The organism is Blautia sp. HCP28S3_G10 (assembly GCF_052065235.1).
Taxonomy (GTDB): domain Bacteria; phylum Bacillota; class Clostridia; order Lachnospirales; family Lachnospiraceae; genus Blautia_A.
On the sequence record NZ_JBQHUL010000021.1, the window covers coordinates 1 to 56,944 of the forward strand.

The following is a 56,944-nucleotide window of genomic DNA, read 5'->3' on the forward strand; positions in this document are numbered from 1 at the left end:
TGGTGAATGTTGTTGTCTTGCCATAGTTGGACTCCTTTCGTTATAAAAATCATACGGGAAATCCAACTTAGAAACAATGATTTTTTTGTCTTAATTTATGGGTTCATTATAATGTTCGGATGATGGATTTATTGATTTCAGAGCATGGCTGATCGCACAGGGAAAAAATATCTATATGGCAGCACTGGAGAATCCGGATTCTTTAGCAAAGGTAGAAAAGTATGGAGATTGTGCATTTGAAGCACTTAATTATGTTGGGGATGAAGCCTATCATGAACTGACCGGACGGAGTGCTTATGAAGATTGCACACCGGAAATGGAAGAAAGGGTGCTGGAGGAAATATCCGGGGAGATTAAATATCATCCCCTGATTGAGTATCCATTGCAGCCACCGGATGTGGTTACAGTATATCCCGAAATAGGTGACATAATTATGAAAACGCATGGTATCCGCTTTTTCAGCAAAGATTCTTCCATTTGGAATACTTCACTGCCGGAGCTGAAAGCAATGGTAGAAAAAGGGGCAGTTGAGGTGCGGAAACTTAAAAAGGCGAAACAAAAAAATAGGGATAAACCCCAAAAGCAAAACGATCCATCCAGATAGCGATAATAGGTAGTTTGCACGATCTGAGGAAGAAAATCTTGTTGCATTCTGTGAATAGCTTTCTCAGCCGAAAATGGTATAGTGTAGTGCTTGATAGAACACAATGAATAAGAAGGGAGCGGAGCAGTATGCACGTACAATTAGAAGAACTGTGGATGGATGCCATAGAAATGAAAGTGGGCGAGCAGATTGTAAATTATCTGAGAAAAGAACACCCGGAATACCAGGATATAGAAAAACGGCAGGAGAAACTGATCAGAGATTATCCAATGTTACTGAAAGCGGTAGATGGGGATGGAGCAGTTACTTTAAACGAAAAAGAACACTATGCTTTAAAAGAATACCTGTCTAATCAGGATGACATGGAGCGTCTGGAAAAGGAATATCACTATTATTATGGACAATCCAATGTATTTTCTTACGGGCGGATGTTAAGAAGCATCCAGAAGGAGATCAATCCGGATGGAGATATGGCAAGAAAGAAAAAACTGGCGGATATGCTGATAGAGGCAAGGACCAGCGATGCAGAGATGGAATTCCTGAAGAAAGATGAAGAATATCAGAAAAGGCGGGAAAAATCGCTGCAGCAGGATAAAATCCTAAAATCTATGAATCCACCCAAGGATATCATGGATCAGGTTGACCTGCTTACCTGCTCCATCAATGATTGCTGGAGCCGATACGCCGATTTGATCTACCAGTATGCGCTGGAAGATATCCTGGCATTTCTGATAGAAAGGCAGGGGCTGTGATGGGAAAAGAATGCAGTGATGAGGAATCATAAAAATCCGACTCAGTACAATCAAATCCCGCACCATGATACGGAAAGTTTTAAATGATGGCAGGCAGGCTTTTTCAAAAAGTCCTGGCTGCCGCTTTTTTTGGAAACTTTAACCAGCTGGGGAAAAAATCCCCGCCGCCGGCAGGCACTCCCTTTCCCGGCAGGTTTTCCACAGCGGGTGTTCAAAGAACCCCACAGTTTCAAAAATTAAATAGAAGGGATGTGATCCTATGATTATAGGAATTGACCATGGCTATTATGCCATGAAAACCCCGCATATCTGTTTCCCAACAGGACTGTCCCGGTATGACTATGAGCCATACACGATGCAGAACGTGCTGCAGTATGCGGGGAATTATTATGTCTGTGGTACCGGACGCCAGACGCTTATGAAAGATAAGACCGCCAATGATAATTATTATCTGCTGACTATGGCAGCACTGGCACAGGAGATTGAATACCGCCGGGCAGAGAGAAAAGGAAAGATTATCCTCGCAGCCGGATTGCCGCTTGCAGGTTTTGGAAGGGAAAAGACGGCTTTCCGGCAGTATCTGTTCCGGAAGGAGCAGCCGCTTTGTTTCCGATACGAAAATGAAGCGTATGAACTGACAATTGAGGATGTGAAACTGTTCCCCCAGGGCTATTCTGCGCTTGCTCTCCATCCGGAATACGTCCGGGATGAGCCGTCTGTTCTTTTGGTGGACATTGGCGGCTGGACTGTGGACCTGATGAGGCTGGATAATACTGTTCCTAATGCGGCTACCTGCCGCAGCCTTGAGCTTGGCGTTATCCGCTGTATCGATGAAACGATGGAACAGGTGCGCAGGAGTACCGGGCTGTCTGTGACAGATATCCAGATCGAGCGTGTCCTGAATGGAAACAGCTGCAGCCTGGATCCGAAAGCCAAAGAGATCATCCAGAAAAATGGGCGCAGTTATACAGAGAGAATCCTGTCTGCCATTATGGAGGCAGGCTTTGACCTGCGGGCAATCCCCTCCGTTTTTATGGGCGGCGGATCCACCATCGTAAGACGCCACGTGACACCGCAGGACGGGCTTTGTAGGGCTTTTTACCTAACGGACGTAAAAGCCAACGCTGCCGGATATGAACGGATTGTGGGGCAGATGTGCGCGAGGTGAGCCGCCCCGTTTTTTCGTTCCGTCCGACACTGGATGATCCGGAGCATAAACGGGCATGGGAAATCCTGCAGGGTGTTCCTAATGGACAAAAAAATGCTTTTCTGGTTCAGGCAATCTTACAGTCTGCGGACAGTGAAAAAATGGTGGTGATGATCCGCCAGGTGATCCGGGAAGAACTCCAGAATATGCATTTTGTGTCTGAGAACCCGGTGCAGGCAGAAGCAGATGAAATTCCGGCGCAGATGCTGGATTTTCTTTTTGCGATGGAGGATGGGATGTAAAGGAGGTGGTGCTGTTTTGAAAGTATAGATACATCTATGTATTGTTGGTTATGCAATGATCTTGGAGCCGATGTTTGTTGGGTATTGTGAATAGCTTTGTATGCATCTTTGGAGTATGGTGTGTATAACAAAACGAAAGGAGAAAGCGCAGATGGAGATGAAGAACATATGCGGCAGGATCCCGGTAGAACTCCATGCGAAGGTCAGAGGGGAGATCGAACAGCGTGGGATCAGCACACCAGAATTTCTGCAACAGGTAATCGAAGAACATTTTATGGAAAAAGGAGTGGACCAGATGGCAGCAAGAACAATCGCAGTACAGGTAACAGAGGAATTATTCGGAAGGCTCAAAGCAGTAGTCGCATGGAAGGGATGCAAACAGAAGGATTTTCTTATAAGCATCATCGAGAAAGCAGTCAGGGAAATAGAGGACGAGCAGGAGAATGCGAGAAGGGAAAGAGAAATTGCGGCGTCCCAGCAGGAAGATGCAGAAGGGGCTGAGGAAGAACCAGAGGGCATCGAAGAAGAACCGGAGGGTGCCGGGGAAGAACCGGAAGAAACTGAGGAAGAACCGGAAACCGGAGAAGTGGAGGTGACCGAAGAATCTGAAGCAGTGTTGCCAGACGGGAAACCAGAGGATACTGGAGCAGAGCTGGATGAACCAGAAGGAAATGATGAGGGTGAAGAACTGGTAGGAGCATAATCAGCAGATACATGGAAAACAGCAGATCAGAAACAGAGAAAACGGTGTGGCAGACAGCCATGCCGTTTTTTTTCAGAAAGGAGGCGGATAGCCGGAACGATTCGATTTTTTGATTTATTCAGCGGAATCGGTGGATTCCGTGAAGGGCTTAAGCGTGCCGGGGGCTTTGAATGTGTCGGACACTGCGAAATGGACTCTTATGCGGACACGAACTACCGAAGGCTGTTCGATACGGAAGGGGAGTGGTATTGTGACGATGCAAGAAAAATTGAAACAGGAGCCATGCCGGACTTTGATCTATTATGCGCAGGATTTCCTTGCCAGGCTTTCTCCATCGCTGGAAAACGTGGAGGCTTTGGCGATGCCAGAGGAACCCTGTTCTTTGAAGCTGCCAGACTGGTTGCAGACAAACGACCTGCGTATTTTCTCCTTGAGAATGTTCCCGGACTCTTATCGCATGACAAAGGGAGGACGTTTCACACCATCCTCGGCACGTTTTCTGAGCTGGGGTACCATGTCGAATGGAAGGTGCTTAACAGCAAGGATTTTGGAGTCCCGCAGTCAAGAAAGCGGGTGTATCTTATCGGATATCTTGATGGAAGATGTGCCGGAAAAATATTACCTGTCCCAGTACCAAACGGAGCAGCTCTTATACAAATCCTTGCAGGAAGCCAGGGAAAAAGAGTCTACGATCCCGCCGGAGTAAGCTGCACGCTTACTTCACAGGCCGGGGGCATGGGAGGTAAGACCGGGCTTTATGAAGTGGGGATCCCAATCAAGGAGAATACGAAAAAAGGATACAAGATGGCATACCCCGGTGACAGCATTGACCTTGGGTATGCGAACTTAAACACCCGCAGGGGGAGAGTCGGGCATGAGATCGCCCATACACTGACAACGGAGAGCCAGCAGGGAACGGTTCACTTTGTGGACCTGTCTGTTCCGCCGCTTGTGACGGAACATGCCCGCTGTCTGAATACAAGGCAGGATTCCAGTATCCATAAGCATAAGGGAGAGAGTTCCGGTGTCCTTGTTGAGACAGGACCGAGGGCAATCCTGACACCGGACAGGCTTAAGAAAAGGCAGAATGGCCGGAGGATGAAAGAGCCGGAGGAACCGATGTTTACGATCACGGCTACAGACCGCCATGGCATTGTTTATCATGGACGGATCCGCAGGCTGATCCCCAGGGAATGTCTGCGGCTGCAGGGCTATTATGACAGCCAGATCGACCGGATGATCGCGGGTATGTCTGACAGGCAGCTTTACAAGCAGGCTGGGAATGGCGTGACTGTGACGGTTGTCGAAGCCATTGGCAGGAACCTGAAAGCGGTGGACGAAGAACTAAGACTGGAGGATGCTGTTTATGTCGATTGATCTTCGGGATCAGTATTTTGGTACAGAGATTGAGATGACGGGCATCACCAGACTGCGTGCGGCAAAGGCTGTTGCACAAATGTTTGGTACAGACTATTACCACAGGACTTCGTATGATTCGTGGTGTGTGCGTGACCAGCAGGGAAAGGAATGGAAGTTCTCAAGGGATGGCAGTATCCATACTGAAAAAAAAGAGGCAGGCCGTAAAGTATGGGCAGACGGGGAGTATTCAACTGAGATGGTAAGCCCGAAACTGGAGTATTCCGAAATGGGAAAGCTGCAGGAAGTTGTCCGGTGCCTGCGCCATCATGGGGCTTTTGTCAATAGTTCCTGCGGCCAGCATGTTCATGTGGATGCCTCCAACCACACGCCAAGGAGCCTGAAGAATGCCATGACGATCATGTATTCCAAAGAAGATATCCTGTTCAAAGCACTGAAAGTGCAGACTTCCAGGGAGCGGGATTATTGCCAGAAGGTGCGCCCGGCTGTGCTGGAAAAGATCCGGAAGATGCCAAACAGCACGATTACGATGGAAAAATTTAAAAGGGCATGGTATGAGGGCGGTGATGGCAGCAATGAGCATTACAACTGGTCAAGATATTATGCTTTGAACCTGCATGCGGTGTTCTCAAAAGGGACACTGGAATGGCGCTGTTTTGAAAGCACGCTTCATGCGGGGCAGGTGCGGGCGAACATCACGCTGGCACTGGCGATCTCGGCGCAGGCCATCAACCAGAAATGCACGCAGATGAAGAAAACGGAGATATCAGAAAATCCCGCATTTACATTCCGTACATTTCTTTTAAGGCTTGGGCTGATCGGGCCGGAATATAAAAATGTCCGGGAACACCTTTTGAAGAATCTGGAAGGTGACCGGGCGTGGCGTTATGACAAGAGCCAGTATGCCTGCTTACAGCAAAGAAACCGGGGGCAGGAACCCCGGTAACATGACAATGAAATAGAAAACAAACAGAACCTGCCGGATAGAGAACCCTCTTTCCGGCTTATTTTTTGAAAGGATGAACAGATCATGAAAATGAAAAGAAATATGAAACGTATCGTATCCGGCTTGCTGGCTGCGGTAACGATCCTCTCCGGAGCCTTATCACCTTTGGCTGCCTCTGCTGCAGAAACAGGCCAGGAGGAAAAGAAGCCCCCGGTGTATGAGGAAGTCAAAGACCAGCTGGATGAGGATGAAGTGGTTACGGCACATGACTATGAGGTGGAGGTCGGCAGTGATTTTGACATTACTTTTGATTTTACGGGCATCGACATCATCGATGAAAACAAAGTAAAAGTCACATTTGAAGAAGCGAAAAATACAAAAGGGGAAGATTTTTCCACAGACCATGCCGATACCTATAAAGCGGTCTATTATGTGGAGCCACAGACTACGGATCATCCTGTTTACCAGATCAGCCGAAACGTGTCAGTAAAGGATACAGGAGCCGTCTTACGCAGCAGCGTGGAAACAGAGCCTGAGAGCCAGGACGCAGGGCAGACAGAAGAATCCCAGGATGACGGGGAAGATGCCTCGCAGACGGAAAGCCAGGAGACAGAACAACAGACAGAGCTACAGACGGAACCGCAGACAGACGGTGAGCCGGATAGTTCATTGCAGACAGAGGGATTAACGGAGACAGAGCTGGATGAAGCACTTGAAGAAGCGGAAACGCAGGATACTGTGGATGAGGAAAGCGGTCTGTCTGTTTCCGATGTTATGGAGCAGGCCGTGGAGGAAGAAGTCGGGCTGTTTTCGCTTGAAGCAGGGGAGAGCGTTACCTTTATGGCTTCTGCGAGAGCCAATACCGGGAATTTAAGTGTAACGGTAACAAAAGGCTCCTGGTATTATTATGCAGATTATGGCCTTGGCACTTATCTGACCTGCCCATACACGGTTCAGTTTGGAAATATCACTGCAACCGCTTATTGTGTGCAGCCATCCAAGCCGGGACCGGGAGATGGCGTGTACACGATCAACAAGCTCTCGGATGGAAAGACGCTGGCAAAAGTATGCTATTACGGAACGAAAGCCAGTGGTGAGAATGGGTTCTTTGATGAGAAACATCCGGATTTTTCCACAGGAAAACGCTTTATCATTACCCATCTGGCGGCTGCTTATGCCAATGGAAGCGGTGACGCTTTTTCTGGTACGAATTCCACCGGACAGGCGCTGGCAATGGAACTTTACAATTACTGTGTGAGCCAGCCGGATATCCCGGATGTAGCGATGTCCTTCTCTGATGCGGATGTGACCGCATATATTGACGGAAATTCGCAGCGGACAAAAGAGATCACATTTAAAGCGGATGCGCTGCAGACGATCACCATGAAGTTGCCGGAAGGCGTCAAATTCCATAACGTAACGACCGGAAAGACCAGTGCGGCAGGCGCAAGCGTGGAAGTAAGCGGCGGTACAAAGTTCTATCTTTCCGCACCGCTGACACAGGCAGAGGATGTAAAGGATGCCTGGAGCGTTACGATGAAGGGAAGCATCACCAAGGATTTCAGTGCTTATAAGATCACCACCGGATCCGGCACACAGGACCTGGCCCTTGTATTTGGCGAGGGTGTGGATGATGAAAAATATGTAGATTTCAAAGTGAGCTGGGTAAAGGTGGCAACCGTTGAGATCATTAAAAAGGACAGCCAGACAGGAAACGGGCTTGCAGGTGCTGTATATGGCATTTACAGTGACAAAGACTGTACGAAGCTGATCGCCCAAATGCCGGCCACTGACAGCAATGGCGCTTCCAGCCTGATGATTACAAAGACACAGGACACCGTATATCTGAAAGAGATTTCTGTCCCAGCCGGGTATCTGATCGATACCAAGGCGTATGGCGTAAAACTTGTGCTTGGGAAGACTGTCACACAGAATGTGACGGATGAGCGTGTCAGAGGCACGATCCATCTGGTAAAGAAAGATAAAGAAACAGGGGAAGTGACACAGGGCGATGCGGTCTTTGAGGGTGCAGTATATGGACTGTTTGCCCGTGAGGATATCGTGCATCCGGATGGAAAGACAGGCGTCCTCTATAAAGCAGGTACCCAGATTACCACACTGACTGTGGACGCAAAGGGAAATGCATCCGTGGAGGACCTGTACCTCGGAAAATATTATGTGAAAGAGCTTACCCCTCCGGTTGGATACCTTGCGGATGAAAAAGAGCATGATATCGATGTAAACTATGAGGGTGACAAGGTGAAAACCGTGGAACGTACCGCAGAATCCCCGGAACAGGTGATCAAGCAGCCGTTCCAGGTGATCAAAGCGGCGAATAATGGCAAGACGGATGCGGATCTTTTATCCGGCGCCGGATTTTCCGCATACCTTGTAAGCAGCCTGAAAACCAAAGCGGACGGTTCCTATGATTTTGCATCCGCAGAGCCGATCGTGCTGACCGCAGATGGAAAAACAGAGATGTTTACCGATGAAAAGGGCTATGCATGCTCGATCCCAATCCCTTATGGGACTTATATCGTGCGTGAGACAACAACCCCGCATAACTTCACCCCGGTGGATGATTTTATGGTGACGATATCGGAGAATAAAACCGAACCGCAGATCTGGCGGGTACTGCTGGACGATGAGTTCGAAGCGAAGTTAAAGATCATCAAGAAAGACGATGAGACCAAACAGCCTGTGCTGGTTCCTAATACGGAATTTAAGGTCTACGATCTGGATAACGGGAAATATGTGGAACAGGTAACAACATATCCGCATACCACCGTGCATAAATCCTATTTTACCAATGAGGAAGGATACCTGATCCTGCCGGAGAACCTGCAGCCGGGAAATTACCGGATCGAGGAAGTGACAGCCCCGGACGGATATACGTTAAATACAGGCTATGTAGAAATCAAAGTGGATTCCAATACCGCATATCAGGTGGATGGCGTGAGCAAAGATGCCATCATCGAAGTGGCCTATGAGAACCATCCGGCAAAGGGTGAACTTGTCATCCATAAGGATGGGGAAGTGCTGTCCGGATTTGATAAGGATTTCCACTATGAGGCGGCAGACCTTGCAGGCGCTGTATTTAAGGTATACGCTGCAGAGGATATCTACACCGCAGACCATCAGACTGGGGAATCCGGGAACCGCAATCTGGAGTATGCTTCCGGCACTCTGGTAGCGACCGTGACAACAGACGGGGAAGGTAAGGCAGTGATAGAGGACCTGCCGCTTGGAAAATACCGGATCGAAGAAGTGACTGCGCCAGAAGGCTATGTCCTGAATGCTTCTTCAAAGGAAGTGGAGTTTGTCTATGAAGGGCAGGACACCCCGGTCATTACAGAAACTGCAGAGTTTACCAATGACAGGCAGAAAGTCAGCATCACGGTAGAGAAGCAGGACGCAGAAAACGGAGCGGTTATAGCGGGAGCCGAGTTCGGCCTTTATAATGCAGAGGATATCGTATCCGGTGACAAGATTCTCGTAATAGCAGACACCCTTCTGGAAACGGTAACCAGTGATGAAAAAGGACAGGCAGCCTTTACGCTTGATCTGCCGCTCGGAAAGTATTATGTGAAAGAACTGGCAGCGCCGGCCGGATTCGTATCTTCGGATGAAATCCTCACCTTTGACGCTTCCTATCAGGGACAGGATATCCCGGTCGTGAAACTGGAATCCGTAAAGAAGAATGAGCCGACAACGGTCGAGATCACGAAATCGGATATCACCACAGGCGTGGAACTTTCCGGCGCATCCCTATCTGTCATCGATAAAGACGGAAATACGGTTGACAGCTGGGTATCCGTAAAAGATGAGCCACATGTCATTAAGCGTCTGACAGCTGGAGAGACCTATACACTGCGCGAATCCTTTGCGCCGTTCGGTTACCTGAAAACAACGGATATCACTTTTACAGTGGAAGATACAGCCGAGATCCAGAAAGTGGAGATGAAGGATGAGGTGCCAACGGCAACGCTGATTGTCAATAAAAAGGGAGAATTCCTTGACAGTGTGACATTAGTCAGCCAGGTAAAGGGAGTTGTAGAGCATATCTTTAACTATATTACCGGGAACCTGACGGATGTTACTTTTGAAATCTACGCAGCTGAGGATATCAAAGCAGCCGATGGCGTCAGTGAAGATCATTATAAAAAGGATGAACTGGTTGAGACGGTTACAACCGATGAAATGGGTATCGCAAAAGTGGAGAACCTGCCTGTCGGAAAATACTATGTGGTTGAAGTCGGCACAGCTTATGGCTATGTGTTGGATGGGGAACCGAGATATGTGGACCTTACTTACCGTGACCAGGATACCCCGGTCGTAGTATATGATGAGGACTGGCAGAACAACAGACAGAGGGCGGTCGTGTCCGTATTAAAGAAAGAAAAGGACAGCGACCGTGTGCTGGAGGGAGCGATCTTCGGGCTTTACACGAAAGAAGATATCCTGTCTGCATCGGGGAAAGTCCTGATCGAAGCAGATACAGTCATTGAACTGAAGTCTACGGACGCAGAAGGGAAGATTACCTTTGTAGCAGATCTCCCGGTAGATGGAAAATATTATGTGAAAGAGTTCTATGCCCCGGCTGGTTTCGCAACGACAGATGAGGTAAAAGAATTCACGTTTGAATATCAGGGCGAGGATACAGCGGAAATTTCCTATGCATTTACTTTTGAGGATGAGCCGACCACTGTGGAGGTCACAAAATCGGATTTAACCACCGGGGAGGAACTGCCGGGGGCAAAGCTTCAGGTGGTTGACGAATCCGGTAAAATCGTGGATGAATGGGTGTCTGAAAAAGAACCCCATGTGATCAAAGAACTGGCAGCCGGCAAGACTTACACACTGGTCGAAACGAAACCTGCGGATGGATATGTGACAGCAGAACGTGTTGAATTTACCATTGAGGATACCGTGGAGATCCAGAAAGTCAAGATGGAGGACGATGTAACCAAAGTGGAGATCAGCAAGACGGATATCACCGGAAAGAAAGAACTGCCGGGAGCGAAGCTGACGATCCTCAACAGTGAAGGAAAGGTAGTGGAGAGCTGGGTATCTTCCGATAAGCCGCATTATATTGAAAAACTGCCAATCGGCACATACACTCTGCGTGAGGAACAGGCGCCGGATGGTTATCTGGTAGCCGAGGATATTACCTTTGAAGTGAAAGATACCGCTGAAATCCAGAAAGTTATCATGAAGGATGAGGCAAAGCCAACCGATGTGCCGAAAACAGGGGATGAGACGAACCTCTGGATCCCGGCCATCCTGATGCTTTTGTCTGCAGCCGGATTAGCCGGATTTGCGGTAAGCAGAAGAAAGAAGAAGCGTAAAAATGGTTAACAGCCATGAACCGATGGGAGCCTGCCATGATGCGGGCTCCTATATTTTAAACAAAAATCAGAAAGAAGGTGGCAGATTGGCAGAGAAACTGTATTTTGCCTATGGCAGCAATATGAACCTGGATCAGATGGACTTTCGGTGTCCGGCCGCAGAGGTAGTGGGAAATGTCCGGCTGGATGATTACCGCCTTGCTTTCTGCAGCCAGAATCCTGAAAGCGGCGTGGCAACGATCCTGCCGGAAAAGGGCAGCCATGTGGATGGCGTTTTATGGAGGATCACCGGGGCGTGTGAAAAGAGCCTGAACCGGTATGAAGGATATCCGTACCTGTATGGGAAGAAAACCATCCATGTCAGGGCAGAAGATGGAACCGCCTATAAGTGCATGGTGTATGTCATGAATGTACCCCATAAAGACTACCCGGCCCGGCCATCGGATTTTTATCTGCATGGGATCATAGAGGGGTGCAAACAGAATGGGATTCCAACGGAGCCGATCATGGATGCCGTATGCCGGACAGAAAAGGAAGTGAAAGCCAGGAATGCAAAAAGCAGGAAAAAGGGATGGGAGCGGTGATCCATGCAGATATCAGGCTTTCATCCGCTGGCTCCTACAGTTGCTCCTGATTCTGGTTTTTTGTACCAGCGCGGGGATCCTGTATTATCACATGGTAGCTGTACCGGAAGAAAACCGGGAACTGGCAGAGACACTGAAGGATGATTTTCCGGGAGAACATCTTCCGGAGGAAACCTCCGGGGAAGGACAGCCAGCTGGGGAAAAAAGCACTGTGCCGCCCCTCGTGGATCTCGCAGCCTTACAGGAACAATACCCGGATGTGAAAGGGTGGCTTGCAATCCCAGACACAGGCATCGATTATCCTGTCCTCCAGGGCAGTGCGGATGAGCCGGAATATTATCTGCGCCGGAATTATAAAGGCGAATCAGATATCAATGGGAGCCTGTTTCTGCAATGGAACTGCGATGTCCGGGAAGGGGAGAATCTTGTCATATATGGGCATAACATGAACAGCGGTGTAATGTTCGGGAACCTTGACAGATATGCATCTTACGACTACTGCAAGGAACATCCGACTGTTCTTTTCCAGACTATGGGTGGCGTATCTGTCTATACTGTCGTGACAGTCCTGAAAGCAGATGTCTCTATGTTCCCATTCCAGCAGGTTTCTTTTCAGGAACCAAACGGGCTTTTTTCCTATATTGCGCAGGCAAAAGACCTGGAACTGTTCGACAATGGGAAAAATCCTGCAGCGGATGACGTGAAACAGGTGCTTACGCTGGTAACGTGTTCGTATGAATGGAATGGTGCCAGGAACATCGTAGTGGCTGTTCGGGAACCCGGTTCTTAACATCTGCAGGAATCTCTCTATGGGAGATGTATTACTGTCCTGTGCTTGATGGATAAAAATAAAGAATATAAGAAATAAAAATGTCAGTAAGGCGGGATATGTCCGGGATCAGGATGTATCCCGCCTTTTATAAAAAGAAAGGTTGGGATTTGATTATGAAACGATTATATACAGCAGAATCTGTCACGGAAGGGCATCCGGATAAACTGTGCGACCTGATCGCAGACAGCATTCTGGATGAGTGTTTGAAGTTTGATCCGGAATCAAGGGTAGCCTGTGAAGTGCTGGCAACCAAAGGGATGATCCTGGCAGCCGGGGAGATTACCAGTACCCATGAACCGTATGTGTTTGGGATTATGAAAAAGGTGCTTTCGGATGTGGGATACTGTGCGGATAACATCCAGATGGATGCGCTGATCCACCAGCAGAGTCCGGATATTGCAAGAGCCGTGGAGTGTTCGAGGGAGAAACGCTGCGGCCTTCCGCCCAACCAGCCAGGCTGGGAGAATGGCGCCGGGGATCAGGGCGTGATGATCGGCTATGCCTGTGACGAGACGCCGCAGTTTCTGCCGATGCCCGTGGTACTGGCGAACCGGATTGTCCGGGAACTGGCGGCAAGCAGGCGGAGCCATTTTATTGAGGGGATCCTGCCGGATGGAAAGGCACAGGTAACAGTGGAATATGAGGATGGCAGGCCAGTCCGTCTGGACAGTGTGGTCGTGTCCTGCCAGCATACAAAGGATAAGAACCTGAAGAAGCTGGAGCAGGAGATCAGGAACAAGGTGCTGACTCCAGCTCTGCGGCTGCTTCCTGCGGATGAAGATACGGCTGTTTACATCAATCCGTCAGGGAGATTTGTCTGCGGCGGACTGGATGCGGATACCGGCCTTACCGGACGGAAACTGATGGTGGATACTTATGGCAGTATTGTTCCGCATGGCGGCGGGGCTTTCTCTGGAAAAGACTGTTCGAAAGTAGACCGCTCCGGCGCATATATGGCCAGGTATATTGCCAAGAACATGGTAGCCGCCGGCCTTGCCAGCCGATGCCAGGTGTCCCTTGCTTACGCCATCGGCGTGGCACAGCCGGTCATGGTGCAGGTGGATACTTTTGGAACAGGAAAAATCTGTGCGGATGACTGTCTTGCAGCGGCGATCCCATTGGTGTTCGCCCTGACACCGAACCAGATCATGGATACGCTGCGTTTAAAGCGGCCGATCTTTAAACAGACTGCGGTATATGGGCATTTTGGAAGAAAGGAATTTCCGTGGGAGCGGACAGATAAGGTGGAAGCACTGCGGAATACTGTCATGTAATGCCATGGGTCAGTGAAGAACAGATCCAGGAACTGAAGAAGATCCGGGCGTATGAGTATCTGAGGGAGAACCAGCCTTACCGTCTTAAGAAAACCAGGACGGTCAATGAATGGGAACTGACGGATCATGACAGCTTCAAGATTAACGAAGTAACCAGCAAATGGCACTGGAAATCGAGGGATATCGGTGGCATCAGTGCCCTGCGGTTTCTGACACAGGTAGATGGGTGTAGTTTTATGGAAGCGGTCAGTCTGCTGCAGGAAGGAAATTATATCTGTATCCCGCAGGAAGTTCCGCCACCGGAGAGGAAACCGTTTGTGCTGCCGGAAAAGAACATGAACAACCGCAGGATTCTGCAATACCTGTCCGGGAGAGGCATCAGCGAGGCCGCCATCCGGTACTGCCTGAGATTGGGAATCCTCTATGAGAGCAGACCATATCATAACGCTGTGTTCGTTGGACGGGATGAAAACGGGAAAGCCCGGTATGCTTTTCTTCGAGGGATTTATGATAATGGGAAAAAATCCTTTAAGATTGAGCAGGAAGGAAGTGAAAAAGCGTATGCGTTTTGTGTGCCTCCCCAAAAGGATTCCAAGCGGGTAGCGGTTTATGAAGCCTGTATTGACGCACTGGCCCATCTGACGTTGGAGGGCGGCAGTCTGGATAAATACCGTCTGGAGCTTGGCGGGATCAGCGCCCCAAAAGAGGGGGAAGTGTACCGGGAGATGAAGAATCCGCCTGCGTTGGAGTATTTTCTATCAAAGCATCCGGAGATTGAAGAAATCGAGATCTGTACGGATAACGATTTTGCAGGGCGATGGGCATGTGCCAATCTAAAAAAAGCCTACGGAGCTGCCTATCGGATCATAGAGAACCTGCCACAGATCGAAGGGGCGGACTATGCGGATCTGGCGAAGATGAAAAAGGAAGAAAAGAAAAAGGTGCGTACAGCACCGGAGAGGTAGGTGATGCTGGTGGAACAGGAAGAAAACATGCAGATAGAACTGCTGACACCTTTGACAGCAGAATTTATTCCGGATGAAAGTGTTTGGGACGATCTGGAGGAAGATGATGGCGTGTGGGATCAGGATTCTGGCAGAATGCCATTGGATGGAGGCGATCTTGTGCAGTACAAGTATGCCATTCAGAAAATGGTGGATAAAGAAAATACATTTGGCAGCGTGGATGGAAAACCCTGCAATCTGATGCAGTATTTTGACGGCAATCCAGCCATAAAAGAAAAGGTGGAAAGTGCTGTAGTGTCTGTAAAAGAAGTAGACCATGTTTTGTATGGTTGTACGACACTCCAGTTAAATGATTATCTGGAGTCCCATGAGCTGACGAAACTGTGTGAATACATTACCGGCCAGTACAGTGACGGGTGGGGAGAAGGATTTGAGCAGAGAGACATTCGTGTGGATGGCGGGAATATAAATGTTCATTTCTGGCAGTGCAACAAAAATTTCCGTTTCCGGCAGGCATCGGAGATGGAAATCCAAAAACAGGATGGCAAGGGGGAAAAAGCGGTGCGCCGGCCGAAAATGAAACTGCTTGGGCATGATGGCAATATTTTTTCCATTATGGGAGATGCAAGAAGGCTCCTTGTGAGAAACGGGCAGAGCAAAGAAGCAGATGAGATGTCTCAGAGAGTGCAGAATTGTGGCAACTATTATCAGGCTCTTGGGATTATCAGCGAATATGTGGAAACGGAATTGAGTGTGCCGAGACAGGAGAAGGAAAAGCCGCATAAAAAACTGGAGAAAGGAGGAACCAGCCGATGAGTCAGAAGAAATATGAAATTACAGAGGCTGCGCACCCGAAGTACCCATGGCTGCACCGTATCCGTGCTATACGCCAGGTAAATGAACAGGTCAGTCCTGGAATGCTTGGAGGATATGTTCAGACAGAAGATAATCTGTCCCAGGAGGGAACCTGCTGGATCTATGATCAGGCGGTCTGCTGTGAAGAAGCTGCGGTTGCAGATGACGGTCGGATGTTTGATAGCGCCGTGGCACGGGGGAGTGCATTGGTGGGCGGCGATGCCAGAATGTTTGAGCGGGCAATGGCAGAGGGGAACAGCAGCTTTTTCAGTGGCGAACTGAAGGAGGATGCAAGGCTCGCCGGAAATGCGGTAGTCCAGCAGTCAGACAATGGCCAGTCCCCGCTGATTGGGGGAAAGAGCAATGTTTACGGGACCGTCTGCGGCGGGTTTGTTGTCAATGACAATATCTTTGAGGGAGAACATTACGTAAACCGCACGGAAGATATGTTCATTCTGAAGGAGGGAAAACGGGAAGTGCTGGTAAAACAGCGGAAACTGGAGCCGCCAGAGGAATACCGGAAGGGAAAAAATAAAAGAGAAGATAGAGAACGATAAAGGAAAGGATGATGCCTATGGAGAATAACCTGCAACTTGATAACCTGATGAAAGAAGGGACATTCCCGGTGGAGTCTGTCGGCGGTGACAGGTGGCGTATCCTGCATGGAGATACGCTGCAGCTTGTACAGGCGTTCCGTCCGGGAATTTTTGATGCCCTGATCACAGATCCGCCGTATGCTTCCGGTGGTACGAAGCAGAATGAGCGCAACCGTACCACCAACCAGAAGTACAGCAGCATGCGGGCAGAAAATGCCCTGCCCGATTTTGACGGGGATAACAAAGACCAGCGTTCCTGGACCCATTGGATGGCAGAGTGGCTGTATGATGCGAGAAAAGCGTGTAAGAAAGGCGCGCCCATCTGCCTGTTTATTGACTGGAGGCAGTATCCGTCCATCACCGATGCCCTGCAGTGGGCAGGCTGGATCTGGAGAGGGACTGCTGTGTGGGATAAGGGGAATTCCCGTCCGCAAAAGGGCCGCTTTCGTCAGCAGGCTGAATATATCGTGTGGGGGAGCAATGGTCCGATGCCTGTGAACCGTCCGGTATCCTGCTTACCCGGCGTTTTCCGTTATGGGAATCCGCAGAACCGCATCCATGTGACGGAGAAGCCCTTGCAGCTGATGAAAGATGTTATCCAGATCTGTGAGCCGGGAGGCCGCATCCTGGATCCGTTTGCCGGGGCAGGAACAACGATCCTTGCTGCAGTGGAAGAAGGATATGAGGCAGTGGGCATTGAAGTGACAGACGCTTATTATAAGCTTGGCACTGACCGTGTGCAGTTTGCCTTAAATGCAGCCGCTGGAGAGAATGACGGACAAAATGCGTGAGAGTGAAATGAATCCATATTATCGGGAGCGAAAAAGGGAACTGAATCACCAACTCTATGAAAGGGTGCAATCAGAGCTGGCGGTTTTCTATAAAGAAATGCTCAGAAGAACACCAGAGGAAATTTATGAATCAGCCCATGAGATTGTCGCCAGGTATGAGATTGCTGCCGCTTTTTCCGGCACGGATTATTCTCCAGCGAGTGTGAGGGCTTTGTTAAAATCCCCGAACCTGCTGGATGATATATATAAAGAATGGCAGGAGCATGGGAGCCTGCCGCCAGGAGGCTTGAAAGAGCTGATTGAGGAATTTCGGAAATACATGGTAAAGACAGAGCAGATATTGTCAGGACAGGAGCGGTAGGCATCCACATGGATGTCCTTTCCTTCTGATAGAAAAAGATAGGCATCCATGTGGATGCCGGAAAGGAGGCGCACAATGGAACAGGCGTTGGCTTATGTGTGCTGCCCTGCGGATGAGGGCAGGGCGAAAGTACAGAAATACTGCCGGAAGATTTATGAACTGGGCTATGTCCCTATCTGTCCGCAGTATGCATTTGCACCATTTTTGGATGATGGCGTAGCAGAGGAACAGCAGGATAAAACCAAGATGTCCCACCTGATCTTAAAGAGGTGCCGGATGGTGGTGGTCTGCGGGAAAGAGGTGTCTGGCACCATGAACAGTGAGATCAGCATGGCAGACAGGCTCCATATCATCTGCACGACACTGGATGGGCTGATAAAGATCAAGGAGGCAGAATGAACCGGGCAGAGTTTTATCAGATGATAGGAACCGGGATACGGAGATACCTGCCAATGGGCTATCAGGAGTATCAGGTTCATATCAAAGAAGCAGAGATCAGCGGAGAGAAGAATGCCCTGCTGGTCATGGAAAAGGAAGGAATAAAAAATATGCCAGTCATGAGTCTGGAAACCTATCTGGACAGAGTGAAGGGCGGTGAGGATGAGAAAGCGGTGCTGATCGATATAGCGGTGGATTATGCCAGGATGGTATCGATACAGCGCCGGAGTCAGCACCGTCAGATGGCACGGTGAATTATTAACCGATACAGCAAATCAGAATCACTGACTCTGACTGAGTGACTGAATCAGGCGGTGCGACTGGTTTGGCAAGCATAGCGTTTGGATATCCAAACGCACTTTGGGGAGAACCCCAAACCCCCGTGAACGAAAGGAGAATAAAAAGATGGGAATGATTGGTGTATTTGTAGGTGCTATGGTCGGCGGTTGTTTTGGAGTTGTTGTCACCTGCCTTGCGGTTGCAGCCAAAAAGGCGGATGAGGAGGATGGCATTTATGAGCCAGAGGGCAGGCAGGTGTCGGATACTGCCCTGCCGAAAACAGGTGGCAGGACAATCCGCTTTACGGATCCGAAAGGTATCCTATTGTTTACCATTCCCGATGGGGACTGTGTAACTCTTATGTATGGTGACGGAGAAACCGTGGCAGGCGTGTGCCGCTATCTGGATCAGGACCATGCCGAGATCAATGGCGTGAAGTGGCAGATGGCAGAATTTGCCCTCCAGATGCAGATACGGGGGATCGTGGTTTCTCCGGCCATGACTAAATGAACAGAAAGAAGGTGTGCCATGAAGAAAAAGATAATCGCAGGAATGATCGTAACCGGCCTTGTGGCTGGTTTTATTTTTTGGAAAAAGGAGGCACATAATTGGCAGTAGGGCAGGAAAGAAATGTAATCTATTATCCAATCCGTGAAGATATGGCGCGCAGGGCGAAAGAGATGAATAGTTTTTCCGGCTATCATGAAGGAACTGCCACAGCAGAATACCAAAGATGCGTGGATCAGGCGGTGGAGATCGCAAACCGCCAGAAAGAAAAAGTAGATCCCATTTACCATGGGAAGATCGATGCACTGGTAGATACCTATGCCCGAAAGCTGGCAGACAACATGAACCAGAGATTTGAAATCGATGCCCGTGTGCCATCTGTTATGATTGCCGGGCCTGCGAATTTCCCAACGGGAAAAAAAGAAAAGCAGAATATCGCCAGGGGTAAAAATATGGAAGAATGGCGGCAGGTGCAGGGGCTTCTGGATAAGATCAAAGGTACGGGGATGGGAGGGATCAGTGCAGACCATCCCCATGCGGTCATGCAGCTGGAACAAAAGCTGAAGGGGCTGGAGCAATCCCAACAGACCATGAAAGAGGTAAATGCATATTACCGAAAGCATAAGACACTGGATGGATGTCCGGCACTTAGTGCGGTGGAGATAGAAAAACTCAAGGTATCCATGGCACAGCCCTGGCATTTGGAAGATAAGCCGTTTGCCTCTTATGCGCTGTCAAATAACAGTGCAGAGATTCGGCGCATCAGATCACGCATTGCAGAGCTGAAAGAATATGCGGAGGTAGGATTTCAGGGATGGGATTTTGCCGGAGGAAAGGCCGTGGCAAATCAGGAAATGAACCGTCTGCAGCTTTTCTTTGAAGAAAAACCGCCCGCCCAAGAACGGCAGATACTTCGCCAGAATGGATTTAAGTGGGCGCCGAGTGTCAGCGCATGGCAGAGACAGTTAAATCATCAGGCAATCTCAGCCGCTGGCAGGATCGATTTTATCAGGCCGCTCTCAGGAGAGCATCCCCGCGACCTGCAGCCGAAAGCCAAGCAGAGTCCGGGCAGAGACGAGACGGTGCGGTAATACAGCAGATAGAGAGAAGAATGGGGTGAAGATTATAAATGGGTTTAAATAAAAGACAGACCGGGCGGTTCATGGGAAACGAAGTTATTTTCATTCCGCCCGGAATTTAATTTGGAAAGAAGGTGTGCTATGAAAAAGAAAGTGATTGCAGGAACCATCGTTGTATCGCTGCTTGCTGCCCTCATAATTCTGAAGAAGAAAGGGGAAATGTAAGTGGAAGATGCAAAAAAGAATCACATTGCAGAATTTGTAAGGAAACCTATCAACATGGAGGATTTAAAAGAACACTACTATGGGAGTTCCCGTTACGGTTTTGAAGTGGAAAAAATCGCAGAGCTTTCCAGGGAGCAGTTCGAAAAATTTTCTGGTGAACTGTATGGGTATTATCGGTTTCTATATGACAACCGTGACGCCATGTATATGGCTCCGGGAGACAGGAGGATGCACTGCATCCTTGTAACAACCTCCGGGTACAGGGAAGGCATCCTGATAGAAGCGGAAGGATATGCATATCCGAGATATGCCGCATTTGTGCCGGACTGCCGGAGAATCGATCTTGAAGGAAAAGAGGTGCTGGCACAGGCAGACTTGTCCTAAAATCTGCCAATGGAGTATTGGCGGGAGGCCGAAGTGAAAAAGAAAAATGAAAGAACGGAAAGCAGGTGAAAGGATGAGAAAACGAAATCATGTGATACCCATCCGCCTCAATGCAAAGGAGCTGCGCCTGCTGGATGAGCAGGTAAAGCGGAGCGGGCTGTCCAGGGAAGAATTCCTCCGTTCACTGATCGTGGGGGCAGAGGTGCGGGCAAAACCCTGTGAGCATCATGCGGATCTGCTTCGGAAGGTGGCAGGGCTGTGCAACAATGCCAACCAGCTGGCCCATGTGGCAAATGCTACCGGCCGTGCGGAAACAGAGAGTGTCCGGGAAATGCTGCGGATTTCCAAAGAAGTATGGCAGATCGTGAAAGAGGAATGGTAATGTCTTATGGCATATACCAGCATCATACCTGTCCACCGTCTGGATAATTCTATCAACTATATCAAAGATAAGGAAAAGACCACAAAGCCTGCGGCCTCGGCCGGATCACTGGAGGAAGCCATCGATTATGCCCTGAACCGGGATAAGACAGAAACTATGGTATTTGAAGATGCCATCGGCTGTACTCGTGAGGATGCGTTTGCGGATATGTTTGCAACCAAGCGCAGGTTCCACAAAATGGATGGCGTCCAAGGATATCATCTGATACAGAGTTTTGCGGCCGGGGAGGTATCTCCGGAACTTGCACATCTGATCGGGATGGAACTGGCAGAGCAGCTTCTGAAAGGGAAGTATGAGGTCGTGGTTACCACGCATCTGAATACCAGCCATTACCATAACCATCTGGTGTTTAATTCTGTCAGCATGGAAGATGGCAGGAAATACCACAGCAACAGCCGGAGCTATTATGAGGATGTGCGGAGGATATCCGATGGATTGTGTAAAAAATACGGCCTGTCCATTATCCAGCCGGGAGGCGGAAAGGGGAAACCTTACGCCCAATGGCAGGCAGAGCAGGAAGGAAAGCCAACCTGGAGAACCGCCATCCGTATGGATATTAAAGAAACTGTGGCGGAGAGCTTCAGCTGGCGGCAGTTTATCAGCATGATGGAGAAGAAGGGATATTCCTTTAAATTGAACCGGAAATATATTGCCCTGTGCGCTCCGGGCATGGAGCGGTATGTGAGGCTGAAAAGCCTTGGAAAAAATTACACCGAGGAAGCCATTCGGGGATGGATCTTACAGCCCAAGCTTCCAAAAGGGCAACAGGCTGGAAAAGGGAATCCCGCAAAGCGGAAAAAACTTCATGGGCTGCAGGCTCTTTATTATTCTTATCTTTACCAGATGGGGGTTCTCAAGCGGAAACCAAAGCGTATCCCTTATGTGGTGCGGCAGGATATCCGGCGATTGGATGAACGGATCGCACAGATGGAATTTCTGCAGAAACATGGGATCACGACCAGGGAAGAATTAGAAAGTTACCGGAAACCGTTAGAACAGCAGGTGCTGGCCCTTACGAAAGAACGCCATCGTCTGTACCGGGCAGAGCCGGAGTCTGTGCGGATCCAGGAGATTACAGACACGCTGAAGCCATTGCGGAAAGATATCCGCATGTGTGTAAAGATCGAGCAGCACTCGCTGGAGATCGAGCAGAGGATGAGGGAACTGGAGCAGCAATTGGAACATGAAAAACAAGAATCCTGCGAACAGGCAGGAAAAGAACATCAGGAACAGAAAGAGGGGAGGTGAGAGCTATGAATTTGGGTGGAGATGCGGCAGACCAGGTCGTCCGTTATTCGTTGGAAGGGATTGATTATAGCCTGCGCTTATCCGGTACGCTTGCAAAAAATCTTGCTGTATTTTTTGCGGCGGTACTAAAGGACCAGAAGAAAACCTATGGCAAGACTCGCATGGTGCGGATGTTAAAGGAGAACCGCCCGCTGAAATTTTTTACGGTGCCGTCTGACCGTTTAAAAGAATTTGCCCGTGAGGGAAAGAAAAGAGGTTTGTTATATGTTGTCATCCGTGACAAAAAGAATCCGGATCAGTGCGAAATCATGGTATTTGCGGATGATGCCGCCAAAGTCAACCGAGTCATGGATAAGATGAATCTTGACTTCTTAAAATCTGAAAGCGGAGAAGCTGTTCAGGAAGTGGCAATGGAAGCAGAGCAGAATCAGGAAATGCCAGAGGCCCCGACTGAGACAGTGGAGATGCCGGAGGGCGAGATCCAGTTTGAACTTGGGGATATGGAGCAGGACTTTGGGTTTGAGGAACCAGTGCCGGAACCGGAAAATTTTATGCAGGCGCAGGAAGAAAGGAATCCGTCCGAACCTTCCTCGCGCAGCAAAGATATTTCTACCGGGCAGGAAAAGTCTGAACAGGATCTATTGAATGTGCCGGAAAAGACAGAGGGAAAGGAGAAACCGTCTGTCCGTGCAGAACTGGATCAGATCAAGCAGGAAAAACAGGAGTCTGCGAAAAAGAAAGAAAACAGCAAAAGCCGAAGCCAGAACCGCTCGGCTGGCAGGAAAAAGAGAAAAAAAGCAAAAACGAAGGGAAGGTGATATAAATGGATTTATCGAAATTTTTATCGGGAGGGGAGCAGCCTGTAGCAGAGGAACAGCCCCGTATGAGCAAAGAGGAATATGCTGCCTTAAAAAAGCAGGAGCGTGAAGAAGTATGGGCGGAGATTGATACCAAAGCCCAGGACGTGTTTAAGGATGGAGATTCCTTAAAAGGCTTCCTTGATTTTATGGCACAGTGCAAGCCGCAGAAAACGCCAAACCTGCTTCTGCTCTACAGTCAGAATCCGGAGATCCGGCAGGTCATGACATTTGAGAAAGTGAAAGAGGAAGGATATTCTCTGCGGGCAGGCGTGCATGGATACCGCTTTTTAATTACACAGGATTATGAAAAAGACGGGATCACTATGCAGGGGACGAATGTCGGAAAGGCGTATGACGTCAGCCAGATCCGCATGAAGCCGCCAGTCCCGCCGGAGCCAAAGGATATGGAAACCCTCATGGGAGCGCTTTTGACAAATCCGGATGTTCCGATCCGTATTGCGGATAATCTGCCGGAAGGGGTGCAGGCGCAGTATATCCCAAGACAGCGCACCATTTATGTGAGAAATGGCATGAGTGAAGTAACAACATTTCATGCCATCAACCGGGAACTGGCCTGCGCCGCCATGGATGCCCACGATGGCAGCTATGCCCGTCAGAAGGTATCGCCCAAAGCGTTCTGTACAGCTTATGTAGTTGCACAGAAATACGGCGTGGATACTTCCGGCTTCAATTTTAATAAGGTATGTGAGATGCAGGGCAACGGTGATAAGGATCCAAAGGAGCTTCGCGCCTTTATCGGGGATATCCGTAATGCCGCTTATGGCATCAGCAATCATTTGAACCGCAACCTTGGAGAGCAGGAACAGGAATTTGTTGCAGATGAGTTTGCTGTTTCTGATGGAAAAGTAAAATCCGGGAAGGAGAAAAAACAGCCGGAACGCTGATAAACAGGTACTTTGCGGATGGAAAAAGGGCATTCGGAAAAGTGTTTTTTTTCTGGAAAAGTAAGTAGCTTTCTGCTGATGGGTGTGGTATGTTGTGGTCAGGAAGAACAGAAAAAGGAGGCCGGAGGATGGAAAAGAGACGATGTGTAAAAACAGATGAGATTACCGTCAATATGCTGGTGCATGCACTGCGGGATGTGTTCCGGGAAGAAAAAGAAGCGGGCGCATCCACAAAAGAGACGGGGGATCTTATCCTGCGGCTGGCCGGCCACAAGGATAAGAAGCTCTATCTGACAGAAGGAGAACATAAAAAAGCGGTACAGGCTTTAAATGGGCTCAGAGATACTTATATTGAAAATGGAAGATATACCGATGGGATCGATACGGTTTTAATGCGTATCATGAACGCAAGGTACAGGACCTATCGGACACGGTAACAGACAGGCGGGATGCCTGTCTTTTTTGATCGGAAAGGAGGAATGCCATGAATGAATGGGAAAGACTGAGCAGGCAGGCGCAAGGCATTAAGCAGAGGTATCCCAAAGGGACAAAAGTCCGCCTGGGCTGCATGGATGGAGAAAAGGGAATGCCGTCCGGACTTTTAGGGACGGTATCTTTTGTGGATGACATCGGCCAGATCCATGTGAATTGGGAAAATGGGAGGTCACTGGCATTAAATACGGAAGTGGATAGTTTCCAGGTGGTAAGCCGGCCAAAGAAAGAGCGGGGTGAACCTTCCCGGTAAGTAAAAGCGGCAAGTCAGAGTGGATCATCTGGCTTGCCGCTTTGCCATTTGTGTGGTGGGCAGGGGCGCTTCTTGCAGATGCCATCTCACCAGGACAGAATCTGTTTGAAATTCTGGAGGCGCTTACGGAAAAGATGGAGCATCCGTTATCGCTTCATTATACAGAATATACTCTGAAGTCCATCCTGATCTGCACCCTGCTGTATGCCTTTGGCATTGGCATCTATTATGCGAACCGAAGGAACTACCGTAGGGGAGAGGAACATGGATCGGCAAAATGGGGAGACGCCGCACGGCTGTGTAAAAAGTACCAGGAGAAACCCTATTCCAACAATGTCCTGTTTACGCAGAACTTCCGCATGGGGCTTGACTGTTACCGTCACAAAAGGAACTTGAACGTCCTTGTCGTGGGCGGCAGCGGAGCGGGGAAATCGAGGACATACGCTTTGCCGAATATCCTCCAGGGAAACTGCTCCATGGTAATCACGGATCCTAAAGGGGAACTTCTTCGGAAAACGGGTGGATTTCTGGAAAAAGCCGGATATGAGGTGCGGGTATTTGACCTGATCAATCCGGATACCTCTTTCGGTTATAATCCGTTTGAATATGTGAAGGATGATAAGGATGTGCTGAAGCTCATCACAAACCTGATCCGGAACACGACGCCAAAGGGGGCGCAGTCCTCGGATCCATTTTGGGAGAAAAGTGAAACAGCGCTTCTACAGGCACTCATGCTGTACCTTCTGCATGAAGCACCGCCGGAGGAACAGAACTTTGCCATGATCATGGAGATGCTGGCGTCTGCCCAGGTGAAGGAAGATGACGAAGATTACGAGTCACCGCTGGATATCCTGTTTGAGCGGTTGGAGATGCGGGATCCGGAAAACATTGCCGTAAAGCAATATCATATTTACAAACAGGCTGCAGGAAAGACCGCAAAGTCTATCCTGATTTCCGTAGGTGTCCGGCTGGCAGCGTTCAACCTGCCTCAGATCGCAAATTTAACTTGCCATGATGAACTGGATCTTGCCAGCATGGGAGAAAAAAAGGTAGCACTTTTCTGCTGTATCCCGGATGCGGATACATCCCTTAATTATCTGGTGGGTATGATCTATACCCAACTTTTCCAAACACTTTATTATGTGGCCGACCGCAAATATGGGGGCAGGCTGCCAATCCCGGTAAACTGCATCATGGACGAATGGCCGAACGTAGCCCTGCCCGATGATTTCGAGAAAATTTTGAGTACCTGCCGGTCACGCTCGATTTTCTGCAGCATTATCGTGCAGAATATGAGCCAGATCAAAGCGCTTTTCAAAGACTCTTGGGAAAGTCTGGTGGGGAACTGCGATGAGCTGTTATACCTGGGCGGCAATGAAAAAGAAACGCATAAATACATCTCGGAGCTGCTTGGAAAAGAAACCATCGATACCAACACATATGGACAGACAAAGGGACGGTCTGGAAGTTATTCTACAAACTTCCAGCAAAGCGGAAGGGAGCTTCTCATGCCGGATGAAGTGCGTATGCTGGACAACCAGTATGCCCTTTTATTTGTCCGTGGGGAACGCGCCATGAAAGATAAAAAATATGATTTGATGAAACACCCGAATATCAGGCTGACAGAGGACGGAGGGGCAGAAGCGTACAATTATGCGAAAGCGCCGCTGGCCCATGACACCTTTGCGTTTGATGCGGGCAGATATGAAGATTATGAGCTGCTCTCTGATGAGGACATCATCGGAGGGCAGTTCCTTTTTTAAGAATGGAGGGATGCCGATGAAATGCAATTTATTGAACCAGATGAAACTGAAAAAGGGCTGCATGGAGGAAACTGGCAGACAGGAGGCCAAAAAAGAAACCTCATCCATGCCGATGAGCAGGGTGCAGAAGAAGCTGTTTGCTGTTTATTCTGTGCTGATGTTTATCGGAAATGTGTGTACGACTTACGCTTATGCGGCAGGGGATCCCCTGTCGGTTGTCAACAACCTGTCGACTTTCATTTTCTCCCTGATCCGGGCTATCGGCCTGATCCTGTTGGGCTTTGGTATCGTGCAGGTGGGCCTCAGCCTTAAGAGCCATGATCCGAGCCAGAGGGCAAACGGGTTTTTGACACTGGCAGGCGGTATCATCATTACCTTCGCAAAGGAAATCCTTGACCTGATTATGGCGTAAGGGATGCCAGCGGGCGGGCAGGAACACTGTCCGCCCTTTATCACACGAAGGAGGTGAGATAGGAAATGGAAAGCGATAACTGGATCGTGCAGAACCTGCAATCTGCATTAAATACATGGAATGACAAATTAAATGAAATCTGGACACTGCTGACACAGGATACACAGTCTTTTAAGGGCGGGGCAATCTGGAGCGTGATGACAAATATCAATGGTGCCTTAAAAGCCATAGCCCTGGGGCTTTTGGTTCTGTTTTTTGCTATGGGGATCATCAAGACCTGCGGCAGTTTTACGGAGATGAAAAAGCCGGAGCATGTGCTGAAAGCATTCATCCGTTTTGCGCTAGCACAGGGAGCCGTGGTATATGGCATGGACCTCATGAAAGCACTCTTTTCTATCATACAGGGCATTGTCACAACGATTTTAGCCAATGCGAGCATGTCCGGCGGGACAGTGTCCCAACTGCCAGCGGAGATCGTGGAAAAGGTGGAATCCGTAGGCATGCTGGATTCTATCCCGCTGTGGATCGTAACGCTGCTTGGCAGTCTGCTGATTACGGTATTGTCTTTTATTATGATCCTGACTGTTTATGGGCGGATGTTCAAGCTGTATATGTATACCGCCATTGCACCCATCCCCCTTTCAACTTTTGCAGGGGAGCCGTCCCAATCGGTAGGAAAGAATTTTATCCGTTCCTATGCGGGCGTGTGTCTGGAGGGTGCGATCATCGCACTGGCCTGCATCATTTTTTCAGTGTTCACATCCAGTATGCCGGCCGTGTCGGATACCAGCCTGTCGGCCGTGACGATTGTCTGGAATTATGTGGGAGAGCTGGTATTTAATTTGCTGATCCTTGTAGGAGCGGTCAAAGCATCTGACCGGATCGTTAAGGAGATCATGGGATTATAGGAGGATATAGAAATGGATGAAGTAAAAACATTGGGATTTGACTGGGAGTTCGGGCATGAGGAACTGGCGCTTGAAGTGGCGTCCTATGCAAACAACGGGTGCCTCTATATCGGGCTTTATAGCAAAACAGAAGAAGGATTCGAACAATTCGGGGATCTGACAGTGAACCTGCCTATGAGCAGCATGATCCCGCCCGAACCAAATGAGGCATACATCGACAATTTTTCAAGCAAAGAGAAGCTGAGATTTATTAAAGCGCATAAATTGGGTGACATCCTGCCGGAAGTAGGATTTTCCGGTTACTGTACCTATGCAAAGGTGGCGTTTGACATGGAGAGATTAAGAGACTTTGATCCGAAAGGCGTAGAGGAATATCTCCAGAGAAGAAAAGAGCAGGATGCCCCGGAGAAAGAAACGAAACCGAAGAAAAGAAAACATGAGCAGAAAGAAAGGTAGGGACAAATATGGAAGTGAAAATGAATAAGGAGATCCGGGACTATCAGGAATCCATGTTTTTTGGACTCAATTTCCGGCAGTGTGCGTTTTCTGTGCTGGCGATCCTTGCGGCGGTAGCCATTTATTTTGGGACGAAAGGGCGCCTGCCCGATGAGATCCAGGGATGGCTGTGCATGCTTGGGGCAGCCCCGTTTGCTGCCTGTGGATTTTTCAAATATCACGGAATGACAGCAGAACAGTTTCTATGGGCATTTATAAAATCTGAAATTCTGTACCCGAAAAAGCTGAGTTTCAAGCCGGAAAATCTCTACTATTCCTGCATGGAAGAAAGCATCCTTGCAGGGGAGCGTACCGGAGGTGACGGGACGGCTGTCACCCGGAAAAAGGAGAACGTGGAAAAAAAGAAAAGAGTGAAGAAGAAAAAAGGAAGGAGGGATGCCTTTGATTAAAACACTGAGCCAGGCATTAAAAATGGATAAGGAGCGGTTTCGGGTTCCAAAGTCTGTCCAGCAGGCGGTTCCGATCCGCAGGATCTGGCCGGACGGTATCTTCCAGGTGGGAAATAAATATTCAAAATCATTCCGGTTTACGGATATCAATTATGCGATCGCAAGCAAAGCGGATAAGACAGAGATGTTCCTTGATTATTCGGAACTTTTGAATGCACTGGATTCCGGTTCGTCCGCCAAGATCACGCTGAACAACCGCAGGATCAACAAAGAAGAATTTGAACATTCCCTGCTGATCCCGATGAAAGGGGACGGGCTGGACCATTACCGCCAGGAATATAACGACATGCTGCTGTCCAAAGTCAGCGGCACCAGCAACAGTATCTACCAGGAGCGGTATCTTACCATCAGCATCCATAAAAAGAACGTGGATGAAGCCCGGACATACTTTGCGCGTGTGGGAACGGACATCGTCACCCATTTGGCAAAGCTGTCCTCGGTAGCGGAAGAACTGGATGCGGGGGAGCGGCTCCAGCTGTTCCGTGATTTCTTTAAAACGGATGAGCCGTCTGCCATTCCTTTTGACTTAAAAGCCTTTGCAAAGAAGGGGCATAGTTTTAAGGACTGGATCTGCCCGGAGAGCATGGAGTTTCGCAGCGACCATTTCCGGATCAATGGAAGGTATGGGCGTGTGCTGTATATGCAGGATTACGCCAGCTATGTAAAAGATGACATGGTTTCAGAACTGTGTGATCTCAGCCGGGACCTGATGCTGTCTATTGATATTTTGCCAGTGCCGACCGATGAAGCGGTGCGTGAGATCCAGAACAAACTGCTTGGGGTGGAGACCAACGTGACAAACTGGCAGAGGCGGCAGAATGCGAACAATAACTTTTCTGCAGTGGTTCCTTACGATATGGAGCTTCAGAGAAAAGAGACAAAAGAAATGCTGGAGGATTTGACGACCAGGGACCAGCGCATGATGTTCGGGCTTCTGACAATGGTACACATGGCAGAAACCAAAGAACAGCTGGACTCGGATACGGAGACGCTTCTGTCTGTGGCAAGAAAGCATCTCTGCCAGCTCTCGACTTTGAAATGGCAGCAAGCAGACGGGCTGGATACGGTGCTTCCGTATGGGCTTAGAAAGATCAATGCACTGCGTACCCTGACGACAGAGTCCACAGCGGTTTTGATCCCATTCCATACACAGGAGATCATGCAGCCGGGTGGTATTTATTATGGGCAGAATGCGGTTAGTAAGAATATGCTGGTGGCAGACCGCAGAAGGCTGTTAAACGGCAACTCGTTCCGTTTGGGTGTCAGCGGATCAGGAAAGAGTTTTTCAGCAAAAGAGGAAATCGTGGATCTGGCATTATCCACAGAGGACGATATTTTGATCTTGGATCCGGAGTCGGAATTTGGTCCCCTTGTGGAAGCGTTAAATGGCGAGGTCATTAAGATCTCAGCCACATCGGATACGCACTTAAATGCCATGGACATGGATTCTGCCTACGGAAATGATAAGAATCCGCTGATCGAGAAATCGGAATTCATCCTGTCCTTATTTGAACAGCTGGTGGGCGCAGGTAACCTTTCAGCCAAGGAGAAATCCATCCTCGACCGCTGTACGGCAGATGTTTACCGGGATTATATCCGCAGCGGATACCAGATGCAGGTGCCGACATTAAAGGACCTTTACCGCCAGCTGATGCTCCAGCCGGAGGAAGAAGCCAGAGGGCTGGCATTGTCCTCGGAGTTATTCATCAACGGAAGTTTGAACACCTTTGCACAGCCGACCAATGTCAATACCAAGAGCAGGATCATTGCTTACGACATCCGGGAACTTGGAGAACAGCTGATGCCCCTTGGCATGCTGGTCACCCTGGACTCCATTTTTAACCGTGTGATCCAGAACTGGAAGATGGGAAAGACAACCTGGATCTTTGCGGATGAATTTTATCTGCTTTTCCGGTATGAGTACAGTGCCGACTTTTTCTATCGCCTGTATAAAAGGATCCGGAAGTATTCCGGCTTTGTGACGGGCCTGACGCAGAATGTGGAGGAACTCTTAAAATCGGATACCGCAAGGCTGATGTTGGCAAACAGTGAGTTTTTGATCCTCTTGAATCAGGCAACGACTGACAGGGATGAACTGGCGAACCTTCTGAATATTTCTGATAACCAGTTATCGTATATCACAAACGTGGGCGCCGGCCATGGCCTGATCCGCTGTTCCGGCAATATCGTGCCATTCGAGAACAGTTTCCCGAAAAATACAGCGCTATACCGTTTGATGACGACCAAACCGGGGGAGGCACAGGGCTTGAACTAGTTAAAAAACATAAGGCATTGATGCCGGGAAGGAGGAAGTATGGAGCAACAGGAAACAGCCAGCATCCGGTTTTATACAGCCGGATGTATGGAATTTGAAAACTATTCGGAGTGTTATGAGGATTTGACACTGGCACAGGCAGTGGATATATACAAAAAAATACGGAAACGGAATGCCTGCAACATCCCCGGTATCGGGTTTGAGCTGCAGGATCCTGCAATACCGGATTATTCCGGGATGCACTGGCCGCTTTTAGTAGCAGATCAGATTGATAAGGAATCCATTGAACTGATCCCTGCCTATGCGAACCATCCGCTGGTACAAAATGCGGTCAAGGAACTGGAAGGATATCTGCCGAAACTCCAGAAAGGGACAAAGCACAAAAACACTCCGGAACGGTGAGCGGTTCCAGGATATTCGGATGGGAGGTGAGATATGAAGGATATCAAAACAAGAGAGCATGACCGAAAACCGAAGATCATGGAAAAGGCTTCCCGTATGCCAAAAGAGCTGGCAAAGGAGGCAGGGCTTGCAGCAAAGGAAAAATCTCTCCAAGGATCCAGAGTATCCGATACGGTGGACCAGCCGGATTCTCCAGCCGGGTATGCTGGTGATAAAGTGGAAACTGTATTAAAAAGAGGCACCAGGGAAACCGGCTGGACAGCCGCAAAGGTTTCTTATACGGCCGGGAAACAGACTGCCAAAAAGACCTATCAAAATCTGCAAAAACGTGCTGGTGCAGAAAGAGACAGGAAAGAGCCTCATTCCGGGCAGCCGTCCGAGGGTGCTGTGGAAAAGGGGCGGGCACTCGCAAAAGAAAGAGCCGGGAAAGATGCGGCGAAGAAAAAAGCACAGAAACAGGCGTTGGAACAGCAGGCAGAGAAAACTGCAGCGGTACAGAACTCAGGCAGAACGGGCAGAGACCGGATGATCCGTACCAGGGAAAACGTCAGACGCACCGTGCGGGAGCAGGCATCCAGGCAGCCTCCCAAGGCAAAGTCAGCAGAAAGGCTATCAGTGAAAAAAGCACCCCGGATCATAAAGTCCCAAAAAGAACCAGGGAATACAGTGCAAAAGATATCATCTGCACAGAAAAAGGCTCAGGCGGCCAAGGCTGCAAAGCGGACTGCTATCCATAATATGCAGCAGAGTACAAGACGGGCAGAGCAGACAGCATCCGCAGTGGTACGGTTCAAACGCGCGGTGGAGGCTGCAGTCAAAGCCGTCCGAAATGGGCTTGTCGCATTGGCGGCCGGAGCCGGCTCCATGTTCATTGTTCTGATCTTGATTGTTGGTGTCATTGGCGGTGTCTTTGCCTACAGTTCCTCGCAGAACAGCAGTGCATCTTTAAGTGAGCAGGTGCTGGCTTACACAGCAACGATCCAGAAATATGCCAGCCAATATGGTATCCCTGAATATGTCCCCGTGATCCAGGCGATCATGATGCAGGAATCCGGAGGAAATGGAACGGATCCGATGCAGTCCAGCGAATGTCCTTATAATACACGCTACCCTAACAGTCCCGGAGCCATTACGGATCCGGAATATTCCATAGAGGTGGGCGTGCAGTATTATGCAGACTGCGTCCGGGAGGCCGGATGCACCAGCCCGCAGGATATGGACAAGCTGAAATTGTCGCTGCAGGGATATAACTATGGAAACGGGTACATATCGTGGGCTGTGAGCAATTATGGAAGATACAGTGAAGCCAATGCACTGCTGTTTTCCCAACAGCAGGCAGCTTCCCATGGATGGGCAAGGTACGGGGATCCGGAGTATGTCCCCCATGTGCTTCGCTATTATTCCGGGGGAAATCCGTTTGCAGCCCTGTTCGGAAATGAGCAGATCGTATCTGTGGCACTGACGCAGTTAGGGAATGTGGGCGGAGACAAGTTCTGGTCATGGTATGGATTTGACAGCCATGTCAGCTGGTGCGCCTGTTTCGTTTCATGGTGTGCGGACCAGAGCGGATTGATAGAGAGCGGAGCGGTGCCGAGATTTTCCCTTTGCACAGACGGTGTAGATTGGTTTCAGGGGAAAGGAAAATGGCAGGCCCGTGGAAGTACACCGACTGCCGGGATGATTATTTTCTTTGATTGGGATGGAGATGGAAAGTCCGACCATGTAGGTATCGTGGAAAAAAGCGAAGGCGGCAGAGTCTATACGGTGGAAGGGAATTCCGGAAATGCGGTAAAGCAGAACAACTATGATCTTAATTATTCCTGTATCATGGGGTATGGTGTGGTGTCATATTAAGTGGCAATATATAGGAAAGAAGTATAAACAAAGGGAGATGTGGCGTCCTGTGGCAATAGCAGGATGCCATGTTTCCGCAATTTGTTCTTGCTATTTATATAGTAAAAGAAACTCTAAAGCAGAAGATTAGTTCTTTTTTGGAGATATCCATTAATCAATCTGAATTTGCGGTTGCTGAAATCAAAACTACCTAATTGATACAATTTAATGAGCATGAACACTCAAAAATAATGTAATTTCAGGCTTTCGGTGAAATATGAACCACCGGAGCTATTTTTTTGCTTTGAACCGGGTGCAGGTGAACACGGGGGTGTGCAAATTATGCACACCCTTGCACACCCCTCAAAAGCAAAATTAAAAGATGCACACGGTGCAAATAGGGCTGTAATGTCCACACGATGACAGACTAACAAACTTATCAATTTAGACCAATAAAGTTATCTTCCATGACAACGAATAATAAGAAATCTATGGTAACATCCTACCCGTAGTGGTAAATTGTTCTACAGGAAAGGGTGCGAAACATGGAAAATGAAGTATACGAAAAAGACTATGGAGAGGAATTCCGGGAAAGGGCTGATAAGGCAGAAAGAAAGGATTTTTTGGACACATTGAAAGACATCGGATTCTTTCAGGCATACAAAGAAGAAATGGACAAAATCCCAAAGCGTGTGGTTCCAAAGGAGAAAGCAGATTATGAATATCTGCTTACCGAATGTGACGCCTATGTGAGACAGTTCGGAGGGAAAATCCGGGGCGAGGTGGATTATCAGAAATGGCAGGCTGCCATTGATCTATACCTGGAGCATTTTGAGTTCTGTGACCGGGAGGCACTGACGCTGCTAAAAGAGATTGCAGAGCGGGCGGAGAACGTGACGTTTTCGATGAAAGATGGGCTGCTTCGGATGTCGGTGTTCATTGGATATTTTGATGAGGTGTATTAAAGAGAAAGTGTATTAAAGAGAAATTATATTAGGGTGTGAAGGCATCTGTCGGCTGGACTGACGGATGCTTTTTTCTCACAGATATGGTATGCTGTTAGCAGTATATCAGCTTGGAGGTATGGAACTATGGGCGATCAGCAGAATACGTTGACGTATGAAATTATCAAAGCGGCTGTTGCCGGGGAAAGGTGGGCAACAGAACAGATTCTTAAGCATTATGATGATTATATGACGGAGCTTGCCACAGTGAAGGAGAAGCAACCGGATGGCAGCGTGAAGTGTTATGTGGATGAAGATTTGAAACAGGCAATAGCGTTGAATCTGCTGGAGGAGATACCGAACTTTCCTTTGGAGGAAGCGGAGAGGGTAGTGAAAGGAGATGTAGGATTGGAATAGGCTCTTAGTTGAGTAAGGCGGCGTATGTTGAAATAGTCCGTTCTTGTGACACGAAATCAAGTAGAAAAGATATGAAAATTTGAGTTTAAAATACAATATATAGTATTTTCAGGGAATATATATTTTAACAAAACTAAAGACAAAAAGCGCGGAAATTTAGGAAATCCGAAAGGATGAGGGGGTGCGAAAGCGGTCCATGCTCTATGCCAAGACAGCAGATTCGTTTGCTGGACAGCATTGATTTTCTAAAGCTTCCGGGCTATTTTTTTAAAGAATGAATGTATGTTTTATTGAAATTCGGAAAGCAGATATGTTTCTGGAGTGGGGATGGAGATATGAGAAAAAGTTGAATAATAGGGTTATGCGAAAATGTATCGAACAATTCGGCAAAAATAGGTCTGTTTTTCTGGAAGAAATGAAGAACGACTTTTATAAGGGATAGTGGGAATAAGAAAGGCTTTATTTTGACTTTTTGGAATAAGAAAGATGTTATATTATATACCTTTTCATAAATGCAAAAGTGTGCAAAAGGGGAATTTACCGATGGATATTCTTTGTGTAAAATAGGATTGAAAAATTTTTTTAAAAACTTAAATCCTTTTCGGGGGGTCAGTTGTATATAAAGTGTAAGACGTTTTACAGAGAGGCGGTGACATGACATCGAAGATTTTATTTTGATTAAAAAGATACAGGCGGGTGATACGGGAGCTTTTGATACATTAGTCCGTAAATATTACCGATCTATCTATCAGTTTTGTTATCGCCGCTTAAATGGAGATGCAGATACTGCAGCTGACATTACGCAGGATGTTTTTTTGAAATTGTTGGAGAATATCCAGGCGGTTCGTATGTTGGGAAAATTTCAAAATTATCTTCTTACGATTGCGGTTAACACCTGTAACAATTATTTCAAAAAAGAAAAACCCGCATGTGTAGATTTAGAAACTTTGGAAATGGTTGATGAGACAGATAGTTCTTTAGAAAAAGTAATACGGAAGGAAAGTCGAAATGCCGTTAGGAGAGCAGTCAATGAATTGCCGGATTATCAAAAAGAGGTCATTATATTGCGTTTTTATTATGACCTTAAAATAAAAGAGATTGCAGCTATTACAAATGCGAACGTTCCGACAGTTAAATCCCGGTTACAGCAAGGTCTGAAGAAGTTACAACGATATTTGGCTGATTTTAAAGGAGGCGATACTGTATGAGCAAAAAAATAGACGATTTGCAGCAATGGGTACAGGATTATGAAGTTCCAGAAGAACCTGAAAATAGAATGGAAAAGTTAATTTCTATGGGGAAAAGCTACATGGAAGGTCCGGAGTTTAATAAGAACTCTCTGCGAAATGTTTTCTTGAGCCAATTACAATATCTTCCGTTTTCTTTTTGGATTGTCCAGATAGGATTCCTTATGGCAGTGGTAGCAGCGGTTTGCTTATTAGGACATTTCAAGGTCCAGCTTTATTATCCGCTCACTGTTTTAGCAATTACAATTCCTTTTATTGTACTGTTAGGGGTGAAGCAGATTTCCAAAAGTAATACTTATGATATGTGGGAGATCGAACAGTCAAGCCGGTGTCAATTAGTAAAATTGGTGGCTTGCCGAATGATGATTGTTGGGTTGTTTGATTTGTTCTTCGTAACAGGTGTATTGGTTTTAATGAGTTATTATTATCAGAACCCCATCATCGGAATGATTTTGTACGGAATAGTTCCCCTTAATATATCCTGTGCCAGTTATCTGGTCACGATTACAAAAGGAGAAAAATCGGAAGAGTCCTATCACTTGATTGCTTGTATGGTATGTCTTATGATTGCTTTTTCATTTATTTTAAGACAGCAGGTTTTGTTTGAAACTTCAATGATATGGATGTGGGCTGTGTTTTATGTATCATCCATTATCTTTTTAGCAAAAGCAATTCAGAAATATTTGAAGTATGAAAAAATGATTGGAGAGTTGACATGGAACTTACAATAAAAGATCTCACAAAAGAATATGGAAGTAAAAAAGCTGTTTGCAATTTCAATGTTACACTAAATAATGGTGTATATGGCTTATTAGGAGCAAATGGAGCAGGAAAAACAACATTAATGCGTATGATATGCGATGTCCAGATAGAGACCAAAGGTGCCATTCTAATGAATGGGAAAAATATTCATGATTTGGGTGAACAGTACCGTAATGTTTTAGGATATTTGCCGCAGCACTTTGGATATTACCCTAATTTTACCGCATATAAATTTCTTATGTATATTGCGGCGGTCAAAGGCCTGCCGCATAAAAAGGCACATAATCGTACGTTGGAATTGTTAAAAGAAGTGGACCTGCTGGAACAGAAAGATGAAAAAATCAAGAATTTTTCCGGTGGAATGAAACAGCGATTAGGGATTGCACAGGCCCTTTTGAATAATCCTAAAATTTTGATCCTGGACGAGCCTACAGCGGGGCTTGATCCAAAAGAACGTGTACGATTTAGGAACCTAATTAGTGCATTAGCAGAAGATCGGATTGTGATTTTATCAACTCATATCGTATCGGATGTTGAATATATCGCGAAAGAAATCCTGATTATGAAAAAAGGGAAATTGGTTCATCAAGGACCACCGGAGGAAATACTGATGCCAATCGAAAACTATGTATGGGAGTGTGAAGTTTCACATAAGGAAGCAGGAAGATTGGAAATGGAATATATTACAGCAAATCTCAGGCATAGTAATGGTGCAGAGAGACTACGGATTATTTCAGAGAAAAAACCTTGCGAAAGTGCATGGAATGTAGAACCGACACTGGAAGATTTGTATTTGTATTATTTTGCGGAGGAATCAGAACATGAAGGATATGATAAAAGCAGAAAGAACTAAAATTATGTTAAGAAAACCGACAAAGATTTTGTTTATTGCCGGGGTTATTCTTACATTGGCCTACTTCTTCTTTTTACAGTTTAATTATGCTTCAGTATATTATGATTATGATACAGGTAAGATGAGCACAGTAAGCGGTTTTGCAGCTGTGGAACAGAGAAAAGAAATTGCTGGTCTTTTTGAAGGAGAATTGACACAAGATACTTTGGAGAGAATACAACAGAAACTGAATGAGGCTGAAAATGCCACAAAGGGCAGGGATGAAAATTCTGTATTTGCTGCCACACATGTTTATCGTGACCAGGCGGCTATTTTGGAATATGTAACGAATCCGGATGGAAGTTTGAAAGAACTTCAAGTTGCATATCCAAACAGTAAATCTGTTATTTTAGGCTATTGTGACGGATGGGATCTTATGCTGTCAGGAATGGGCGGAGTTTTAAGCCTACTCATGTGCCTGTTAGTAGTGATTGCTTTATCTCCGGTTTTTGCAGAAGAATATTCCAGCCATACAGATAGCGTGATTTGTGCAGCACGTTATGGGAAAACAAAGTTAGTAACTGCAAAAGTAATTGCCTCACTGGAAACAGTAGTCGGAATGTATATTGTTTATCTTTTCTTTTATGCTGTTCTTTATGGTGGATTTTATGGATTTGATGGGTGGAATGTGAGCATTCAGTCATCTTTGCATTACGCTTCATCGACCTATGCAATTACATTCTTACAGATGTTTTTAATTTCTGTAGCATTGAATATATTAGGGATTATGGCCTTGACAGTGATTACGTTATTCTTGTCTGCAAGGATGGGAAGCCCGGTTTCGGCATTGATCATTTCATGTATTGTATCTTTCCTGCCTGTACTGTTCGATTTTACAGATAGTATACCGATTTTGCAAAAAATGCAGGAGATTTGCCCGATTTTCATGCTTCATATCAATGGGGTATTTGCAGCAATGAAAACCTATGCGGGGATTATACAGCCGATTATTATGATTGTATTTAATTTAGGGATTGGTGTGGTGTTTTATGTATTAATAAAAAAGACATTTAAAAGACATCAAGTAATCGCATAATCATGCAAGGTAGGTGGTATTTATAGAAAGAATAATGGTAATGGCTTTTTTCTGATTCAAAGGAACATATTATGAATAAGGTCCTTGCAGTAGTAGATAATGAGCCGACAATGAAATATATTCAACAATGCTCAAACATTCCGGATATTTTAACTTTCTCTAATTTGGAAATTGATATTCGTGAGCAAACCGTTTATTACAACAACGCGCTTGTAGTTTTGACTCACCATGAATTCTTTACATTACTTTATTTAGCTCAGCATCCAAAATGGGCATTCTCGAAGGAACAAATTTATGAGGCAGTGTGGAAAGAGTCTGGTGATAAGTGTGGAGCAACAGTGACAATCGTGATAAGTCAGATCAGAAAAAAATTGGGCGGTGCGTATATACGGACTGTAATAGGTAGTGGATACAAGTTTGATGTATAAAAGAAGCAGCAGGGGAGGTTTTATTGTTGAGCCACCTCTGCTGCTTTTAGCACTTGGTTGAGAAAGATGTAAATTTGCGATATAATGGTAGGCACGATTCAACAGTAATACATAGAAAATTATAAAAAATATCAATAGACATCTGTGTCGGGTGAAAGAAATAGCGCATTTCTCGCTTTATGTCGTGTTTTTTTACCAGAAGAAAAGGTAGTCTGTTTTTGAAAGGAGGAACGATTGTGAATCCAAAAGAAATAGGAGCATTTTTAAAACAGCTTCGTAATGAAAAGGGAATCACACAGGAACAATTGGCAGAAATTTTGGGGGTTTCAGGGAGAACTGTTTCAAGATGGGAAACGGGAAACAATTTACCTGACCTGAGCATTTTGGTACAAATTTCTGAATACTACGATGTAGAAATTAAAGAAATTCTGAATGGAGAAAGGAAAAGCGAGGATATGGATAAAGAATTAAAAGAAACATTATTAAAAGTAGCTGATTATACTGAGCTGGAGAAGCAAAGAGCTGCAAGAAGCGGAAATATTTCGTTCGGTATTATGTTCCGGGTATGTGCAGCAGCTATTGTTGTACAAATGATTATGACAGGAGATCTGTCCCTGATTATTGGGGAAACGGTAATACTGATTTTTGGTGCGGGGGTATATATTTTTTCTTCCGTAAACAATGGAGCATGGAATGGAACCCGGATAAAAAGTACACATAAGAAAGATTTTATCGTCAGCGTAATATGTGTAGGAATATTTAGTATTCTGCTCTGTTTGATATTATCCAAAACTATGGTCTTATCTCGTGCTATTGGAACGTCTATTTGCTTTTTTATTGTTCTTTCAACAGTATCATTTGCTTTGCTAAGAGGGATTTCCTATCTTTCTAAAAAGAAATCTGACGAGTTAAAAGATTAGCGAAACGCTGTATAGGGTAAATGTTGATATTATGCGATGGAGACAATGAAAAGGTGTATTGGAGGAATAACATATGAGTCGGGACGTATTAGCAGTAAATGGAATCTGTAAGAATTATGCGGATTTTTCACTGAAAAATGTAATATTTCATGTTCCAGGAGGCAGTATTGTTGGCCTGGTTGGAGAAAATGGAGCTGGTAAGTCAACTACTCTAAAAGCTATATTAAATATCTGTTCTGTAGATGAGGGGAGTGTGGAGTTTTACGGGAAAGAAATCCGGACTCTCTCAGCATTAGAGAAAGAGGATATAGGAGTGGTGTTTGATGACAGCGTTTTTTATGAAAATCTTACAGCACTTGAACTGGAAAAGATTTTTTCAAAGATTTATAAAAAATGGGACTGCTCGTATTTCCTGGAATTATTGAACCGATTTCATATCTCGGTAGATAAAAAACTGAGTGAGTATTCAAAAGGGATGAAATCAAAGCTGGCTCTTGTCAGCGCATTAAGCCATTACCCGAAGCTGTTAGTGATTGATGAATCACTGTCTGCTTTAGATCCGGTGATCCGGGATGAGGTTTTGCAGATGCTGCATGAATTTGTAGCAGATGGGGAGAAGGCAGTTTTATTTTCCTGTCATATTGTGGAGGATTTACAGAAGATAGCGGACTATATCGTGTTTATTAACCACGGAAAGGTTGCTTTCGAGAAAAGTCTGGATGACCTTTTATGTGGTAATGCAGTCATCCATTGTGTTGGAAATCAAATGGGGGAAATTGAGAAAGAGGATGTGATTGCTTACTGCAAAGAGGGAAATGAAACAGCAGTTATGATCCGCAACTATGGTCATGCGAGAGAAAAATATCAACAATTTTCTTTTGAACAGACAACGATGGATGAAATATTGAAAATTATGATGAAGGGGGAATGGTCATGAAAGGATTATTGCTGAAGGATTTTTATAATTTAAGGACAACACTGAAAACGATGCTGATGATCTTGGTGATATTTTTGGTCTTTGTCATCATACGGCATTATGAATTTGCATTGCCGCTGATTCCGGTGCTGCTTAGTAGCTCTTTGTTAACAACAGTTATAAATCTGGATAAGCATTCCAAATGGAATATGCTGATGGTCACAGCGCCGATAGAGAAAAAACAACTGGTGCAAGAGAAATACGCATTGCTTATGCTGCTGAATATATGTGGTATACTGATCGGCACGGCAGCATCCATTCCGTTTATTGTGTCTGGTAAAATAAAACTGGTCAGTTTTATTGATATGACATTACTCGGATGGAGTATCTCATTACTGCAGGGAACAATTTTCCTTACACTTTCTTACCTGTTTGATAAGAACCTGATGGAAAAGCTGGAGCTTATGATGGTAGTATCGTATGTGGTTTCATTTGCAATCATCATTCCCTTATATTTCCTAGTGCCGGATTTGTTTGGTACTGAAAACCACAGCTTGATTATTACACATTTCATTATTTTTCTTGCGATATTGGCCGTGTATGGAATTTTGGAACAAGTGTCGATTACGAAAAGTGTGAAATCAGAAAATTTGTAGGGAGGAAAATAGATGGATTTTAATGATGAGAAAGATTATATTATGCGTATAATTAAAGAAATGGTGAGGGTTCTTTTTTCTTTAATGCTTGGGAAACAGTACAAGTCTGTGGAGTTACCAGAAGAAAATAAATATGAGGTTTCTGGAAAAGCATTGGAGGAATTTGAAAAGATGGTAGATCAGGGATTTGTAAATGAAGCAGAGAATATGCTATTGGAAAACATTGATTATACCCAAAAAGAAGAAATCCTTGCTGCGTTACTATTTTATCAATATATAAGCGAGAAAGATAATGCTTTTTTGGCTTCACATAATTACTCCAAAGAAGAAGCGTTGGATGGAATTAAAGCGTTGGCAGAAAAAGCTGGATACGGTGAAATGAGTGAGATATTTCTGGACTCTCTTTAAACAGAGGCGTAGCCAATGGTATTGAAAGGACATGGCGGATAGTATAAGAATGTGGTGGTAGGAAACAAGGTTGGAGATGGGCGAAATGATTAATATTCTAGTGATTGAAGCCAACACATCCATCATCCAGGAAGTATTGATGTTTCTTTCTGATAAGTCACAGTGTCAGATTACGAATTTATCATTGCCAGGAGAAAACGATGGCATATTGTCTTTCCCCGGTTTGAAAATATATATCCATAAACAGACCGTTTACCACAACGCCACCCTCATTCCCCTAACTCACCATGAGTTCTTCACACTGCTTTACTTAGCGCAACACCCATCCTGGGTTCTCTCAAAACCTGCAATCTACGAAGCAGTCTGGAAAGAGCCGGGAGATAAATGTGGCTCGGCGGTGACGAATGTAGTAAGCCAGATCAGGCGGAAAATCGGGGATGGTTATATAGAAACTGTGGTGGGGAGCGGGTATAGGTTTGTGGGATAGAGAACATCTCGGAGTGTTATTGAACTGTTCCGGGATGTTTTTATAAGTGCATTTTGATTTTAGAGTATAAAACCCTATGTTACCATTTTGTTTACATGGATTTTTAGGGTGTTTCTTTCATTTGACAGCAGGATATTTTATAATCAGCCTATCCTATAGGAATCAAATCAGAAAAAGGCGGTTGATATTTATGGTTGAATTTGGTGAAAAGCTAAAAAGGGCAAGAGAAGAAAAGGGAATGACACAGCAGACTTTATCAGAGCATCTCTATGTTACCCGGCAGGCGGTATCTCGGTGGGAGTGTGGAGCCAGGTATCCAGACCTTCTGACGGCTAAAAAATTATCAGAAGTGTTAGAGGTGTCTTTGGATGAATTGCTGTCCGGGGAGGAAATGAAAAAATGCGTGGAAAAAAATCCTATTGTGGAATCTCCCGTGATAGGCAGAGTACAGTCTGCTTTATACGCCCTTGCAGGGGTAGCATATTTACTTATGAGCATTTTTACAATTAGATTTCTGGTGCCGGAACTTGTAGGAGCAAACTCGGAAGTGATCGGATATGGAACTGCATATATATTAGGATATGTGCTAATTACATTGCTGCTTTTTTGTGGACTGGCATTTTCTATTCGTGGAAAATTAACACCTAAAAAGGCAGGAGTGATTGCCGCTGCCTATTTTGGTATGCAAATATTATCAAATATTTTTGAACTAATACAGGTGCCTGGTATATGGCCGACCGTATTTCAAAGTATCATTTATCTGCTTTGTATTGCAGTTATTGTCGTATATTATTTCCAGGCGAGAAGGCTTTCTCCGATACCAGTGTATTTTGTTGCTGCGTTTGGCTTGATAAGAAGTGCCGTCATATATTTTCAGACGTTGCAGTTGGAAAATGACCTTGCATTTATCGTAAGAACCATATGGCTGATAGCAGTTGCGGGATATATGGGATTAATGGCATACCAGGCATATTCGTTAGAGAAAAAATGGCGATTGGCGGTAAAATAAGTAATTCGAAAGACTAAGGAGGGCGGAGATGTCAGTACAAATGAATATCAAACGGCAACCCGTCATCCGGCGTGGATGCCTTACCATTGATTCACAGCGATATACGGTCGTACTTGCTGGAGAGGAAATTGATCTTTATCCGAAAGAATTTGATGTCCTTTACCTGTTGGCACAGTATCCTGGTTGGGTGCTTTCTCCTGAACAGATTTATGGAGCCGTTTGGAAGGAATGCGTGGCTGGATGTGAGCATGTGGTCTACAATGTGATTTGCCAGCTTAGAAGGAAGCTGAAAAACCCGGATATGATTCAGACGGTTGTCGGGAGAGGGTATAAGTTTGTGGGATAAGAAAAGCGCAAAAGGCTGATGGCATGATTCGAAAAATGCTGTCAGCCCTTCGTGCTTTGGGGATAAAATATCAACCTAAATTGATTTTCACATAGGAATGAAGTTCTAACTATTAGATAATAAATTCGGAGTGGTCCGAAATTTTTTGATTTTCTGCCAGTAACTTTTGGAATGCCAGCAATCCTGTTTCAAGTTCGTTAGTAGTATAGGGAGAGCAGATTGCAATACGGATTGCTGTTTGCGTGGTCTTTCCGACAGCAAAACGGTCAGAACAGAGCACATGTATTCCACGCTCTTTTGCCTGTAATTCAAATTGGTATCCATTATATCCGGAAGGTAATGGAAGCCACTGAAAGAAGCTATAAGGATTGGTATTGAGGTTGTCTGGAAAGTATTTTTTAAAAATAAGGTTTCGCTCTTTGGAAAGTATTCGTTTTTGTTGAATGATATTATCTGCGATACCATCTTCAATCACTTTACTTGCAATTTCAGCATTTAAAAGCGGTATTTTCAGGTTAATATTATTTGCTGTACTCAAAATGGACTGCTGCAGCCGATGTGGAAAAACCATATAAGCAATTCGCAGTCCGGCGGAAAGAGACTTGGACATGCCATGCAGGTAAACAGTATGATCCGGTATCAGAGAAAAGAAAGGAATGTCCTTTTCCTCTGCGATAAATCCGTAGGTATCATCTTCAATCAAGATAAGATTTTGTTCCTGAATGATTCGAGAAAGCTCCTTCCGGCGTTCCAGTGGGATCGTTATCCCAGTAGGGTTATTGCAGGATGGCATCAGATAAATTCCTTTCATGTCAGAAAGATGACATTGCCGTTCCAGTAAATCCGGTATCATTCCATGTTCATCCGACTCAACAGAGATGAGCTGTATATGAAGTTGTTTTGCCAGTGTAATGAAATTAGAGTATGTAAAAGCATCTGTTACAATCTTATCTCCAGGCTGGAATAATGCAAGAAGCGAAATGGTAAGCGCATTCTGTGTTCCGGCAGTCAAAATAATATGGTCACAGGAAGCATCTACATGGAAAGTTGACAGCCATTTTTGGGCTGTCCGTTTGTGGTGCATATTTCCTAAGGTAAAATTAAATTCAAATAATCGATCAGAATGCTCACCTTGCAAAATAGTCCGGGCAGCATCGGCAACGATTGAATTAAACTGATAATAAGGACGGATCAATCCAAGCTCAATAAAATCCTCCGCTGGTTTTTCCCATTTGGGCAATACGGCGTTGGGTGATATAAAGGTTCCACTGCCGATTGCTGCATAAATCAGTCCCTTTGCCTCACACAACTTGAAAGCACGGGTAATTGTACTCAGATTTACATCTAAGAAATCTGCTAACTCCCTCTGAGGTGGTAATTTCGTATTGGGAGTAAGTTCTCCATTCAAAATATCCTGTTCTAAAGCCTCTGCGATAGAGAGATAAAGGGGCGGCTTTAATTTCGCTTTGTTGGGTTTCCATGACATCGGGAAATTTTCAAAAGAATTTACCGGCATATATAACTCCTCCAATCGGAAAAATGTCTTGCATACAATTTTAATCTTGAAGCGGTACAAAGTCAATGGTATCGTAATAATTGTTTTAATTGTATGCTTTTATTGAGAGCAGGAGGTATTTATGGAAAGAGAATTAAGAGACCAGCTTTTAAGGCTGTTGGAGAATAATAGTAAATTATCCTCACAGGATTTAGCAGTTATGTTAGGGGCTGCAGTAGAAGAAGTAGCGAATGAGATTTCCGTATTGGAACAGGAACATGTTATATGTGGCTATCATACCTTGATTGACTGGAACAAGATCAATGATGATGATGTCACTGCGTTAGTTGAATTACGGGTAACGCCTCAAGGGGGAGATGGCTATCAGAAACTGGCAGAAAGGATAAAAGAATTTCCACAGGTAGTGACTTTGTACCTGATGTCGGGGGCTTATGATTTTCTTGTTATGGTAAAGGGAAAGACATTAAAGGAAATTTCGCTTTTTGTATCCGGTAAGTTGGCATCTATCCATGAGGTACAAAACACAACCACCCATTTCACTTTGACAAAATATAAAGAATTTGGGGTGGATTTTGAGGTAGAAAAAGTGGATGAAAGAATGGTGGTGACACCATGAAAGAGCTGCTTTCCCAAAAAATTTTACAGTTGAAGCCATCTGGAATACGAAAGTTTTTCGATGTAGCAAACGAAGTGCCAGGGGTAATTTCCCTGGGCGTTGGGGAGCCGGACTTTCCAACGCCCTTTCATATCCGGGAGGCCGGAATCCAGGCAATGCAGTCGGGTAAAACTTTTTATACGGCCAACAGTGGACTAAAAGAGTTACGAAAAGAAATCTGTATCTACACGGAAGAAAAAATAGGAAATCGGTATAATCCTGATACAGAGGTGATGGTTACGGTGGGCGGCAGTGAAGCGATTGATATTGCTTTGCGGGCGATTATGAATCCCGGTGATGAAATTTTATATATAGAACCCAGTTTTGTGTCTTACCTTCCCTGCATTACAATGGCAGACGGGATTCCGGTTCCGATAGAATTAAAAGCAGAAAACCAATTCCGTTTGACAAAGGATCAGTTAGAGGCGGCAATCACGCCAAGAAGCAAAGCACTTATTTTATCTTATCCCAATAATCCAACGGGGGCGATTATGGAGCAGCATGACCTGGAAGGATTACTGGAAGTCATCCAGAAGCATAATTTGCTGGTGATTTCGGACGAAATTTATAGCGAACTTACTTATGGGAAGAAGCATATTAGTATTGCTAGTTTGCCGGGAATGAGAGATAGGACAATCCTGATCAATGGGTTTTCAAAAAACTTTGCCATGACAGGGTGGCGTTTGGGTTATGCATTAGCGAATTGCGAAGTCATGGAGCAGATGAATAAAGTACATCAATATGCTATTATGTGTGCGCCGACAATCAGCCAGTATGCAGCAATCGAGGCATTAAGACATAGCACCGAAGATGTAGAACGCATGAAAGAGTCTTATAATCAGCGCCGCCGTTATCTGTATCATGAGCTGGCCCGCTTGAAGTTACCATGTTTCCAGCCGGAAGGTGCCTTCTATATATTCCCTGATGTCCGTGAGTTTGGAATGTCCAGTGAGGAATTTGCAGTGGATCTTTTAAAAGAGGAAAAAGTAGCGGTTGTACCCGGAAGTGCATTTGGGGACTCAGGAGAAGGCTTTATCCGGATTTCTTATGCATATTCAATAGCAGAATTGAAAGAAGCTCTGCTAAGGATAGAGCGATATATCCAAAGGAAAAGGAAGGAACTAGCATGAAGGATTTAACACAGGGAGATGAACTAAAGACGATATTTTATTTTTCCCTGCCAATTTTCATCGGAAACTTATTTCAGCAGCTCTACAATGTGGCAGATAGTGTGATTGTTGGAAATTTTTTAGGGAAAGAAAGTCTGGCAGCAGTAGGTTTCAGCTATCAAATTAATTTTCTTTTGATTGCTCTTTCGATGGGAATTTCACTGGGAGCGAGTGTCCTTGTTTCCCGGTACTTTGGTGCAGGGGAGAGGGAGAAGATAAAGAAGGTCATTGATACCGGATTTTTATTTTCCGTTTTCCTGGCAATCATCATAGCAGTTGCAGGCGTCATCTTTTCAGAAAAGATTTTACTGTTTTTCCGAGTTCCTGATAAGTTAATTGGAATGGCTGACAGTTACTTGAAACTTATATTTATCGGGTGTATTCCCACCTTTTCATACAATGCTCTGACTAATATTTTACGAGGAATAGGAGATTCCAAAACTCCAACATACATATTAATTGCAGCAACGCTTATTAATATAGTTTTAGATGTTTTCTTTATTACGGTATTGGATATGGGAGTTAGCGGCGCAGCTGTCGCAACCGTAATCGCACAGACATTTTCTTTCGTTGTGTGTATGCGGTACATGAAATACAAATATCCCGATCTCTTTATCCGGATATGGAATTTGCAGCTGGATTTGAAAGAATTGAAAAAAAGTCTGGTAATCGGAACACCTGCTATGCTTCAACAGGTATTTGTCAGCGTAGGTTTTATGTCCATTCAGTTTTTAATCAATGGATTTGGAACTGATTGTATGGCTGCTTATACGGCAGCTTCTAAAGTGGACTCTTTTGCAGAAATGCCTGCTTTGAATTTGGGGCAGGCAATGACGAATTTTGCGGCACAGAATTATGGAGCTAAAAAAATGGATCGGGTAATAAAGGGCGGAAAGTCAGCATTGGTCATGGGAGTGGGTGTATCGGTTCTTATTTCTACTGTGATATGTTTGTTCCCTTCCAGCTTTATTTCAATATTTAACCGTGATCCGGGAGTTATACAGATTGGGAACAGCTATCTTCGCACTGTGTCGGTTTTTTATTTCGTTTTTGCAGCCATGCAGATATTAAATGGCATATTGCTAGGATATGGGAAATCATTTGTCCCAATGCTTGCATCAATCGGATCACTTTGTCTTATGCAGGTTCCTGCAGCCATTATACTTTCAGGAACCAGTTTGGGATATAACGGTATTTGGATTGCAGCACCGATAGGGTGGTTTGGGGGACTGACGATTCGGTTTCTGTATTTCCGGTATATTGCCAGAAAATAGCAAAAAGGTTTATAGGGGTAATTATGAAAATAGATATGACCTCGGGAAAGCCTATTCATATTTTATTACAATATTCCCTGCCGTTACTAGCGGGAAGTATTCTTCAGAATCTTTATAATATTTTTGATACAGCCATTGTAGGACATATTTTAGGGAAATACACTCTTGCAGCCGTTGGAAATTCTTATGTTCCAATGCTGATTATCAACAGCATTATTTTGGGGATAGCCTCTGGCATTTCCATTTTTGTTGCCCGATCATTCGGTGGGCATGATGAAGAAAAAATTAAGGAATGCATTGGTTCTGTTCAAACACTGATTTTATTTGTGGGAATTGGATTGTGCATTTTATTTCTTGTATTTGCCAGATGGATTTTTGTTTTTATGAAGATACCGGATGATATTATTGGCTCGGCAGCCGCTTATTTAAGGATAATATCTTTAGGAATCCCATTCTTGGCAATCTACAATTTTTATTCTGCTTTGATTAAGGCAAAGGGAAATTCTAAGACACCGGTTCAATGTATTAGCATTTCCTGTGGAATGAATATTCTTCTTGATTGTCTGTTTGTAGCCTGGTTCCGGTGGAATGTGGAAGGGGCTGCAATTGCCACTGTTATTTCACAGGCGGCAGCGGCAGGTATGTCGGTATTGTATTTATACCGATATGACAGAGAGGTTTTAATGGAAAGCCCTAATAATAAGTGGATAGGTTCCATGCTTAAATTAAGTATAACCGGGATTGTACAAAATGGATCATCTGCACTCAGTATGTTTTTTATTCAGGGAATTATCAATACATTTGGTGTAAATGAGATTTCTGCTTACTCATCTGCATATAAAATTGAAGGTATTCTCACTATGCCAGCGGTTAATCTTGGAAATGCCCTATGTGTTTATGTTGGACAGAATATGGGAGCGGGGAATTGGAAACGGACTAAGCAGGGGCTAAGGGACTGCTTTAAGATTGCAGTAGTTATTACTTCTATGGCAATGATAATAATTTGGGCCGCAGCACCATTTCTCCTTTATCTTGTGGTAGGGGATGAAAAGGAAGTGATTCGTGTTGGTGTACTTTATCTCCAAATTATTTCAATCACTTTTCCCCTATGCGTCAGTCTGTATCTGCTGACGAATTTTCTACGTGGTGCTGGTGAGATTATATATCCTCTGTTTAACACTTTGCTTGAGCTAAGTTTCCGCACAATTTCGGCTTTTGTTTTGGCTCGTTATTTAGGATTTATTGGAGTGTTATTATGCAGACCGTTGAGTTTTATTGTGAGTACGATAAGTCTTTCACAGAGATATATCTCAGGAAAGTGGCGACAGCACTGCATAAAGAAGGGTAGTGACGGCAATCGTGAATGTAGTGAACCAGATTAGGGGGGAAAATTGAGGATGAGTATATGGAAACTATTGTGGAGAGCGGATATAGGTTTGTGAGACGGCGAACGTTCTGGAGTGACACTGTGAACTATTGCTTTGGGTTCTTTTTATGGTTTAAAAAAGAGCATAAGATATCAAATACGACTTGATAAGTGGTTGTCTCCGATTTATAATACTATTTCATTAAAGTGCCTATTTGGAAACGTTTATAGTATGAGATTAATGAGGTGAACCTATGAAAATACAACCGAGTGACTACATGAAAAAGTGTTTAAGAATATGTTTCGATGCTCAGGTCGCATCAATGTTAGATACTTATGCTTGCATTGTGACCTTTGAAAAAGGAACACATGTAATTAGAGTAGGAGAGGTAGTCAGCTCATTTTATTTTATAATATATGGTATTGTAAGAGGTTATTATATTGATGATGAGGGGCATGAGGTTACGAAATGTTTTGAAGCCGAGAATTGTTTTTTCGGATCAGAGTGCTATAGAACAAATCAGAGCGCATCCTTTTATGTTGAGTGCTTGGAAGAGTGCAAATGCTTAAGGCTACCATATTCCTTAGTTAAGAAACTTATATCTTTGGATCAACAGGTGGGAAATTATATTCAGAATTTATATCTGGAAGAGGTAGGAAAACTAGAACATCGAACTAGAGATTTACTTTTAATGACCGCAGAGGAACGATATATTTCTTTTTGTAAGGATTATCCGAGTTTGCAGAGAAGAGTACAGTTGCGATACATAGCGTCGTATATTGGCATACAACCGGCCTCAATGAGTAGAATTAGAAAAAAATTAAAAAATCAAATATGAATTAACAAAGGTGAATTACAGCCTCTTTTTGCGGACGTATAATTATTGCAAAAGGAGGCGTTTTATGGAATATGCTTTAATTACTGGTGCAACAAGCGGAATTGGATTTGAATTGTCTGTATTGTATGCTCAAAATGGATATGGGCTTGTGCTGGTGTCTTCTAGCAAGGAGCATTTAGAGAATACGGAAAATAGATTGAATGAACAATATAGCGTTCCTATTCTCATATATGAGCAGGATTTGACAAAACAAGGTGCTGCTCTTGAATTATACAATAAAATAAAACAGAAGAAGCTGGACGTTACGGTGCTGATTAACAATGCAGGACTTGGTCTTGTTGGAGCAACTGATGAAATAAATCTGAGTATCGATGAACAAATGATGATGTTAAATATGATAAATCTTGTCTCATTAAGTAAATTGATTATTTTAGATATGTATCGGAATAAAAAAGGGAAAATATTAAATGTATCTTCAACAGGTGCGTTCCAGCCAGGGCCATACACATCAACCTATTTTGCAAGCAAGGCGTTTGTATTAAGTTACAGCAGAGCGATACGATACGAGGCAAAAGCGAGAGGTGTTCAAATATGTATACTTTGTCCAGGGGCTACGAAAACAGGCTTTTTTAGAAGAGAAGGTACAGCTACTCCAAATAAAGCGATGTTACCTGAGCAGGTTGCCCGCATCGCATTTAGAGGATTAATGAAAAATAAAGAAATCATTATACCAGGTTTAAAAAATAGATTGCTTCAACTTTTTCCATTAAAGATAAAAATGCTTAGTGTTGCAAGAATGAAGAAAAAAAGCAGAGATTGAACTAATCGAAGTGTATTGACTTATTATGTGCTTGATGAATGATCTTGTATAATGAACCATTTGTAACTTATTATGTAAGGGAGGCGGAGATGTCAGTACAGATGAATATCAAACGGCAACCCGTCATCCAGCGTAGATACCTTACCATTGACCTGCAATGCTGTACGGTTATATTGTCGGGTGAACAAATAACTCTATATCCGAAAGAATTTGATGTCCTTTACCTGTTGGCACAGTATCCTGGTTGGGTGCTTTCTCCTGAACAGATTTATGGAGCCGTTTGGAAGGAATGCGTGGCTGGATGTGAGCATGTGGTCTATAATGTGATTTGCCAGCTTAGAAAAAAGCTGAAGAACCCGGATCTGATCCAGACGGTTGTCGGCAGAGGATATAGGTTTGTGGAATAAGAATAGAGGCAGAGGTAGCCGCTCTATTAAAGGAGCACACACTTCTGCCTGTTTAACATTTTACATTTCAAGTGCCTGGTTGGTAGTTGCTTTATATGATAGTAAAGGAGCCGCATTTTTAGGTTGCCGTTACTATGGGCTTTTACTTTATCAGTGGAAGGACAATTTCTCCTGATAAAACGGCATAAATGGAAAACACACTAATAATACACAAAATTATGCCTATTACACGAATAACTATCGGAAATACTCTGTTATCAAACCACTTCTTGTATATATTGATAGGTAAAAGGAGAAGCAATAAACCAATAACCAAAGTAATAGAAAATAAAGTTACATACATCTTGTTCCCTCCTATTTTTGAATTGCGGTAGCAATATTTTTCTTTGAGTACGCTAACCCGATGGATACTAAAATTGCTACAATAAGGTAAATATGAATCCATTCAAATATTGGCCTCAATCCATAGAAAACTACTTCACACGGGAAACCTATCAAATGCACAATAGTTCCCTGAATATCCCAGAACGCTAATATAAATGCAGCTATTGATGATAACAAGAATATTGCGTTGATTATAGTAGCTATTTTTTGCATAGTTACGTCTTGTTGTGTCCAGTAGAGAAATAGTGACCATGAAATCATCAATAAAATTACTGCCAACAAGTTTGCTAATACGGGTGTCCCCTCAAACAATATTCCGCCGACACTTAGATTTAAGGATATAACTACAAGGGTAAGCAGAATCGTACAGGATTTGCAAAATACTATTTTTTTGTTTCCCTTTTGATATTCAAGAGCCATACTCTTAAGATTTTCTTCGGCTTTTTTTGGAATATCATCAGATGCGATTCTCTCTCCTGCAAAGAGTTCATTCAATGTGATGTTTAGAAGCAAACATATATCATCAAAGAGGGAAGCGTCCGGCATACATTTTCCCGTTTCCCTTAGTTAAAGATATTGTTGGGTATCTCAAGATGTGTCATTCGATTTTGCCGATAAAGCGGTAGAAGATTTCCACTTCCTGTTCCCGGCTTCCGTCCTCACTTTTGACCGCTTCATGGACAAGGATTTTTTCAATCAGCGTATTCAGAAGTTCAGCCGTCAATTCTGTGGGATTGACATACTGTTTCATCAGACCTATCCACTTTTCAGCGTCAACCGCTGTCTGGGCGGCGACCTCCATCGCTTCGTGAAGCCGTTCAATTTTTGCGTCCAATTCTCGCTGTTCGCCCTGATACTTTTCGGACAGCATATTGAAATTGTATTCTGTAATGCGTCCGGCAGACCAGTCCTCATACATTTTTGCAAACAGGGTGTCTACTTCTGCTTTGCGCTTTTCCGCCTTTTTCAGTTCGGCTGTCTGCCGCTTCCTTGCAGTATTGCGTTCCTTGTCGCTGGCGTTAAGTAGCCGTTTCAGAAGTTTGTCCCCATCCTGCTGTGCCAGCACAGACCAGTATTGCAGACGGGAAAGGACATAGGCGTAAAGCACATCATAGCGGATATAGTGCATGGAACACTGGTGCAATCCTTGCCCGTACTTGCTACAATGGTAGTGGGCATAGGGATTTTTGTTCTGGCTGTTCATACCATAGGCCAGCGACCAGCCGCAGTCCGCACATTTTACCAGCCCGGAAAATATCTGTGTTGTGCCGTTCTTCTGCCGTCTGCGCCTGTTGCAAATCTGCTCCTGTACTTGACGGAACACATCTTCGGAAATAATCGCTTCGTGGGTGTTCTCCACACGATACCATTCCTCTTTTGGCTTGCGTACTTTCTTCTTGTTTTTGAATGAAATATTGGTCTGCTTATTGTGGACGCTGTGTCCGATATAGGTTTCCTCTTTCAGAATACTTTTCACCTGCGCTATCGTCCACGCATAGGCTTTTTCCTCCGGCGCTCCGGCATAGATATTTGCGAAAGTGCCGTATCTCTGGAAATTCAGCCAGCCGGGAGTAGGTACTTTTTCTTCGACCAAAATCCGTGTAATGCTGGCGGCTCCCCGGCCATGAACGGCAAGGTCAAAAATCTTTTCGATAATCCACCTTGTTTCCGGGTCAATCAGAAGATGGCCTTTCTTATCTGGGTCTTTGACATAGCCAAGCGGAGCATAGGCTCCATAGTGTGCGCCATTTGCGAACCGTGTCCGCATGGCCGCCTTTACCTTTTTGCTGGTCTGGCGGGCGTGCATTTCATTCAGAATGTTGAGGAATGGGGCAAGCTCATTCTCTCCGTTGATGGTGTCCACATTGTCATTGACAGCGATATAGCGGACTCCTTTGCTGGGAAAGTAGATTTCCGTGTATTGGCCGGTCAGAATGTAGTTTCTGCCTAAGCGGGATAAATCCTTCGTAACAACGCAGTTGATTTTCCCGTCCTCAATGTCATCAATCATTCTCTGAAAATCCGGCCTGTCAAAGTTCGTTCCAGACCATCCATCGTCGATATATTCATCTATGACATTCAGGCTATGCTCGGCGGCATATTGCCGGAGCATCATGCGTTGTGTCTGAATACTCCCGCTTTCTCCTTGCAGTTCATCGTCCCGGCTCAATCTCATATAAAGCGCCGTGTTGTAAATCGTAGTATTGTAAGGTTGTTTCACCGTTAAAAATCCTCCTTCTAAAGAAACAACCCACGCTTACAATACTTTTGCTCTATGGCAATTATATCATATGACTGCAAAGGCATATAAAACCAAAATGGCAGAGCCGGTTGTAAGGAAATTGAAGCAACTTGTCAAAACGGTGCTTGCCCGCTGCTTTGAGGGGTGGGACAACTATCATAGGCTGAATACAGCGAATGCACAGTTATACCGCACCAATCAGCGTTTGGAGAAAGTCAATGAAAGATTGACCGAAGAAAACAAAATCCTAAAAGCAGAAAATAAAGATTACAGCCTGCTCCGTAAGGTTTTTGGTCGCAAACAGATAGATGATTTGTTGGAGCAGGCAAGAACAGTTAAAGGTCGCAAGCGTGATAATACACGATCACGATAGACAAAAATCACAGGAGGAAAAGGAAAATGACAAAGACAATTTTTGAAGAAATGGGCGGAACTTATAGACAGGTGGGTGATTATTTATTGCCGAACATCACAGTACCAGCCGAAGAAGAAATAGAGCCGATTGGTTTATGGGGGAAACGACATGCAAGGCATTTAAAGGAACACTATAAAGTGTTATATATGAACCTGCTGACAAGCGGAAAGCTGCATAGTTATCTTGCAGAAGTCGATAAGCAAGCAGAGGATATGTTTCTTCGACTGGTAAAGGAATATGCCGACAGACAAGATGTGACGGAACAATTAAAGAAAGATAATCCCTACGAATGGATTGGAAGAATGAATAATATTCAGGCTTGTGTGAGGGAAGTTGTAGGAACGGAGTTGATTTACACATAAGCGTTTTACGGTATGGTGCTCCTGCGTTTGCTGGAGTGCTGTGGTTGTGGTTGTAAAGAGGTTGTGAAAGATTGAATTTCGTAATGGTTGGATGTATAATTAGGAAGTGAAAATTTTAATTTGCACTTCCATAAGGTGAAATGTATTGACACAAAAAATACAGTATGATAGTATTGCCATTAGAAGAAAGAAAGGCACATTTTGTGTAAGGTGAGGAAATGATTAATAGATAATTTGATTTAAGTAAGACACATATAGTTATTGAGCCTGTAGAGAATAGGTTTGTTTTGTGTACGCTTAAGTTGGATTATCGCAAGAGGCATTTCCTTTGTTTTCCTTTTGGAAAAGAAATAAGGGTCTATTTAGCGAGTCTATTTTTGCGTATGCAAAAAAGACTCGTTTTTGTGTGTTCAAAATAATAATTGGCTCAGACTTCGAAAAGGAGAAACTTTAATGTTGCAGATAAAAAAATTAAATTTAACACATAAAAAAGACCTGAGAATAATTCTTAATGATTTCAACTTTGTGCTAAATGATGGAGATAAGGCAGTTATTATTGGAGAAGAGGGAAATGGGAAATCGACATTAATGAAGTGGATATACAATCCGTCGCTTGTAGAAAACTATATAGAAGCAGATGGGGAAAGGATAATGGGACACGAACGTCTTGGTTATCTTCCGCAGGAGATGCTCGATGAAGATAAGGAAAAAACAATATACGAATATTTTTCTGAAGAGGAAATATTCTGGGAGAAAACGCCTAAAGAATTGTCTGTTATTGCGGGAAAATTTGGAATGAAAAATGATTTTTTCTACAGTAACCAGACAATGGGTAGTCTTTCAGGAGGCGAAAAAGTCAAGACACAACTTATGAGGCTTTTCATTCGCGATGTTTCTGTGCTGTTGTTGGACGAACCTTCCAATGACATCGACATTGCGACGCTTACATTACTGGAAAAAATCATAAATGACTGGAAGCACATTGTGCTTTTTATTTCACACGATGAAACGCTGATAGAGCGTACTGCCAACATGGTGATACATATCGAGCAGATTATACGAAAAACAAAGGCGAGATATACCGTGGCAAAGCTTCCCTATAGACGCTATGTGGAAGAACGGCTTCATAAATTTGAAATCCAAAAACAGCGGGCACTGAGTGACCGTAGGGAGAAAAAGATTCGCGATGAAAAATATCAAAGAGTTATGCAGAGTGTACAAGGTGCATTAAGAAGTTGTACCAGACAAGCACCGTCTGTTGCCAAAAACTTAAAGGACAAAATGCATACGGTTAAGGCAATGGAACGAAGATTTGAAAAAGAAGATGAAAATATGACTCAGATGCCGGAACAGGAAGAAGCAATCTTTGTCAAATTAGGGGATGAAAACTCACACATTCCCGCAGGAAAAACGGTCATAGAATATGAACTTTCAAAGCTTGTGACTCCGGATGGCAAAAGAATTTTAGCAGAAGGAATTCATTTAAAAATAAAAGGTTCAGAAAAAATCTGTATGATAGGAGCCAACGGGGCAGGAAAAACGACTCTTCTAAAAAAGATAGCGGAAGAACTCCTAAATCGGAATGACATTAAAGCAGAATATATGCCTCAAACTTATGAAGACCTGCTGGATTTGGATGTTACACCGGTTGATTACCTTGATAAAACAGGAGATAAAGAAGAGCGTACAAGAATTAGAACATACCTTGGTTCACTTAAATACACACCAGATGAAATGGAGCATCCGATTCGGGAGTTATCAGGCGGACAAAAGGCGAAAGTGCTTCTCTTGAGGATGAGCTTAAGTGGTGCAAATGTTCTTATTCTGGATGAACCGACAAGAAATTTTTCACCATTGTCCGGTCCGGTAATAAGAAAAATGCTCCGAGAATTTCCGGGGGCTGTCATTAGCATTTCTCAC

61 protein-coding genes and 1 pseudogene (1 of these 62 cut by a window edge) are annotated in these 56,944 nt (G+C 45.0%); 59 read left to right on the forward strand and 3 right to left on the reverse strand.

Annotated elements, in window-relative coordinates; translation table 11 throughout:
* Positions 1 to 124: 124 nt before the first annotated feature.
* From ACTNB8_RS09760 to ACTNB8_RS10000, 49 genes and pseudogenes are all read left to right on the forward strand, one after another.
* A pseudogene (locus ACTNB8_RS09760) lies at positions 125 to 604 on the forward strand (DUF4240 domain-containing protein); the annotation flags it as partial.
* Between the two features lie 128 nt (positions 605 to 732).
* Complete coding sequence (locus tag ACTNB8_RS09765; RefSeq protein WP_441054232.1) at positions 733 to 1,356, forward strand: hypothetical protein; 624 nt, start codon at positions 733 to 735, stop codon at positions 1,354 to 1,356.
* A gap of 259 nt (positions 1,357 to 1,615) precedes the next feature.
* Entirely contained in the window at positions 1,616 to 2,524 is a 909-nt protein-coding gene (locus ACTNB8_RS09770; RefSeq protein WP_441054234.1) for a ParM/StbA family protein, read from the forward strand.
* Positions 2,521 to 2,805 carry a plasmid segregation centromere-binding protein ParR gene (locus ACTNB8_RS09775; protein WP_441054236.1) on the forward strand — a complete coding sequence of 95 codons (285 nt, stop codon included), beginning with the start codon at positions 2,521 to 2,523 and terminating at the stop codon, positions 2,803 to 2,805. Before ACTNB8_RS09770 ends, ACTNB8_RS09775 begins: the two co-directional genes overlap by 4 nt.
* Before the next feature lie 151 nt (positions 2,806 to 2,956).
* A complete protein-coding gene (locus tag ACTNB8_RS09780; RefSeq protein ID WP_441054238.1) occupies positions 2,957 to 3,508 on the forward strand; it encodes a hypothetical protein in 552 nt (183 codons plus the stop codon).
* 87 nt (positions 3,509 to 3,595) lie between these two features.
* Positions 3,596 to 4,885, forward strand: a complete 1,290-nt coding sequence (dcm, locus tag ACTNB8_RS09785; protein WP_441054320.1) for a DNA (cytosine-5-)-methyltransferase — start codon at positions 3,596 to 3,598, stop codon at positions 4,883 to 4,885.
* Positions 4,875 to 5,831, forward strand: a complete 957-nt coding sequence (locus ACTNB8_RS09790) for an amidoligase family protein (RefSeq protein WP_441054240.1) — start codon at positions 4,875 to 4,877, stop codon at positions 5,829 to 5,831. Before dcm ends, ACTNB8_RS09790 begins: the two co-directional genes overlap by 11 nt.
* A gap of 84 nt (positions 5,832 to 5,915) precedes the next feature.
* The gene (locus tag ACTNB8_RS09795) at positions 5,916 to 11,189 is read left to right on the forward strand and encodes a SpaA isopeptide-forming pilin-related protein (RefSeq protein ID WP_441054242.1); all 5,274 of its coding nucleotides are present in this window, start codon (positions 5,916 to 5,918) and stop codon (positions 11,187 to 11,189) included.
* On the forward strand, positions 11,182 to 11,763 hold the full coding sequence (locus ACTNB8_RS09800) for a gamma-glutamylcyclotransferase family protein (protein ID WP_441054244.1): 582 nt from the start codon (positions 11,182 to 11,184) through the stop codon (positions 11,761 to 11,763). The genes ACTNB8_RS09795 and ACTNB8_RS09800 overlap by 8 nt, the downstream gene beginning before the upstream one ends.
* Positions 11,729 to 12,553 carry a class B sortase gene (locus tag ACTNB8_RS09805; RefSeq protein WP_441054246.1) on the forward strand — a complete coding sequence of 275 codons (825 nt, stop codon included), beginning with the start codon at positions 11,729 to 11,731 and terminating at the stop codon, positions 12,551 to 12,553. Before ACTNB8_RS09800 ends, ACTNB8_RS09805 begins: the two co-directional genes overlap by 35 nt.
* Before the next feature lie 155 nt (positions 12,554 to 12,708).
* Entirely contained in the window at positions 12,709 to 13,869 is a 1,161-nt protein-coding gene (gene metK / locus ACTNB8_RS09810; protein ID WP_195549152.1) for a methionine adenosyltransferase, read from the forward strand.
* Complete coding sequence (locus tag ACTNB8_RS09815) at positions 13,869 to 14,834, forward strand: DUF3991 domain-containing protein (protein WP_441054248.1); 966 nt, start codon at positions 13,869 to 13,871, stop codon at positions 14,832 to 14,834. The genes metK and ACTNB8_RS09815 overlap by 1 nt, the downstream gene beginning before the upstream one ends.
* Positions 14,835 to 14,837: 3 nt before the next feature.
* Positions 14,838 to 15,650 carry a hypothetical protein gene (locus ACTNB8_RS09820; RefSeq protein WP_195549150.1) on the forward strand — a complete coding sequence of 271 codons (813 nt, stop codon included), beginning with the start codon at positions 14,838 to 14,840 and terminating at the stop codon, positions 15,648 to 15,650.
* On the forward strand, positions 15,647 to 16,246 hold the full coding sequence (locus ACTNB8_RS09825) for a hypothetical protein (protein WP_195549149.1): 600 nt from the start codon (positions 15,647 to 15,649) through the stop codon (positions 16,244 to 16,246). The genes ACTNB8_RS09820 and ACTNB8_RS09825 overlap by 4 nt, the downstream gene beginning before the upstream one ends.
* A 17-nt stretch (positions 16,247 to 16,263) precedes the next feature.
* Positions 16,264 to 17,076: a DNA-methyltransferase gene (locus ACTNB8_RS09830; RefSeq protein ID WP_243272195.1), complete on the forward strand. Its 813-nt coding sequence runs from the start codon at positions 16,264 to 16,266 to the stop codon at positions 17,074 to 17,076.
* A complete protein-coding gene (locus ACTNB8_RS09835; RefSeq protein WP_195549148.1) occupies positions 17,069 to 17,437 on the forward strand; it encodes a DUF3848 domain-containing protein in 369 nt (122 codons plus the stop codon). The genes ACTNB8_RS09830 and ACTNB8_RS09835 overlap by 8 nt, the downstream gene beginning before the upstream one ends.
* 75 nt (positions 17,438 to 17,512) lie before the next feature.
* Positions 17,513 to 17,836, forward strand: coding sequence for a DUF7768 domain-containing protein (locus ACTNB8_RS09840; RefSeq protein ID WP_117994217.1), 324 nt, complete (start codon positions 17,513 to 17,515; stop codon positions 17,834 to 17,836).
* The gene (locus ACTNB8_RS09845) at positions 17,833 to 18,129 is read left to right on the forward strand and encodes a hypothetical protein (RefSeq protein WP_117994214.1); all 297 of its coding nucleotides are present in this window, start codon (positions 17,833 to 17,835) and stop codon (positions 18,127 to 18,129) included. The genes ACTNB8_RS09840 and ACTNB8_RS09845 overlap by 4 nt, the downstream gene beginning before the upstream one ends.
* 151 nt (positions 18,130 to 18,280) lie before the next feature.
* Positions 18,281 to 18,664, forward strand: a complete 384-nt coding sequence (locus tag ACTNB8_RS09850) for a DUF3789 domain-containing protein (protein ID WP_441054252.1) — start codon at positions 18,281 to 18,283, stop codon at positions 18,662 to 18,664.
* 149 nt (positions 18,665 to 18,813) lie between these two features.
* Positions 18,814 to 19,752: a hypothetical protein gene (locus ACTNB8_RS09855; protein WP_441054322.1), complete on the forward strand. Its 939-nt coding sequence runs from the start codon at positions 18,814 to 18,816 to the stop codon at positions 19,750 to 19,752.
* A 213-nt stretch (positions 19,753 to 19,965) separates the two neighbouring features.
* Complete coding sequence (locus tag ACTNB8_RS09860) at positions 19,966 to 20,349, forward strand: DUF6329 domain-containing protein (protein WP_441054254.1); 384 nt, start codon at positions 19,966 to 19,968, stop codon at positions 20,347 to 20,349.
* Between the two features lie 73 nt (positions 20,350 to 20,422).
* Entirely contained in the window at positions 20,423 to 20,731 is a 309-nt protein-coding gene (locus ACTNB8_RS09865; protein ID WP_412422080.1) for a plasmid mobilization protein, read from the forward strand.
* A gap of 6 nt (positions 20,732 to 20,737) precedes the next feature.
* Positions 20,738 to 22,039 carry a relaxase/mobilization nuclease domain-containing protein gene (locus tag ACTNB8_RS09870; RefSeq protein ID WP_441054256.1) on the forward strand — a complete coding sequence of 434 codons (1,302 nt, stop codon included), beginning with the start codon at positions 20,738 to 20,740 and terminating at the stop codon, positions 22,037 to 22,039.
* A 5-nt stretch (positions 22,040 to 22,044) separates the two neighbouring features.
* Positions 22,045 to 22,857 (forward strand): PcfB family protein, encoded by an 813-nt coding sequence (locus ACTNB8_RS09875; RefSeq protein WP_412422083.1) that lies wholly within the window; start codon positions 22,045 to 22,047, stop codon positions 22,855 to 22,857.
* Positions 22,858 to 22,862: 5 nt separating this feature from the next.
* Entirely contained in the window at positions 22,863 to 23,804 is a 942-nt protein-coding gene (locus ACTNB8_RS09880) for an ArdC-like ssDNA-binding domain-containing protein (protein ID WP_412422085.1), read from the forward strand.
* Positions 23,805 to 23,932: 128 nt separating this feature from the next.
* Complete coding sequence (locus tag ACTNB8_RS09885) at positions 23,933 to 24,241, forward strand: hypothetical protein (protein WP_027642811.1); 309 nt, start codon at positions 23,933 to 23,935, stop codon at positions 24,239 to 24,241.
* A 47-nt stretch (positions 24,242 to 24,288) separates the two neighbouring features.
* A complete protein-coding gene (locus ACTNB8_RS09890; RefSeq protein ID WP_441054259.1) occupies positions 24,289 to 24,549 on the forward strand; it encodes a DUF4314 domain-containing protein in 261 nt (86 codons plus the stop codon).
* 26 nt (positions 24,550 to 24,575) lie between these two features.
* The gene (locus tag ACTNB8_RS09895) at positions 24,576 to 26,312 is read left to right on the forward strand and encodes a VirD4-like conjugal transfer protein, CD1115 family (protein WP_441054324.1); all 1,737 of its coding nucleotides are present in this window, start codon (positions 24,576 to 24,578) and stop codon (positions 26,310 to 26,312) included.
* Between the two features lie 16 nt (positions 26,313 to 26,328).
* Positions 26,329 to 26,724 (forward strand): hypothetical protein, encoded by a 396-nt coding sequence (locus tag ACTNB8_RS09900; RefSeq protein ID WP_022279583.1) that lies wholly within the window; start codon positions 26,329 to 26,331, stop codon positions 26,722 to 26,724.
* A gap of 65 nt (positions 26,725 to 26,789) precedes the next feature.
* Positions 26,790 to 27,632: a hypothetical protein gene (locus ACTNB8_RS09905; RefSeq protein ID WP_441054261.1), complete on the forward strand. Its 843-nt coding sequence runs from the start codon at positions 26,790 to 26,792 to the stop codon at positions 27,630 to 27,632.
* A gap of 12 nt (positions 27,633 to 27,644) precedes the next feature.
* On the forward strand, positions 27,645 to 28,088 hold the full coding sequence (locus ACTNB8_RS09910) for a DUF4313 domain-containing protein (RefSeq protein WP_441054263.1): 444 nt from the start codon (positions 27,645 to 27,647) through the stop codon (positions 28,086 to 28,088).
* A gap of 8 nt (positions 28,089 to 28,096) precedes the next feature.
* Positions 28,097 to 28,537 (forward strand): PrgI family protein, encoded by a 441-nt coding sequence (locus tag ACTNB8_RS09915; protein ID WP_441054265.1) that lies wholly within the window; start codon positions 28,097 to 28,099, stop codon positions 28,535 to 28,537.
* Entirely contained in the window at positions 28,530 to 30,872 is a 2,343-nt protein-coding gene (locus ACTNB8_RS09920; RefSeq protein ID WP_441054267.1) for a VirB4-like conjugal transfer ATPase, CD1110 family, read from the forward strand. Before ACTNB8_RS09915 ends, ACTNB8_RS09920 begins: the two co-directional genes overlap by 8 nt.
* Positions 30,873 to 30,911: 39 nt before the next feature.
* Positions 30,912 to 31,274, forward strand: coding sequence for a hypothetical protein (locus ACTNB8_RS09925; RefSeq protein WP_441054269.1), 363 nt, complete (start codon positions 30,912 to 30,914; stop codon positions 31,272 to 31,274).
* 33 nt (positions 31,275 to 31,307) lie between these two features.
* Positions 31,308 to 33,128 (forward strand): lysozyme family protein, encoded by a 1,821-nt coding sequence (locus ACTNB8_RS09930; protein ID WP_441054271.1) that lies wholly within the window; start codon positions 31,308 to 31,310, stop codon positions 33,126 to 33,128.
* Between the two features lie 524 nt (positions 33,129 to 33,652).
* Positions 33,653 to 34,072, forward strand: a complete 420-nt coding sequence (locus tag ACTNB8_RS09935) for a hypothetical protein (protein WP_441054273.1) — start codon at positions 33,653 to 33,655, stop codon at positions 34,070 to 34,072.
* A gap of 126 nt (positions 34,073 to 34,198) precedes the next feature.
* Positions 34,199 to 34,468: a helix-turn-helix domain-containing protein gene (locus tag ACTNB8_RS09940; protein WP_441054274.1), complete on the forward strand. Its 270-nt coding sequence runs from the start codon at positions 34,199 to 34,201 to the stop codon at positions 34,466 to 34,468.
* A 674-nt stretch (positions 34,469 to 35,142) separates the two neighbouring features.
* Complete coding sequence (locus ACTNB8_RS09945; protein WP_441054276.1) at positions 35,143 to 35,676, forward strand: RNA polymerase sigma factor; 534 nt, start codon at positions 35,143 to 35,145, stop codon at positions 35,674 to 35,676.
* Positions 35,673 to 36,446, forward strand: a complete 774-nt coding sequence (locus ACTNB8_RS09950; protein WP_441054278.1) for a hypothetical protein — start codon at positions 35,673 to 35,675, stop codon at positions 36,444 to 36,446. The genes ACTNB8_RS09945 and ACTNB8_RS09950 overlap by 4 nt, the downstream gene beginning before the upstream one ends.
* Complete coding sequence (locus ACTNB8_RS09955; protein ID WP_441054280.1) at positions 36,431 to 37,330, forward strand: ABC transporter ATP-binding protein; 900 nt, start codon at positions 36,431 to 36,433, stop codon at positions 37,328 to 37,330. The genes ACTNB8_RS09950 and ACTNB8_RS09955 overlap by 16 nt, the downstream gene beginning before the upstream one ends.
* Positions 37,308 to 38,405: a hypothetical protein gene (locus ACTNB8_RS09960; RefSeq protein ID WP_441054282.1), complete on the forward strand. Its 1,098-nt coding sequence runs from the start codon at positions 37,308 to 37,310 to the stop codon at positions 38,403 to 38,405. The genes ACTNB8_RS09955 and ACTNB8_RS09960 overlap by 23 nt, the downstream gene beginning before the upstream one ends.
* 71 nt (positions 38,406 to 38,476) lie before the next feature.
* Positions 38,477 to 38,833, forward strand: coding sequence for a winged helix-turn-helix domain-containing protein (locus ACTNB8_RS09965; RefSeq protein ID WP_441054284.1), 357 nt, complete (start codon positions 38,477 to 38,479; stop codon positions 38,831 to 38,833).
* Positions 38,834 to 39,069: 236 nt separating this feature from the next.
* Positions 39,070 to 39,753 carry a helix-turn-helix domain-containing protein gene (locus ACTNB8_RS09970; RefSeq protein ID WP_441054286.1) on the forward strand — a complete coding sequence of 228 codons (684 nt, stop codon included), beginning with the start codon at positions 39,070 to 39,072 and terminating at the stop codon, positions 39,751 to 39,753.
* Positions 39,754 to 39,826: 73 nt separating this feature from the next.
* A complete protein-coding gene (locus tag ACTNB8_RS09975; RefSeq protein WP_441054288.1) occupies positions 39,827 to 40,690 on the forward strand; it encodes an ABC transporter ATP-binding protein in 864 nt (287 codons plus the stop codon).
* The gene (locus ACTNB8_RS09980) at positions 40,687 to 41,325 is read left to right on the forward strand and encodes an ABC-2 transporter permease (protein WP_441054290.1); all 639 of its coding nucleotides are present in this window, start codon (positions 40,687 to 40,689) and stop codon (positions 41,323 to 41,325) included. The genes ACTNB8_RS09975 and ACTNB8_RS09980 overlap by 4 nt, the downstream gene beginning before the upstream one ends.
* A gap of 12 nt (positions 41,326 to 41,337) precedes the next feature.
* Positions 41,338 to 41,733, forward strand: a complete 396-nt coding sequence (locus ACTNB8_RS09985) for a DUF6483 family protein (RefSeq protein ID WP_441054292.1) — start codon at positions 41,338 to 41,340, stop codon at positions 41,731 to 41,733.
* A 76-nt stretch (positions 41,734 to 41,809) separates the two neighbouring features.
* Complete coding sequence (locus tag ACTNB8_RS09990) at positions 41,810 to 42,220, forward strand: winged helix-turn-helix domain-containing protein (protein WP_441054294.1); 411 nt, start codon at positions 41,810 to 41,812, stop codon at positions 42,218 to 42,220.
* 76 nt (positions 42,221 to 42,296) lie between these two features.
* Positions 42,297 to 43,229 carry a helix-turn-helix domain-containing protein gene (locus ACTNB8_RS09995; RefSeq protein ID WP_441054296.1) on the forward strand — a complete coding sequence of 311 codons (933 nt, stop codon included), beginning with the start codon at positions 42,297 to 42,299 and terminating at the stop codon, positions 43,227 to 43,229.
* A gap of 28 nt (positions 43,230 to 43,257) precedes the next feature.
* Positions 43,258 to 43,575 (forward strand): winged helix-turn-helix domain-containing protein, encoded by a 318-nt coding sequence (locus ACTNB8_RS10000; protein WP_441054298.1) that lies wholly within the window; start codon positions 43,258 to 43,260, stop codon positions 43,573 to 43,575.
* Positions 43,576 to 43,687: 112 nt separating this feature from the next.
* Here ACTNB8_RS10000 and ACTNB8_RS10005 read toward each other — a convergent pair whose 3' ends face one another.
* Complete coding sequence (locus ACTNB8_RS10005; RefSeq protein ID WP_441054300.1) at positions 43,688 to 45,091, reverse strand: PLP-dependent aminotransferase family protein; 1,404 nt, start codon at positions 45,089 to 45,091, stop codon at positions 43,688 to 43,690.
* A gap of 121 nt (positions 45,092 to 45,212) precedes the next feature.
* On the opposite strand from ACTNB8_RS10005, the gene ACTNB8_RS10010 reads away from it, so the two are divergent.
* The 7 genes from ACTNB8_RS10010 to ACTNB8_RS10040 all read left to right on the forward strand — a co-directional run bounded on the left by ACTNB8_RS10010 (position 45,213) and on the right by ACTNB8_RS10040 (position 51,621).
* Entirely contained in the window at positions 45,213 to 45,707 is a 495-nt protein-coding gene (locus ACTNB8_RS10010) for an Lrp/AsnC family transcriptional regulator (protein ID WP_441054302.1), read from the forward strand.
* A complete protein-coding gene (locus tag ACTNB8_RS10015; protein ID WP_441054304.1) occupies positions 45,704 to 46,876 on the forward strand; it encodes an aminotransferase class I/II-fold pyridoxal phosphate-dependent enzyme in 1,173 nt (390 codons plus the stop codon). The genes ACTNB8_RS10010 and ACTNB8_RS10015 overlap by 4 nt, the downstream gene beginning before the upstream one ends.
* Entirely contained in the window at positions 46,873 to 48,189 is a 1,317-nt protein-coding gene (locus ACTNB8_RS10020) for an MATE family efflux transporter (protein WP_441054306.1), read from the forward strand. The genes ACTNB8_RS10015 and ACTNB8_RS10020 overlap by 4 nt, the downstream gene beginning before the upstream one ends.
* Positions 48,190 to 48,212: 23 nt before the next feature.
* Complete coding sequence (locus tag ACTNB8_RS10025; protein ID WP_441054308.1) at positions 48,213 to 49,571, forward strand: MATE family efflux transporter; 1,359 nt, start codon at positions 48,213 to 48,215, stop codon at positions 49,569 to 49,571.
* 238 nt (positions 49,572 to 49,809) lie between these two features.
* Complete coding sequence (locus ACTNB8_RS10030; protein ID WP_441054309.1) at positions 49,810 to 50,394, forward strand: Crp/Fnr family transcriptional regulator; 585 nt, start codon at positions 49,810 to 49,812, stop codon at positions 50,392 to 50,394.
* A 64-nt stretch (positions 50,395 to 50,458) separates the two neighbouring features.
* Positions 50,459 to 51,214, forward strand: a complete 756-nt coding sequence (locus ACTNB8_RS10035; RefSeq protein WP_441054311.1) for an SDR family NAD(P)-dependent oxidoreductase — start codon at positions 50,459 to 50,461, stop codon at positions 51,212 to 51,214.
* Positions 51,215 to 51,303: 89 nt separating this feature from the next.
* Positions 51,304 to 51,621, forward strand: coding sequence for a winged helix-turn-helix domain-containing protein (locus tag ACTNB8_RS10040; RefSeq protein WP_270514518.1), 318 nt, complete (start codon positions 51,304 to 51,306; stop codon positions 51,619 to 51,621).
* 354 nt (positions 51,622 to 51,975) lie between these two features.
* On the opposite strand, the gene ACTNB8_RS10045 is transcribed toward ACTNB8_RS10040, so the two are convergent.
* Positions 51,976 to 52,551, reverse strand: a complete 576-nt coding sequence (locus tag ACTNB8_RS10045; protein ID WP_441054314.1) for a hypothetical protein — start codon at positions 52,549 to 52,551, stop codon at positions 51,976 to 51,978.
* A gap of 52 nt (positions 52,552 to 52,603) precedes the next feature.
* Positions 52,604 to 54,181, reverse strand: coding sequence for a recombinase family protein (locus ACTNB8_RS10050; RefSeq protein ID WP_069972668.1), 1,578 nt, complete (start codon positions 54,179 to 54,181; stop codon positions 52,604 to 52,606).
* 115 nt (positions 54,182 to 54,296) lie between these two features.
* On the opposite strand from ACTNB8_RS10050, the gene ACTNB8_RS10055 reads away from it, so the two are divergent.
* The 3 genes from ACTNB8_RS10055 to ACTNB8_RS10065 form a co-directional block, all read left to right on the forward strand.
* Entirely contained in the window at positions 54,297 to 54,620 is a 324-nt protein-coding gene (locus ACTNB8_RS10055; protein ID WP_441054316.1) for a hypothetical protein, read from the forward strand.
* A 26-nt stretch (positions 54,621 to 54,646) separates the two neighbouring features.
* Positions 54,647 to 55,024 (forward strand): TnpV protein, encoded by a 378-nt coding sequence (locus tag ACTNB8_RS10060; protein ID WP_009247523.1) that lies wholly within the window; start codon positions 54,647 to 54,649, stop codon positions 55,022 to 55,024.
* Between the two features lie 402 nt (positions 55,025 to 55,426).
* A protein-coding gene (locus ACTNB8_RS10065) for an ATP-binding cassette domain-containing protein (RefSeq protein WP_441054318.1) crosses the window boundary here: on the forward strand, positions 55,427 to 56,944 show its 5' portion. 78 nt of this gene lie beyond the right edge of the window; the window shows 1,518 of its 1,596 coding nt (coding positions 1-1,518); it begins with the start codon at positions 55,427 to 55,429; the stop codon falls past the right edge of the window.

What these genes read in the sequence shown, in the direction of transcription:
- ACTNB8_RS09765 (WP_441054232.1), top strand. Translation starts at nt 733, where the DNA reads ATGCACGTACAATTAGAAGAACTGTGGATGGATGCCATAGAAATGAAA.
- ACTNB8_RS09770 (WP_441054234.1), top strand. Translation starts at nt 1,616, where the DNA reads ATGATTATAGGAATTGACCATGGCTATTATGCCATGAAAACCCCGCAT.
- ACTNB8_RS09780 (WP_441054238.1), top strand. Translation starts at nt 2,957, where the DNA reads ATGGAGATGAAGAACATATGCGGCAGGATCCCGGTAGAACTCCATGCG.
- ACTNB8_RS09790 (WP_441054240.1), top strand. Translation starts at nt 4,875, where the DNA reads ATGTCGATTGATCTTCGGGATCAGTATTTTGGTACAGAGATTGAGATG.
- ACTNB8_RS09795 (WP_441054242.1), top strand. Translation starts at nt 5,916, where the DNA reads ATGAAAATGAAAAGAAATATGAAACGTATCGTATCCGGCTTGCTGGCT.
- ACTNB8_RS09800 (WP_441054244.1), top strand. Translation starts at nt 11,182, where the DNA reads ATGGTTAACAGCCATGAACCGATGGGAGCCTGCCATGATGCGGGCTCC.
- ACTNB8_RS09805 (WP_441054246.1), top strand. Translation starts at nt 11,729, where the DNA reads ATGCAAAAAGCAGGAAAAAGGGATGGGAGCGGTGATCCATGCAGATAT.
- metK (WP_195549152.1), top strand. Translation starts at nt 12,709, where the DNA reads ATGAAACGATTATATACAGCAGAATCTGTCACGGAAGGGCATCCGGAT.
- ACTNB8_RS09815 (WP_441054248.1), top strand. Translation starts at nt 13,869, where the DNA reads ATGCCATGGGTCAGTGAAGAACAGATCCAGGAACTGAAGAAGATCCGG.
- ACTNB8_RS09820 (WP_195549150.1), top strand. Translation starts at nt 14,838, where the DNA reads ATGCTGGTGGAACAGGAAGAAAACATGCAGATAGAACTGCTGACACCT.
- ACTNB8_RS09825 (WP_195549149.1), top strand. Translation starts at nt 15,647, where the DNA reads ATGAGTCAGAAGAAATATGAAATTACAGAGGCTGCGCACCCGAAGTAC.
- ACTNB8_RS09830 (WP_243272195.1), top strand. Translation starts at nt 16,264, where the DNA reads ATGGAGAATAACCTGCAACTTGATAACCTGATGAAAGAAGGGACATTC.
- ACTNB8_RS09835 (WP_195549148.1), top strand. Translation starts at nt 17,069, where the DNA reads ATGCGTGAGAGTGAAATGAATCCATATTATCGGGAGCGAAAAAGGGAA.
- ACTNB8_RS09840 (WP_117994217.1), top strand. Translation starts at nt 17,513, where the DNA reads ATGGAACAGGCGTTGGCTTATGTGTGCTGCCCTGCGGATGAGGGCAGG.
- ACTNB8_RS09845 (WP_117994214.1), top strand. Translation starts at nt 17,833, where the DNA reads ATGAACCGGGCAGAGTTTTATCAGATGATAGGAACCGGGATACGGAGA.
- ACTNB8_RS09850 (WP_441054252.1), top strand. Translation starts at nt 18,281, where the DNA reads ATGGGAATGATTGGTGTATTTGTAGGTGCTATGGTCGGCGGTTGTTTT.
- ACTNB8_RS09855 (WP_441054322.1), top strand. Translation starts at nt 18,814, where the DNA reads ATGGCGCGCAGGGCGAAAGAGATGAATAGTTTTTCCGGCTATCATGAA.
- ACTNB8_RS09865 (WP_412422080.1), top strand. Translation starts at nt 20,423, where the DNA reads ATGAGAAAACGAAATCATGTGATACCCATCCGCCTCAATGCAAAGGAG.
- ACTNB8_RS09870 (WP_441054256.1), top strand. Translation starts at nt 20,738, where the DNA reads ATGGCATATACCAGCATCATACCTGTCCACCGTCTGGATAATTCTATC.
- ACTNB8_RS09875 (WP_412422083.1), top strand. Translation starts at nt 22,045, where the DNA reads ATGAATTTGGGTGGAGATGCGGCAGACCAGGTCGTCCGTTATTCGTTG.
- ACTNB8_RS09880 (WP_412422085.1), top strand. Translation starts at nt 22,863, where the DNA reads ATGGATTTATCGAAATTTTTATCGGGAGGGGAGCAGCCTGTAGCAGAG.
- ACTNB8_RS09885 (WP_027642811.1), top strand. Translation starts at nt 23,933, where the DNA reads ATGGAAAAGAGACGATGTGTAAAAACAGATGAGATTACCGTCAATATG.
- ACTNB8_RS09890 (WP_441054259.1), top strand. Translation starts at nt 24,289, where the DNA reads ATGAATGAATGGGAAAGACTGAGCAGGCAGGCGCAAGGCATTAAGCAG.
- ACTNB8_RS09900 (WP_022279583.1), top strand. Translation starts at nt 26,329, where the DNA reads ATGAAATGCAATTTATTGAACCAGATGAAACTGAAAAAGGGCTGCATG.
- ACTNB8_RS09905 (WP_441054261.1), top strand. Translation starts at nt 26,790, where the DNA reads ATGGAAAGCGATAACTGGATCGTGCAGAACCTGCAATCTGCATTAAAT.
- ACTNB8_RS09910 (WP_441054263.1), top strand. Translation starts at nt 27,645, where the DNA reads ATGGATGAAGTAAAAACATTGGGATTTGACTGGGAGTTCGGGCATGAG.
- ACTNB8_RS09915 (WP_441054265.1), top strand. Translation starts at nt 28,097, where the DNA reads ATGGAAGTGAAAATGAATAAGGAGATCCGGGACTATCAGGAATCCATG.
- ACTNB8_RS09925 (WP_441054269.1), top strand. Translation starts at nt 30,912, where the DNA reads ATGGAGCAACAGGAAACAGCCAGCATCCGGTTTTATACAGCCGGATGT.
- ACTNB8_RS09930 (WP_441054271.1), top strand. Translation starts at nt 31,308, where the DNA reads ATGAAGGATATCAAAACAAGAGAGCATGACCGAAAACCGAAGATCATG.
- ACTNB8_RS09935 (WP_441054273.1), top strand. Translation starts at nt 33,653, where the DNA reads ATGGAAAATGAAGTATACGAAAAAGACTATGGAGAGGAATTCCGGGAA.
- ACTNB8_RS09940 (WP_441054274.1), top strand. Translation starts at nt 34,199, where the DNA reads ATGGGCGATCAGCAGAATACGTTGACGTATGAAATTATCAAAGCGGCT.
- ACTNB8_RS09950 (WP_441054278.1), top strand. Translation starts at nt 35,673, where the DNA reads ATGAGCAAAAAAATAGACGATTTGCAGCAATGGGTACAGGATTATGAA.
- ACTNB8_RS09955 (WP_441054280.1), top strand. Translation starts at nt 36,431, where the DNA reads ATGGAACTTACAATAAAAGATCTCACAAAAGAATATGGAAGTAAAAAA.
- ACTNB8_RS09960 (WP_441054282.1), top strand. Translation starts at nt 37,308, where the DNA reads ATGATAAAAGCAGAAAGAACTAAAATTATGTTAAGAAAACCGACAAAG.
- ACTNB8_RS09965 (WP_441054284.1), top strand. Translation starts at nt 38,477, where the DNA reads ATGAATAAGGTCCTTGCAGTAGTAGATAATGAGCCGACAATGAAATAT.
- ACTNB8_RS09975 (WP_441054288.1), top strand. Translation starts at nt 39,827, where the DNA reads ATGAGTCGGGACGTATTAGCAGTAAATGGAATCTGTAAGAATTATGCG.
- ACTNB8_RS09980 (WP_441054290.1), top strand. Translation starts at nt 40,687, where the DNA reads ATGAAAGGATTATTGCTGAAGGATTTTTATAATTTAAGGACAACACTG.
- ACTNB8_RS09985 (WP_441054292.1), top strand. Translation starts at nt 41,338, where the DNA reads ATGGATTTTAATGATGAGAAAGATTATATTATGCGTATAATTAAAGAA.
- ACTNB8_RS09990 (WP_441054294.1), top strand. Translation starts at nt 41,810, where the DNA reads ATGGGCGAAATGATTAATATTCTAGTGATTGAAGCCAACACATCCATC.
- ACTNB8_RS09995 (WP_441054296.1), top strand. Translation starts at nt 42,297, where the DNA reads ATGTTACCATTTTGTTTACATGGATTTTTAGGGTGTTTCTTTCATTTG.
- ACTNB8_RS10000 (WP_441054298.1), top strand. Translation starts at nt 43,258, where the DNA reads ATGTCAGTACAAATGAATATCAAACGGCAACCCGTCATCCGGCGTGGA.
- ACTNB8_RS10005 (WP_441054300.1), bottom strand. Translation starts at nt 45,091, where the DNA reads ATGCCGGTAAATTCTTTTGAAAATTTCCCGATGTCATGGAAACCCAAC.
- ACTNB8_RS10010 (WP_441054302.1), top strand. Translation starts at nt 45,213, where the DNA reads ATGGAAAGAGAATTAAGAGACCAGCTTTTAAGGCTGTTGGAGAATAAT.
- ACTNB8_RS10015 (WP_441054304.1), top strand. Translation starts at nt 45,704, where the DNA reads ATGAAAGAGCTGCTTTCCCAAAAAATTTTACAGTTGAAGCCATCTGGA.
- ACTNB8_RS10020 (WP_441054306.1), top strand. Translation starts at nt 46,873, where the DNA reads ATGAAGGATTTAACACAGGGAGATGAACTAAAGACGATATTTTATTTT.
- ACTNB8_RS10025 (WP_441054308.1), top strand. Translation starts at nt 48,213, where the DNA reads ATGAAAATAGATATGACCTCGGGAAAGCCTATTCATATTTTATTACAA.
- ACTNB8_RS10030 (WP_441054309.1), top strand. Translation starts at nt 49,810, where the DNA reads ATGAAAATACAACCGAGTGACTACATGAAAAAGTGTTTAAGAATATGT.
- ACTNB8_RS10035 (WP_441054311.1), top strand. Translation starts at nt 50,459, where the DNA reads ATGGAATATGCTTTAATTACTGGTGCAACAAGCGGAATTGGATTTGAA.
- ACTNB8_RS10040 (WP_270514518.1), top strand. Translation starts at nt 51,304, where the DNA reads ATGTCAGTACAGATGAATATCAAACGGCAACCCGTCATCCAGCGTAGA.
- ACTNB8_RS10045 (WP_441054314.1), bottom strand. Translation starts at nt 52,551, where the DNA reads ATGCCGGACGCTTCCCTCTTTGATGATATATGTTTGCTTCTAAACATC.
- ACTNB8_RS10050 (WP_069972668.1), bottom strand. Translation starts at nt 54,181, where the DNA reads ATGAGATTGAGCCGGGACGATGAACTGCAAGGAGAAAGCGGGAGTATT.
- ACTNB8_RS10055 (WP_441054316.1), top strand. Translation starts at nt 54,297, where the DNA reads ATGACTGCAAAGGCATATAAAACCAAAATGGCAGAGCCGGTTGTAAGG.
- ACTNB8_RS10060 (WP_009247523.1), top strand. Translation starts at nt 54,647, where the DNA reads ATGACAAAGACAATTTTTGAAGAAATGGGCGGAACTTATAGACAGGTG.